General features: G+C 70.7%; 53 protein-coding genes and 1 tRNA gene (2 of these 54 only partly in view). 26 read left to right on the top strand and 28 right to left on the bottom strand.

Annotated features, from left to right (window positions below; all coding sequences use genetic code 11):
• The 4 genes from KAH28_RS02440 to KAH28_RS02425 form a co-directional block, all read right to left on the bottom strand.
• Window positions 1-1,091: the 5' end (the start) of a bifunctional acetate--CoA ligase family protein/GNAT family N-acetyltransferase gene (locus KAH28_RS02440; protein ID WP_290574215.1), read on the bottom strand. 1,603 nt of this gene lie to the left of the window's left edge; only the first 1,091 of its 2,694 coding nucleotides appear in the window; its start codon is at window positions 1,089-1,091; the stop codon falls past the left edge of the window.
• Window positions 1,092-1,131: 40 nt separating this feature from the next.
• On the bottom strand, window positions 1,132-1,317 hold the full coding sequence (locus tag KAH28_RS02435) for a hypothetical protein (RefSeq protein ID WP_290574214.1): 186 nt from the start codon (window positions 1,315-1,317) through the stop codon (window positions 1,132-1,134).
• Between the two features lie 99 nt (window positions 1,318-1,416).
• A complete protein-coding gene (locus KAH28_RS02430) occupies window positions 1,417-1,800 on the bottom strand; it encodes a nuclear transport factor 2 family protein (protein WP_290574213.1) in 384 nt (127 codons plus the stop codon).
• A complete protein-coding gene (locus KAH28_RS02425) occupies window positions 1,797-2,426 on the bottom strand; it encodes a TetR/AcrR family transcriptional regulator (protein WP_290574212.1) in 630 nt (209 codons plus the stop codon). Before KAH28_RS02425 ends, KAH28_RS02430 begins: the two co-directional genes overlap by 4 nt.
• Before the next feature lie 187 nt (window positions 2,427-2,613).
• Here KAH28_RS02425 and KAH28_RS02420 point away from each other — a divergent pair, with 187 nt between their 5' ends.
• Genes KAH28_RS02420 through KAH28_RS02405 form a run of 4 tightly spaced genes read left to right on the top strand, consistent with a single transcriptional unit; the run spans window position 2,614 to window position 8,887 of the window.
• Window positions 2,614-3,870 carry an efflux RND transporter periplasmic adaptor subunit gene (locus KAH28_RS02420; RefSeq protein ID WP_290574211.1) on the top strand — a complete coding sequence of 419 codons (1,257 nt, stop codon included), beginning with the start codon at window positions 2,614-2,616 and terminating at the stop codon, window positions 3,868-3,870.
• Window positions 3,871-3,880: 10 nt separating this feature from the next.
• Window positions 3,881-7,057, top strand: coding sequence for a multidrug efflux RND transporter permease subunit (locus KAH28_RS02415; RefSeq protein ID WP_290574210.1), 3,177 nt, complete (start codon window positions 3,881-3,883; stop codon window positions 7,055-7,057).
• 43 nt (window positions 7,058-7,100) lie between these two features.
• Window positions 7,101-7,439, top strand: coding sequence for a thioredoxin (trxA, locus tag KAH28_RS02410; RefSeq protein WP_290574209.1), 339 nt, complete (start codon window positions 7,101-7,103; stop codon window positions 7,437-7,439).
• Between the two features lie 26 nt (window positions 7,440-7,465).
• Window positions 7,466-8,887, top strand: a complete 1,422-nt coding sequence (locus KAH28_RS02405) for an efflux transporter outer membrane subunit (RefSeq protein WP_290574208.1) — start codon at window positions 7,466-7,468, stop codon at window positions 8,885-8,887.
• A gap of 107 nt (window positions 8,888-8,994) precedes the next feature.
• Here KAH28_RS02405 and KAH28_RS02400 read toward each other — a convergent pair whose 3' ends face one another.
• Entirely contained in the window at window positions 8,995-9,888 is an 894-nt protein-coding gene (locus tag KAH28_RS02400; RefSeq protein WP_290574207.1) for a LysR substrate-binding domain-containing protein, read from the bottom strand.
• Window positions 9,889-10,017: 129 nt separating this feature from the next.
• Between KAH28_RS02400 and KAH28_RS02395 the strand changes: the two genes are divergently transcribed.
• Window positions 10,018-10,275: a hypothetical protein gene (locus KAH28_RS02395; RefSeq protein ID WP_290574206.1), complete on the top strand. Its 258-nt coding sequence runs from the start codon at window positions 10,018-10,020 to the stop codon at window positions 10,273-10,275.
• On the opposite strand, the gene KAH28_RS02390 is transcribed toward KAH28_RS02395, so the two are convergent.
• The 4 genes from KAH28_RS02390 to ilvE are packed head-to-tail and all read right to left on the bottom strand — an operon-like array spanning window position 10,272 to window position 12,965.
• On the bottom strand, window positions 10,272-10,946 hold the full coding sequence (locus KAH28_RS02390) for a methyltransferase domain-containing protein (protein WP_290574205.1): 675 nt from the start codon (window positions 10,944-10,946) through the stop codon (window positions 10,272-10,274). The two genes, KAH28_RS02395 and KAH28_RS02390, sit on opposite strands and share 4 nt — an antisense overlap.
• Complete coding sequence (locus KAH28_RS02385) at window positions 10,943-11,437, bottom strand: DinB family protein (RefSeq protein WP_290574204.1); 495 nt, start codon at window positions 11,435-11,437, stop codon at window positions 10,943-10,945. The genes KAH28_RS02390 and KAH28_RS02385 overlap by 4 nt, the downstream gene beginning before the upstream one ends.
• Window positions 11,438-11,454: 17 nt before the next feature.
• Entirely contained in the window at window positions 11,455-12,087 is a 633-nt protein-coding gene (locus KAH28_RS02380; protein WP_290574203.1) for a LysE family transporter, read from the bottom strand.
• Complete coding sequence (gene ilvE, locus KAH28_RS02375; protein WP_290574202.1) at window positions 12,084-12,965, bottom strand: branched-chain-amino-acid transaminase; 882 nt, start codon at window positions 12,963-12,965, stop codon at window positions 12,084-12,086. The genes KAH28_RS02380 and ilvE overlap by 4 nt, the downstream gene beginning before the upstream one ends.
• Window positions 12,966-13,104: 139 nt before the next feature.
• Between ilvE and KAH28_RS02370 the strand changes: the two genes are divergently transcribed.
• The 3 genes from KAH28_RS02370 to KAH28_RS02360 all read left to right on the top strand — a co-directional run bounded on the left by KAH28_RS02370 (window position 13,105) and on the right by KAH28_RS02360 (window position 17,077).
• Window positions 13,105-14,523 carry a PLP-dependent aminotransferase family protein gene (locus KAH28_RS02370; protein ID WP_290574201.1) on the top strand — a complete coding sequence of 473 codons (1,419 nt, stop codon included), beginning with the start codon at window positions 13,105-13,107 and terminating at the stop codon, window positions 14,521-14,523.
• Between the two features lie 117 nt (window positions 14,524-14,640).
• Window positions 14,641-14,871, top strand: coding sequence for a hypothetical protein (locus tag KAH28_RS02365; RefSeq protein ID WP_290574200.1), 231 nt, complete (start codon window positions 14,641-14,643; stop codon window positions 14,869-14,871).
• A 181-nt stretch (window positions 14,872-15,052) separates the two neighbouring features.
• Entirely contained in the window at window positions 15,053-17,077 is a 2,025-nt protein-coding gene (locus KAH28_RS02360; protein ID WP_290574199.1) for an alkaline phosphatase D family protein, read from the top strand.
• An 8-nt stretch (window positions 17,078-17,085) separates the two neighbouring features.
• Here KAH28_RS02360 and KAH28_RS02355 read toward each other — a convergent pair whose 3' ends face one another.
• The 6 genes from KAH28_RS02355 to KAH28_RS02330 form a co-directional block, all read right to left on the bottom strand.
• Window positions 17,086-18,078, bottom strand: coding sequence for a nucleotidyltransferase domain-containing protein (locus KAH28_RS02355; protein ID WP_290574198.1), 993 nt, complete (start codon window positions 18,076-18,078; stop codon window positions 17,086-17,088).
• A 76-nt stretch (window positions 18,079-18,154) separates the two neighbouring features.
• Window positions 18,155-19,498 (bottom strand): Ig-like domain-containing protein, encoded by a 1,344-nt coding sequence (locus KAH28_RS02350; RefSeq protein WP_290574197.1) that lies wholly within the window; start codon window positions 19,496-19,498, stop codon window positions 18,155-18,157.
• Window positions 19,495-19,734, bottom strand: a complete 240-nt coding sequence (locus KAH28_RS02345) for a hypothetical protein (RefSeq protein WP_290574196.1) — start codon at window positions 19,732-19,734, stop codon at window positions 19,495-19,497. The genes KAH28_RS02350 and KAH28_RS02345 overlap by 4 nt, the downstream gene beginning before the upstream one ends.
• Window positions 19,735-19,738: 4 nt before the next feature.
• Window positions 19,739-21,283, bottom strand: coding sequence for an alkaline phosphatase PhoX (locus tag KAH28_RS02340; RefSeq protein WP_290574195.1), 1,545 nt, complete (start codon window positions 21,281-21,283; stop codon window positions 19,739-19,741).
• A gap of 46 nt (window positions 21,284-21,329) precedes the next feature.
• Window positions 21,330-22,997, bottom strand: coding sequence for an alkaline phosphatase D family protein (locus tag KAH28_RS02335; RefSeq protein ID WP_290574194.1), 1,668 nt, complete (start codon window positions 22,995-22,997; stop codon window positions 21,330-21,332).
• A gap of 35 nt (window positions 22,998-23,032) precedes the next feature.
• The gene (locus KAH28_RS02330; protein WP_290574193.1) at window positions 23,033-25,942 is read right to left on the bottom strand and encodes a CehA/McbA family metallohydrolase; all 2,910 of its coding nucleotides are present in this window, start codon (window positions 25,940-25,942) and stop codon (window positions 23,033-23,035) included.
• A 283-nt stretch (window positions 25,943-26,225) separates the two neighbouring features.
• Between KAH28_RS02330 and KAH28_RS02325 the strand changes: the two genes are divergently transcribed.
• A complete protein-coding gene (locus KAH28_RS02325; protein WP_290574192.1) occupies window positions 26,226-28,700 on the top strand; it encodes a DUF1592 domain-containing protein in 2,475 nt (824 codons plus the stop codon).
• Window positions 28,697-30,019, top strand: coding sequence for a DUF1552 domain-containing protein (locus KAH28_RS02320; RefSeq protein WP_290574191.1), 1,323 nt, complete (start codon window positions 28,697-28,699; stop codon window positions 30,017-30,019). The genes KAH28_RS02325 and KAH28_RS02320 overlap by 4 nt, the downstream gene beginning before the upstream one ends.
• Before the next feature lie 13 nt (window positions 30,020-30,032).
• Here the strand turns inward: KAH28_RS02320 and KAH28_RS02315 are convergent, their stop codons facing one another.
• From KAH28_RS02315 to KAH28_RS02305, 3 genes are all read right to left on the bottom strand, one after another.
• Window positions 30,033-30,488 (bottom strand): hypothetical protein, encoded by a 456-nt coding sequence (locus KAH28_RS02315; protein ID WP_290574190.1) that lies wholly within the window; start codon window positions 30,486-30,488, stop codon window positions 30,033-30,035.
• A 62-nt stretch (window positions 30,489-30,550) separates the two neighbouring features.
• The gene (locus KAH28_RS02310; protein WP_290574189.1) at window positions 30,551-31,717 is read right to left on the bottom strand and encodes a DUF3047 domain-containing protein; all 1,167 of its coding nucleotides are present in this window, start codon (window positions 31,715-31,717) and stop codon (window positions 30,551-30,553) included.
• An 87-nt stretch (window positions 31,718-31,804) separates the two neighbouring features.
• On the bottom strand, window positions 31,805-32,581 hold the full coding sequence (locus tag KAH28_RS02305) for a ferredoxin--NADP reductase (RefSeq protein WP_290574188.1): 777 nt from the start codon (window positions 32,579-32,581) through the stop codon (window positions 31,805-31,807).
• Window positions 32,582-32,856: 275 nt separating this feature from the next.
• On the opposite strand from KAH28_RS02305, the gene KAH28_RS02300 reads away from it, so the two are divergent.
• From KAH28_RS02300 to KAH28_RS02290, 3 genes are all read left to right on the top strand, one after another.
• Window positions 32,857-33,555, top strand: a complete 699-nt coding sequence (locus KAH28_RS02300) for a glutamine amidotransferase (protein ID WP_290574187.1) — start codon at window positions 32,857-32,859, stop codon at window positions 33,553-33,555.
• Window positions 33,552-34,448, top strand: coding sequence for an AEC family transporter (locus KAH28_RS02295; RefSeq protein ID WP_290574186.1), 897 nt, complete (start codon window positions 33,552-33,554; stop codon window positions 34,446-34,448). The genes KAH28_RS02300 and KAH28_RS02295 overlap by 4 nt, the downstream gene beginning before the upstream one ends.
• Window positions 34,449-34,642: 194 nt before the next feature.
• Entirely contained in the window at window positions 34,643-35,596 is a 954-nt protein-coding gene (locus tag KAH28_RS02290) for a cobalamin B12-binding domain-containing protein (protein ID WP_290574185.1), read from the top strand.
• Window positions 35,597-35,607: 11 nt separating this feature from the next.
• Here the strand turns inward: KAH28_RS02290 and KAH28_RS02285 are convergent, their stop codons facing one another.
• Window positions 35,608-36,183 carry an HNH endonuclease gene (locus tag KAH28_RS02285; RefSeq protein WP_290574184.1) on the bottom strand — a complete coding sequence of 192 codons (576 nt, stop codon included), beginning with the start codon at window positions 36,181-36,183 and terminating at the stop codon, window positions 35,608-35,610.
• A gap of 189 nt (window positions 36,184-36,372) precedes the next feature.
• On the opposite strand from KAH28_RS02285, the gene KAH28_RS02280 reads away from it, so the two are divergent.
• Complete coding sequence (locus KAH28_RS02280; RefSeq protein WP_290574183.1) at window positions 36,373-36,555, top strand: hypothetical protein; 183 nt, start codon at window positions 36,373-36,375, stop codon at window positions 36,553-36,555.
• Between the two features lie 145 nt (window positions 36,556-36,700).
• On the opposite strand, the gene ltrA is transcribed toward KAH28_RS02280, so the two are convergent.
• The gene (gene ltrA / locus KAH28_RS02275; RefSeq protein ID WP_290574182.1) at window positions 36,701-38,398 is read right to left on the bottom strand and encodes a group II intron reverse transcriptase/maturase; all 1,698 of its coding nucleotides are present in this window, start codon (window positions 38,396-38,398) and stop codon (window positions 36,701-36,703) included.
• Between the two features lie 20 nt (window positions 38,399-38,418).
• Window positions 38,419-38,492: transfer RNA gene (locus KAH28_RS02270), tRNA-Gly, on the bottom strand.
• 981 nt (window positions 38,493-39,473) lie between these two features.
• Here KAH28_RS02270 and KAH28_RS02265 point away from each other — a divergent pair.
• From KAH28_RS02265 to KAH28_RS02230, 7 genes are all read left to right on the top strand, one after another.
• Window positions 39,474-39,956, top strand: a complete 483-nt coding sequence (locus KAH28_RS02265; protein WP_290574181.1) for a hypothetical protein — start codon at window positions 39,474-39,476, stop codon at window positions 39,954-39,956.
• A complete protein-coding gene (locus tag KAH28_RS02260; protein WP_290574180.1) occupies window positions 39,898-40,056 on the top strand; it encodes a hypothetical protein in 159 nt (52 codons plus the stop codon). The genes KAH28_RS02265 and KAH28_RS02260 overlap by 59 nt, the downstream gene beginning before the upstream one ends.
• A 157-nt stretch (window positions 40,057-40,213) precedes the next feature.
• Window positions 40,214-41,203 (top strand): sulfur carrier protein ThiS, encoded by a 990-nt coding sequence (gene thiS / locus KAH28_RS02250; RefSeq protein ID WP_366918111.1) that lies wholly within the window; start codon window positions 40,214-40,216, stop codon window positions 41,201-41,203.
• A complete protein-coding gene (gene trmB / locus KAH28_RS02245; protein WP_290574179.1) occupies window positions 41,200-41,898 on the top strand; it encodes a tRNA (guanosine(46)-N7)-methyltransferase TrmB in 699 nt (232 codons plus the stop codon). Before thiS ends, trmB begins: the two co-directional genes overlap by 4 nt.
• Window positions 41,891-42,796 (top strand): phosphoribulokinase, encoded by a 906-nt coding sequence (locus KAH28_RS02240; RefSeq protein ID WP_290574178.1) that lies wholly within the window; start codon window positions 41,891-41,893, stop codon window positions 42,794-42,796. The genes trmB and KAH28_RS02240 overlap by 8 nt, the downstream gene beginning before the upstream one ends.
• A complete protein-coding gene (locus KAH28_RS02235) occupies window positions 42,778-43,812 on the top strand; it encodes an NADP(H)-dependent aldo-keto reductase (protein ID WP_290574177.1) in 1,035 nt (344 codons plus the stop codon). Before KAH28_RS02240 ends, KAH28_RS02235 begins: the two co-directional genes overlap by 19 nt.
• Window positions 43,813-43,998: 186 nt before the next feature.
• A complete protein-coding gene (locus KAH28_RS02230) occupies window positions 43,999-44,301 on the top strand; it encodes a DUF6763 family protein (RefSeq protein WP_290574176.1) in 303 nt (100 codons plus the stop codon).
• A 97-nt stretch (window positions 44,302-44,398) separates the two neighbouring features.
• On the opposite strand, the gene KAH28_RS02225 is transcribed toward KAH28_RS02230, so the two are convergent.
• The gene (locus tag KAH28_RS02225) at window positions 44,399-45,709 is read right to left on the bottom strand and encodes an MFS transporter (RefSeq protein WP_366918110.1); all 1,311 of its coding nucleotides are present in this window, start codon (window positions 45,707-45,709) and stop codon (window positions 44,399-44,401) included.
• A 71-nt stretch (window positions 45,710-45,780) separates the two neighbouring features.
• On the bottom strand, window positions 45,781-46,575 hold the full coding sequence (locus KAH28_RS02220; RefSeq protein WP_290574174.1) for an exodeoxyribonuclease III: 795 nt from the start codon (window positions 46,573-46,575) through the stop codon (window positions 45,781-45,783).
• A gap of 60 nt (window positions 46,576-46,635) precedes the next feature.
• On the opposite strand from KAH28_RS02220, the gene pyrE reads away from it, so the two are divergent.
• Together pyrE and KAH28_RS02210 are read left to right on the top strand one after the other, a co-directional pair.
• Window positions 46,636-47,286 (top strand): orotate phosphoribosyltransferase, encoded by a 651-nt coding sequence (gene pyrE / locus KAH28_RS02215; RefSeq protein WP_290574173.1) that lies wholly within the window; start codon window positions 46,636-46,638, stop codon window positions 47,284-47,286.
• Window positions 47,287-47,314: 28 nt separating this feature from the next.
• Window positions 47,315-47,986: a hemolysin III family protein gene (locus KAH28_RS02210; protein ID WP_290574172.1), complete on the top strand. Its 672-nt coding sequence runs from the start codon at window positions 47,315-47,317 to the stop codon at window positions 47,984-47,986.
• Window positions 47,987-47,994: 8 nt separating this feature from the next.
• On the opposite strand, the gene KAH28_RS02205 is transcribed toward KAH28_RS02210, so the two are convergent.
• The gene (locus KAH28_RS02205; RefSeq protein WP_290574171.1) at window positions 47,995-48,660 is read right to left on the bottom strand and encodes an SDR family oxidoreductase; all 666 of its coding nucleotides are present in this window, start codon (window positions 48,658-48,660) and stop codon (window positions 47,995-47,997) included.
• A 63-nt stretch (window positions 48,661-48,723) separates the two neighbouring features.
• Window positions 48,724-49,299: a DUF2946 family protein gene (locus tag KAH28_RS02200; RefSeq protein ID WP_290574170.1), complete on the bottom strand. Its 576-nt coding sequence runs from the start codon at window positions 49,297-49,299 to the stop codon at window positions 48,724-48,726.
• Between the two features lie 101 nt (window positions 49,300-49,400).
• Here KAH28_RS02200 and KAH28_RS02195 point away from each other — a divergent pair, with 101 nt between their 5' ends.
• Window positions 49,401-50,324, top strand: a complete 924-nt coding sequence (locus KAH28_RS02195; protein WP_290574169.1) for a DMT family transporter — start codon at window positions 49,401-49,403, stop codon at window positions 50,322-50,324.
• Here KAH28_RS02195 and KAH28_RS02190 read toward each other — a convergent pair.
• Window positions 50,301-51,368 (bottom strand): DUF2914 domain-containing protein, encoded by a 1,068-nt coding sequence (locus KAH28_RS02190; RefSeq protein WP_290574168.1) that lies wholly within the window; start codon window positions 51,366-51,368, stop codon window positions 50,301-50,303. The genes KAH28_RS02195 and KAH28_RS02190 overlap by 24 nt on opposite strands.
• A 72-nt stretch (window positions 51,369-51,440) precedes the next feature.
• Window positions 51,441-52,817: a cytochrome P450 gene (locus KAH28_RS02185; protein WP_290574167.1), complete on the bottom strand. Its 1,377-nt coding sequence runs from the start codon at window positions 52,815-52,817 to the stop codon at window positions 51,441-51,443.
• A gap of 210 nt (window positions 52,818-53,027) precedes the next feature.
• Between KAH28_RS02185 and KAH28_RS02180 the strand changes: the two genes are divergently transcribed.
• Both KAH28_RS02180 and KAH28_RS02175 read left to right on the top strand, forming a co-directional pair.
• Window positions 53,028-54,302, top strand: a complete 1,275-nt coding sequence (locus tag KAH28_RS02180; protein WP_290574166.1) for a DUF2157 domain-containing protein — start codon at window positions 53,028-53,030, stop codon at window positions 54,300-54,302.
• Entirely contained in the window at window positions 54,299-54,856 is a 558-nt protein-coding gene (locus KAH28_RS02175; RefSeq protein ID WP_290574165.1) for a GDYXXLXY domain-containing protein, read from the top strand. Before KAH28_RS02180 ends, KAH28_RS02175 begins: the two co-directional genes overlap by 4 nt.
• Here KAH28_RS02175 and chrA read toward each other — a convergent pair.
• Window positions 54,845-55,887, bottom strand: the 3' portion of a protein-coding gene (gene chrA / locus KAH28_RS02170) for a chromate efflux transporter (RefSeq protein ID WP_290574164.1). Its footprint extends 124 nt past the window's final position; only the last 1,043 of its 1,167 coding nucleotides appear in the window; the start codon falls outside the window, past its right edge; it ends in the stop codon at window positions 54,845-54,847. The genes KAH28_RS02175 and chrA overlap by 12 nt on opposite strands.

Raw genomic sequence — 55,887 nt, 5'->3', positions numbered from 1 at the left:
TAGCGCGCCGCGTCGGCGTCGCCGATGATGTCCACCGGATTGGCGCGCGACCAGCTCGCGGGCAGCACGGCGTCGAGCCGCGCGCGTGCGGTCTCGGGCAGCGGCGCCAGCGTGCCACCCCGGGCGCGCAGCGCATCGGCGGCCAGCACGCCCAGGCCGCCGCCGTTGGTCACGATGGTCAGCCGGTCGCGTTCCGGCCGGCTCCGGGTGGCGAGGATGGCCGCCGCATCGAACAGGTCCTCGAGCCCGTCGACGCGCACGATGCCGGCGCGTCGCAGGGCGGCGTCGTAGACCGCGTCGGCGCCCGCGAGCGCGCCGGTATGCGTGGCGGCCGCACGCGCGCTTTCCGCGAAACGTCCCGCCTTCACCGCGATCACCGGCTTCTGTCGCGACGCCGCGCGTGCGGCGGACATGAACTTGCGCGCCGATCGGATCGATTCGATGTAGAGCAGGATGGCACCGGTGGCGCTGTCCGCGGCCAGATAGTCGAGCATGTCGCCGAAGTCGACGTCCGCCATGTCGCCCAGCGACACCAGGTGCGAGAAGCCGATTCCGCGCGGTGCCGCCCAGTCGAGCACTGCCGAGATCACCGCGCCGGACTGGGTGACGAACGCGAGTCGACCGGTGCCGGGCCGGAGATGGGCGAAGGCGGCGTTGAGACCGCTCCCGGTGGCGATCACGCCCAGGCTGTTGGGTCCGATGATGCGCATCAGACCCGGTCGCGCTGCCGCCAGCATGCGTGACTGCAGGTTGCGGCTCGCTTCGCTGCCGAGATCCTCGAAGCCCGCAGTGATGACGATGGCGCCGCGCGTGCCGCGCGCCGCCAGTTTGGCCACCAGGTCCGGAACGCTTTCGGGCGGCGTCGCGATCACCGCGAGATCGGGGGCCTCGGGCAGCGCCGCGACATCGGCATGCACGGGGTGCCCGTGCAGCGATTCATAGCGCGGGTTGACGAGATCGACGCTGCCGCCGAACCCGCTGTTCAGCAGGTTGGCGGTCAAGGCAGAGCCGACCGACGGCTCGCGCTCGCTGGCGCCGAAGAGCGCTATCCGCCGTGGTCGGAAGATCGCGTCGAGATTGCGTGTCGTCACGGGCGGCGCGGGAAGCGGAGGCAGCGCTCCGCGCGGCGTGTCAGGGTGTCCAGCAGGGCGCGTCGCTGGCCGGAAAGGATTCCTCCCCGGCCTCGTCCACGACATCGTGCTCGGGAGGTGCCGCCTGCTTCGCTTTCCGCTCGGTCGCGGTCCGATCCGTTTCCGCGGCGCCCGGCGTCGACGGGGCCGGGGACTGCTGACCGAGGGTGCCCGTCTGCGTGCTCATGGTGCTGCTCCCGGTGGTGGTTCCGGTCAATCTGCCGGTGCGGGGGCGGCGATGCATTGATGCATGTCAATCGGGTCGTCCGTACGGCGGTTTTGCCGTTCATGACGTCGGCAGCGGCAGCCCGTGCTGGCGCAGGAAGCTGAGCCGGTCCCAGTAGCCCCGCTGGAAGCGGATGCGGCCGTCCACGACGTGGAAGAAGCCGCAGCCGCGGAGACCGAGCGGGTCGCGCCACTCGAGGATGGCCCACTCGCCGTCCTCGAAGAGGTTCTCGACGATGCAGGTCATCTCAGCACCGGCCATTTCGCGCGCGAACATGGCGCGAATCGCTTCGCGGCCGTGGACGGGTGCGTTGGCGACCTGATGGTTGACGGCATCCTCGGCATAGCATCCGGCCAGCGCGTCGACATCGGCGCGGTTGAAGGCGGCGACCCATTCCCGGACCACTGCGGCCGGTGAGGAGGCGGTGCCGGCCGAACGCGTCATCGCGCCGGATCCATCCCGCACCGGACGAGCATGGCAGCGGCATCGACGATGTTCGAAAGCGGTCCCTCGACACCACAGAAGGTCAGGCGGGTCTGGTGGCCGCCCTCCTGCAGCATCAGCAGGGCATCGCCGAGCGCATCGGGGTCGGGCGCCCCCATGTCGCGCGCCAGCGCGCGCCAGCGCTCGCGCTTCTCGTGCTTGTACTCGGTGATCACGCTGCGGCCGGGGTGGCTGTCATCGCATATCTCCACGGCCGCGTTGCCCAGCGCGCAGCCGCGATCCTCGTCGGCGCACTTCTCGTCCCGGAAGGCGGTGAAAAGGTCGATGACCTGCTGGCGCGGATCCTCCGGATGCTGCGCGCAGATGCCGTCCCACCAGTCCCAGTACTCGCGCACGTGGGCCCGCAGATACTCCGCCACCAGCTCGTCCTTCGACGAGAAGTTGCGATAGAAGCTCATCTTGTTGGTGTCGGCCCCGCTGGTGATCGCGTCGATGCCGACGGCGCGGATGCCCTGTCGGTAGAACAGATCGCTCGCGGCTTCGAAGATCCGTTCGCGCACGCGCGGCTTCTGCCCGGGGTTGTTCGCCACCTCCGTAGCGCTTGCTGCTGTCTTCCTCTCGCTCATGGCTCCTCTACCTCTTGACAAAGGGTGTGACCGGTCATTAACGTACCCCAAACGTGACTGACCGGTCACTCATTGTTACAGACTTTTGACCGCCCGTCACCCGCAAGGTTCGGTGCCGCATTCCGCACCGCCCCGACCTGCCGCGTCCGGTCTCCGGCGCGGCGAATCGCCCTCAGGGAGTTACGAAATGAGCAGCATGCCAACACGCGACGATCCGGCATACGGACTCTCGAACAGTTTCCACAGCCAAGTATCGCAGGCCGTTCCCGACGCCACGAGCATTCCGGGGCTGCGTGCGACCGCCGTGCAGGCCTTCCTGGCGCTCACCGCCTTCGCCGGTTTCGCGCTGCTGGGCGGATGCGACAGTGCCTACTCGCAGGGTGCCGACGCGCCGCCTCCGCAGGTCGTGGAGGTCGCCGAGGTCACGCGCCGCGAGGTCATCGACTGGGACAGCTTCACCGGCCGCTTCGAGGCGGTCGAGCGGGTCGCGCTGCGGCCGCGGGTGAGCGGGTACGTCGAGCGAATCAGCTTCGAGGAAGGCGCGCTGGTCGAGAAGGAGCAGGTGCTGTTCCGGATCGATGCGCGTCCCTACCAGGCCCGGCTCAACCGTGCCCGCGCCGAGCTGGAGCGTGCCGAGGCACAGTACGACCTGGCCGGTCGCGAGCTCGAGCGGGCCCGACAGCTGCTGCGCTCCAGCGCCATATCGCAGGAGGAGCACGACCAGCTGGTCAGCAATCGCAGCCAGGCGGCGGCCAACCTCGAGGCTGCACGTGCCGCGGTCGAGTCGGCCGCGCTGGATGTCGATTTCACGCGTGTGGTCGCGCCCATCGCCGGGCGGGTCTCGCGCGCCGAGATCACGGCGGGCAACTACGTGACGGCCGGCCAGAGCCTGCTGACCACCGTGGTGTCGGTGGATCCGATCCACGTCGTGTTCGAGGGCAACGAGCAGACCTACCTGCGCTATGCGGCCAGCGGTGGCGGTGATGGCCGCTTGGTGCGTGTCGGGTTGGCCGATGAGCAGACGTTTCCGCATCGCGGCCGATTGGACTTCATCGACAACGCCCTCGACCCCGCCACCGGGACGATCCGGGCGCGCGCCGTGCTCGACAACCCCGATGGCCGCTTCGTGCCCGGCCTTTTCGCCCGCGTCCAGGTCCGGGGCGGTGCGCCCGAGGCATCGACGCTGGTCGCGCCGCGCGCCATCGGCACCGATCAGGACCGCAAGTACGTCTACGTCGTCGACGACCGGGACACGGTGCAGTACCGACGCGTCGAACTCGGCGAGCTGGTCGACGGTCTGCGCGTCGTCAAGTCGGGCCTGCAGCCCGGTGAGCGCGTCGTCACCGCCGGACTGGCGCGCGTGCAGCCCGGCGCTGTGGTGACGCCGCAGCCGGCACCGCAGGTGCGCGCCGACGCATCCGCCGGCGCGCCGCAGTACAACTAGGACGGTCGCCATGCGTTTCACGCACTTCTTCATCGAGCGACCGATCTTCGCCGGCGTGCTTTCCTTCCTGATCTTCGTCGGTGGCGCCCTGGCGGCCTTCGTGCTGCCCATTGCCGAGTATCCGGAGGTGAGCCCGCCCACCATCGTGGTGTCGGCGCAGTACCCGGGCGCCAATCCGCAGGTCGTCTCGGAAACGGTGGCGGCACCGCTGGAACAGGAGATCGTCGGCGTCGAGGACATGATCTACATGTCATCGCAGGCGCAGCAGGACGGCACCCTGCAGCTCACCGTGGTCTTCGCGCTCGGCGCCGACATCGACCGCGCCCAGGTGCAGGTGCAGAACCGCGTCGCGCAGGCGCTTCCGCGCCTGCCGCAGGAAGTCCGCGCGCTGGGCGTGACCACGCGCAAGAGTTCGCCCGACCTCACCATGGTCGTGCACCTGTCCTCGCCCGACCAGCGCTACGACGGGCTCTACCTCCGCAACTACGCGCTCATCCAGGTGCGCGACGAGCTGGCGCGTCTGCCCGGGGCCGGTGACGTGCGCCTCTTCGGCGCCGGCGACTACGCCATGCGCGTGTGGCTGGATCCGCAGAAGCTGGCGGCGCGCGATCTGACCGCCGGCGACGTCATCGCTGCGGTGCGCGAGCAGAACCTGCAGGTCGCCGCCGGCTCGGTGGGTGCTGCACCGGTGAACGATGGCGCCGACTTCCAGCTCGCCATCAACGCGCGCGGCCGGCTGGGCAGCGAGCAGGAGTTCGCCGACATCATCGTCAAGACCGGGCCGGCCGGCGAGTTGACGCGGCTGGCCGACGTGGCCCGCATCGAGCTCGGCGCCGGCGACTATTCGCTGCAGAGCCTGCTCGACAACCGCGCCGCGGTGGCCATGCCGGTGTTCCTGCAGCCGGGCGCCAACGCGCTCGAGCTGGCCGATGCGGTGCGCGCCAAGATGGCCGAGCTGGAGACGCGCTTCCCGGACGGGGTCGCGTACTCCATCGTCTACGACCCCACGGTGTTCGTGCGCGAATCGATCACCGCGGTCACGCACACGCTGCTCGAAGCGACCGCACTGGTGGTGCTGGTGGTACTGCTCTTCCTGCAGCGCTGGCGCGCGGCCCTGATTCCGATCATCGCGGTGCCGGTGTCGATCGTCGGGACGCTGGGCGCGCTGCAGCTGTTCGGCTTTTCGCTCAACACGCTGACCTTGTTCGGGCTGGTGCTGGCGGTGGGCATCGTGGTCGACGATGCCATCGTCGTGGTCGAGAACATCGAGCGCGGCATCGAGGAAGGACGCACGCCGCGCGTGGCCGCGCACCGCTCGATGGACGAGGTGGGCAGCGCCATCATCGCCATTTCGCTGGTGCTGGTCGCGGTCTTCGTGCCGCCGGCGCTGGTGGGTGGCTTCGACGGCCAGTTCTATCGCCAGTTCGCGCTCACCATCGCGTTCTCCGCGGTGATCTCGGCCTTCAACTCGCTGACCCTGTCGCCGGCGCTGGCGGCTCTGCTGCTGCCGCCGCACGGTGCGCCGCCGGACCGCGTGCAGCGCGGCATCGACGGTGCCCTGGGCTGGCTGTTCCGACCCTTCAATCGCGGATTCCTGGCATCCGCCCGCGGCTATCAGACCGGCATGCGCCGCCTCCTGCGCATGAGCGGCATCGGCATGGTGGTCTACGGCGGGCTGGCGGTGCTGGCCGGAGTGAGCTTCGTCAACGCGCCCACCAGCCTCGTGCCCACGCAGGACAAGGGCTATCTGATCACCATCCTCCAGCTGCCGCCCTCGGCCTCCATCGAGCGGACCGAGGCGGTGGTGCGCGAGGTCGCGGACATCGGACGCACCGAGCCGGCCGTGGCGCATGCCGTGCAGTTCCCCGGGCTGTCGGTCAACGGCTTCACGCGCAGTTCCAACGCGGCCATCGTGTTCTTCCCGCTGAAACCCTTCGACGAGCGCGGTCCGGAGGATTCCGGACCGGCCATTGCCGAGCGGCTCAACCGCAAGTTCGGCGCCATCCGCGACGCCTTCGTGCTGACGGTGCCGCCGCCGCCGGTACGCGGCTTCGGCCCCGCGGGGGGCTTCAAGCTGCAGATCGAGGATCGTTCGGACAGTGGCCCGACCGCTCTCTACGAGGCCACGCAGGCGCTCATCGCCGAGGCGCGCACGCGGCCCGAGCTGGCCAACGTCTTCACCAACTACGAGATCAATGCGCCGCAGCTGTACGCGGACGTCGACCGCGCCCAGGCAAAGCGGCTGGGCGTCCCGCTGGAGAATGTCTTCCAGACCATGCAGGCCTATCTGGGCTCGTACTACATCAACGACTTCAACCAGTTCGGCCGTACCTTCCGGGTGATCATGCAGGCGGATGCGCCCTACCGCGATCAGCCGCGGGACGTGCTGCTGCTGGAAACGCGCAACAGCGACGGCGACATGGTGCCGCTGGGCAGCGTGCTGCAGCTGGAGGAAACCTACGGGCCGACCACCGTGCAGCGCTACAACGGCTACCCCTCCGCCGATGTCAACGGCGCCGGTGCGCCGGGGGTCAGCTCCGGCGAGGCGGTGGCGGTGATGGAGTCGGTAGCCGAGGATGTGCTGCCCGCCGGCATGACCTTCAGCTGGACCGAGCTGACCTATCAGCAGGTCGAGGCCAGCGGCGCGCTCAATCTCATCTTCTCGCTGTGCGTGCTCTTCGTCTTCCTGGTGCTGGCCGCGCAGTACGAGAGCCTGTCGCTGCCGCTGGTGGTCATCCTCATCGTGCCGATGTGCCTGTTGTCGGCCGTGGCCGGCATCCTGATGCGTGGACTCGACATCAACATCTTCACGCAGATCGGGCTCTTCGTCCTGGTCGGGCTGGCGTCGAAGAACGCCATCCTCATCGTCGAGTTCGCGCGCGATGCCGAGGCGCGCGGCGCGAGTCGCGTCCGCGCCGCGCTGGAGGCCTGCCGGCTGCGCCTGCGGCCCATCGTCATGACCTCGGTTGCCTTCATTCTCGGCGTGCTGCCACTGGCCGTCGCCAGCGGTGCCGGCGCCGAGATCGCCCACGCCATGGGCACTGCGGTCTTCGCCGGAATGATCGGCGTGACCTTCTTCGGTCTCTTCTTCACGCCGCTGTTCTACGTCGTCGTCGGTGCGCTGACCGCGCGCCGGCCGGCGCCCCGGGACACCGGAGGCGAAGGCGCACCGCTCGGCACGCATTGATGCCGGGCACTTCCTCCACAGCCATCGATCAAGGAGCACCACGATGAGCGAGCACACTACCGCTATCACCGACGCCGGTTTCGCGCAGGATGTCCGCGAGGCCAGCCGCACCCAGCCCGTGCTGGTCGATTTCTGGGCCGACTGGTGCGGTCCGTGCCACAGCATGGCGCCGATCCTGGAACAGCTGGCCGCCGACAACGCCGGGCGCGTCAAGGTGGTCAAGCTCGACGTGGACGCCAATCCGCAGACGCCGGCCGCGCTCGGCATCCGCAGCATCCCCACGCTGATGCTGTTCCGGGATGGCGAGCTGGCTGCAACCCACGTCGGCAACGCGCCGAAGGCGATGCTGTCGGCCTTCCTCGACGCCAAGCTGGCGGCGTGATGCGCCGCCGGCGGCGGGAGACTGTCATGCGAACCACCCTACTGGCCGCGGCGCTGCTCGCCGGCTGCGCCGTCGGCCCCGACTATCGGCAGCCGCCGGCGCCCGAGCCGGCGGCCTTCGCCAATGCCGGCTCGGCGGCTTACAGCGCCGAGCCGGTGCGGCCCCGATTCTGGACCGCCTTCGACGACGCGCTGCTCGCCGAACTGGTGACGCGCGCCCGGGACCGCAACCACGAGCTGCGCATCGCGCTCGCCCGCCTCAACGAGGCGCGCGCGCTGCGCCGCGAGTCGGTCTACGACGCGCTGCCGGTCTACTCCGCAGAAGCGGGTTATGGCGAGACCCTGCAGAGCGCCGATCAGCGCCCCGGACAGCCGCGCGAGACGCGCGAGAGCGCGCTCTACAGCGGCGCCTTCGATGCGGTCTGGGAGCTCGACTTCTTCGGCCGCGTGCGCCGGGGCATCGAGGCCAGCCGCGCCAGCGAACAGGCCCTGGAGGCCGAGCTGCGCGACGTGCAGGTTAGCGTCGCGGCCGAGATCGCGCGCACCTACTTCGAGCTGCGCGCGACCCAGCAGCGGCTGGCCGTGGCGACGCGCAACGCGGAGAATCAGCGCGCCACGCTCGACTACGTCGAAGCGCGTTTGGAGGCCGGGCGCGGCACCGAGTTCGACCAGCTGCGCGCGCGTTCGCAGCTGCTCACCACGCGCGCCACCATCCCGCAGTTCGAGACCGCCGTCGCCTCGGCCATGCACCGTCTCGCCGTGCTGGTCGGCGAGCCGCCGGCCGCGCTGCGCGATCGGCTGGCGCCGCCGCGCGCGCTGCCGGCGCTGCCGCGGCTGACTGCCATCGGCGATCCGGCCGATCTGCTGCGCCGGCGTCCCGACGTTCGCGCTGCCGAGCGTCGTCTGGCGGCCCTCACCGCGCAGGTCGGTGTCGCCACCGCCGAGCTGTTCCCGGTGGTGCGCTTCTCCGGCGAGATCGGTTTCGCGGTGGCGGACGCCGACGACGCCGGCAGCGCCATCGGCGAGACATGGGGCTTCGGCCCGAGCCTCTCCTGGGCAGGACTCGATCTCGGTCATGTGCGCGCCCGCATCGACCGGGCCGAGGCGCGCGCCGACGGCGCGCTGGCCGGCTACGAGCAGGCCGTGCTGCGCGCGCTGGAGGAGACCGAGAACGCGCTGGTCGCCTACGGGCGCAACCGCGAGCGTCTGGAGCTGCTCGCCGGCACGGTCGACGCGACGCGTCGCGCGGCCGGCTTCGCCGAGCTGCGCTACGACGGCGGCGCCTCCGACTTCCTCGACGTGCTTGATGCCCAGCGCGCCCAGCTCGAGGCCGAGGACCGCTTCGTCCAGGCGCGGCTGGAGACCGCCGCCAGCCTGGTGGCGCTCTACAAGGCGCTGGGCGGTGGATGGGATTCCGCCGATACGTCGACCGAGACCGCGGCACGCTAGGGGGACTCCGCGAAACTGCCGCGCTCTGCGTACTGCGCGCAGGCGATGTTCGACCCGCCTTCGCTCGCAAGATCCTGCAAGGCTCGCCTCGCGATCGGCGGGATCTGTCAGCGCAGGCTGCGGAAGATCTCCGTCACCTCGCGCGCCAGCATCGCGCCGACCTCGCTGAGCCGCCCGCGCCGGATCAGGCCGACGTGGTAGTCGCCCAGCGGCGGCAGTCCCGATTCCGGGCCCAGCACCTGCAGCGGCGCGCGCACCAGGCTGGCGGGGAAGGGCGCCACCGCGAGATCGGCGATCAGCGCGGCCTCCTGGCCGGCGCAGTGCTCGCTGGTGTAGGCAATGCGATAGGCAACACCGGCACGATCGAGCGCGGCGAGCGCCATCGCGCGCCAGGCGCAGCCCTGGCTGGCCAGCGATATCGGCAGCGGCGCGCGCTGGGCGGCCACGCCGCCCTCGCGGCCGGCCCAGACCAGCGGCTCGGTGTGGACGATCTCGGTGCGGTCGTCGGCGCGCTTGGTGGATCCGACCGTGATCAGCGCGAGGTCGAGCTCGCCGGCGTCGAGGCGCGCCACCATGTCGTCGCTGCGCCCGCCGATGACGTCGACCTGCACGGCCGGATAGCTGCGCGCGAACTGGGTGAGGATGCGCGGCAGGATGCGCGTGCCGACATCGTCGGGCGTGCCGATGCGCACGGTTCCTTCCAGCGCCGGCGCCAGGAACTGGCCGACCGCCTCCTCGTTGAGCTTGAGCATGCGCCGGGCGTAACTGAGCAGCGTCTCGCCCTCCGGCGTCAGCCGGACCTGGCGCGGCTCGCGCACGAAGAGCGCGCGGCCCAGCGTCTCCTCGAGCTGCTTGATCTGCATGCTCAGCGCGGCCGGCGTGCGGAACACCTGCCGCGCAGCGCGGCTGAAGCTGCCGCTTTCGGCGATGGCCACGAAACTGCGCAGCACGCCGGTATCGAGCAGCGGCAGAGCGGGGTGGCGGGGGGCTTCGGCGGTCATGGCGTGTATTCAGAAATTCTTAACAAGAAGTGTAGAATTTATAGCTGGAATTAACAAATAGCGGGTCGCATCCTTGCCGCCACGGTCGCCCGATATCCGGGCACGACCACTGCCGACAAGGAGTCCGCCATGTCCGATACCCAGCCCGATATCCGTGATCGGTCGCGCGATGGGGCCGCCAGGCCCATCGCGTCGCGCTCGCCCTTCCCCGACGTCGGGGCGCCGGCCATGCCGCCGCTGTGGCTGTTCGCGCTGCTCGGCGGCTGGGTGCGCGCCGCGCTCCGCCGGCAGCGCGTGCGCCGGCTGAAGCAGCTCGACCGACGCCTGCTCGATGATCTCGGCCACGCGCCGGCGGCGACCGCCAAGCGTCGCGACATCGCGCGCTAACCGCTTCCGGGCCGGTGGCGCCGCTTGCGCGCGCACAGCAGCATCGAGACGGTGGTGCCGTCCGGGGCCCGCAGCACGCGACCCGGGCGCACCGCCAGATCGGCGCGCCGGCACAACCCGCGCCACGCACCGGCAGGCCGTGCGCGATACGGCATCGGGGTCCAGTTGCCGTTCCAGTGCGCGAAGTGTTCCTCGATCCGGATCGCGCCCGGTCTCGGGGCAGGCACGGTCTGCAGCAGCAGCCGGCCCGCGGGGCGCAGCCGCGACGCGAGCCAGCGCAGCAGGGCGGCATCTCCGCTGCTGCCGAACAGCGCGAAGTTGCAGACGACGACATCGAAGCGCTGGCCGCGCAGCGCATCCCGGGCGACCAGCGCCCGGTAGCTCGAGCAGTGGTACCGGCCGGCGCGGTCGCACGCGCGGGCCGCCGCGATCAGATCCCGCACGCCGTCCACGCCGACACCGGCACTGCCATGACGGGTGCGCACCGCCCGCACCAGCCAGCCCTCTCCACAGCCCGCGTCGAGCAGACGCCGCGGCGGCGCTCGCGCGATCTCGGCGAGCAGCGCGCGGCTGGTGATCGCGCGGCTCGCCGGCGGTGCTTCCCGGATGGCATGAATCCACGGCGCCGCATTGGCACGCCAGCTCTCCAGAGTCGGGTCGCGCGCGCTCACGGCGCCAGCAGCCAGGGCAGGTCGGTGACGCCGGGGTCGACGCCGAGCTGCTTGAGCAGGGTCGTCACCTGCCCGCGATGATGGGTCTGGTGGTTGAACATGTGGGTGACCAGCGTCCAGGCGGGCAGTGTGCGGGTGCGGTCGTCGACACTGCTGGTGTAGGTGAAGCCGCGGGCCAGCCACGCGTCGGTGAGCGATGCGCTCCAGGCGACGATGCGCTGATCGAGCGCCTGACGCGCGGCGCGCATCGCGTCGAATTCGGCATGCATCGTTTCGCCGAGCACGGGCAGGCTGCTCGCGCCGGTGAAGCGGCCCATCCATGCCGAGTCGCCGTAGAGCAGATGATCGAGCGTGCCGTGCACCGAGCCGAAGAAGGCACCGAGGTCGCGCTTGCGCGCGGCGTCGCCGAGCGGCTCGGCGCAGGCGTAGAGCTTGTCGTTCATCCAGCGGTTGTAGCGGGCCATGAGCTGGTAGTGGTCGCGCATATGCATGCAAGTCGCCTCGCGGTTCAGATGGTGGACACGGTGCGCAGCGCCAGCGCGGCGCCGATGCCGAGCAGCAGACCGCCGGTCGCCAGTCGCGCGGCTGCCGCGGTCCGTGCTCGCCCGATGAGCGCGGCGGCGCGCTCGCCGGCTGCGGCGTAGAGCGTCTTGACGGCGGCGATGACCGCGGCCGCTGCTGCCACGATCACCAGCGCGTCGAGCGGCGTGGCGCGCGCCGGGTCGAGGAACAGCGGCAGCGCACCGAAGTAGAACAGCAGCGCGGTCGGGTCCCCGATGGTGGTGGCGAAACCCGTGCCCGCGGCGGAGAGCGCTGCCGGTGACGCGGGCGCGGCCTGGCGCACGGGAACGCCGCGCGCGCGCAGCGTGCGCACGCCGGCAGTGGCGAGGAACGCGGCGCAGAACAGTGCGGTGGCGCGTGCCAGCCAGGAAGGCGCTGCCGCGATGCCGGCATGTCCGGCCAGCGCGGCGCCGAGCAGTACCACGTCACCGGCGACGATCCCCGCCACCAGCGCGCCGGCGCTGCGCGCGCCGGCGCGCATGGCGTGCGCCACGATGAGCGCGTCGGCCGGTCCCGGTATCAGCGACAGCACCAGCATCACCGACAGCATCGCGCCGAGTTGTCCGGCCTCCAGCGTCACGCCCGCACCGCCGCGTGGTACGCATCCCGGAGCCTGCGGAACACCGGGCCCGGGCAGTGCGTGGGCGCGCGGCCGTCGATGCTGGCCACCGGGATGAGCTCGGCGCCGGTGCCGGTGAGGAAGCACTCGTCGCAGGTGTAGAGGTCGAAGGGCGCCAGCGATGTCTCCGCGACCGTCATGCCGGCGTCCTGCGCCAGCGCCATGACGTGCGCCCGCGTGATGCCCGCAAGCGCGCCGTCGATGGGCGGCGGTGTCCGCAGCACGCCGTCGCGCACGATGAAGATGTTGTCGGCGGTGCCCTCGGCGACGCGGCCGGCGGCGTTGAGCAGGATGGCCTCGTCGGCGCCGGCGGCGTTGGCCTCGATGCGCGCCAGCACATGGTTGAGATAGTTGAGGCTCTTGATGCGCGGGTCGAGACCGTCCGGCGGCAGGCGCCGGGTCGCGGCGATGATGACGCGGACGCCGCGCTCGCGGGTCGCCGCATCGACGAGGCGCAGCGCCCCGGCGACGATGAACAGCCGCGGCGTCGGGCAGCTGCGCGGGTCCAGACCGAGCGTGCCGTCGCCGCGCGTGACCACCAGTCGCAGATAACCGTCGTCGTCGCCGAATGCGGCGATCAGCGCTGCGACGGCGTGGACGATATCCGGTCGCGGCAGCGGCACCGTCAGCCCGATGGCGCGCGCCGAGCATTCCAGCCGCTCGAGATGCGCGTCGAGCGCGAAGGGCCGGCCCCGATGGAAGCGGATGCCTTCGAAGACGCCGTCGCCGTAGAGCAGGCCGTGATCGAGCACCGGCACGCGCGCCTCGGCGGCGGGCGCGATGCGGCCGTCCATCCAGCAGAGCGGTGTCGAGGGTGTCTCGGTGGTGGCGGCGTTCATGGCGCGGGCAGGCAAGCGGAAGGGGCACCAAGCGTGCCGCCCCGGCAGCAGCGCAGCCAGCCACAGGAGCAGAAAATTGTTGCGTAACAGATTGCATTCAACGAATCTGTTCCGGCCTCCACGAGGGTGAACTGTTGTGATGGCCGAATCCCGTCCGGTGTACGTCACGCTGGCCGACGAGATCGCCGCCGGCATTCGCGGCGGCACCTACCGCTCCGGCGAGCGGCTGCCGTCGGTGCGGGCGCTGGCGCGGGCGCGCGCGGTCAGCGTGGCCTCGGCGCTGGCGGCCTACCGCTACCTGGAGGAGCGCGGCCTCGCCGAGGCCCGGCCTCGCTCGGGCTACTACGTGCACGCGGCGCGGGCGCCGGAGGCCGAGGCGCCGCGCAGCCCGGCGCGGCGCGCGCAGCCGCGGCCGGTCACCGGTCAGGAACTGGCGCTGTCGCTGGTCAAGGCGGCCAGCAACCCGGCCGTGGTGCAGCTCGGCGCAGCGGTGCCGGACCCCTCCTTCCTGCCGACGCATGCCGTCGGGCAGGTCATGGCGCAGGTGGTGCGCTCGCAGCGCAGCCGCATTGCCGGCTACGAGATGTCGCCCGGCGCGCCCGAGCTGCGCCGCCAGATCGCGCGCCGCATGATCGAGGCCGGCTGCATGCTCAGCCCCGACGAGCTGGTGGTGACCAGCGGTTGCCAGGAGGCGCTGACGCTGGCGCTGCGCGCGGTCACCGAGCCGGGCGATATCGTCGCGCTGGAGTCACCGACCTTCTACGGGCTGCTGCAGGTGGTCGACGCGCTCGGCCTGCAGGCGCTGGAGATCCCCAGCAGCGCCGACACCGGCATGTCGCTGGAGGCGCTGGAGCTGGCGCTGGACCGGTGGCCGGTGAAGGCCTGCGTGACCGTGCCCAACCACAGCAATCCGCTCGGCTTCCGCATGCCGGACGACGCCAAGCGCCGCATGCTGCGGCTGCTGGCGCGCTACCGGGTGCCGGTCATCGAGGACGACGTCTACGGCGATCTCGGCTTCGACAGCCCGCGCCCGCTGATGCTGATGGCGGCCGGCGAGGGCGCCGAGATCCTGCACTGCAGCTCGGTGTCCAAGACGCTGAGCCCGGGGCTGCGCGTGGGCTGGATTGCGCCCGGCCGGCACCAGGCGCGCGTGGAGTACCTGAAGTACGTCAGCGACATCGCCACCGGCACGGCCGACCAGATCACCGTCGCCGAGTTCCTCGCCAGTGGTCGCTACGACCGCCACATGCGCACGGTGCGGCGGCAGTACGGCGACGCGGTGGCCCGCATGCGCGAGGATGTCGTCCGGCTGTTTCCGGCTGGAACGCGCATCAGCCGGCCCACCGGCGGCTTCGTGCTGTGGATCGAGCTGCCCGAGGCGATCGACACGGTCGACATCGCCTACCGCGCGCTGGAGGCCGACATCAGCATCGCGCCCGGCCCCCTGTTCTCGGCCTCGGGCAAGTACCGCAACTGCATGCGGCTGTCGTGCGCGCGACCGCGGGATGCCCGCCTGCAGGATGCGCTGGCGCGACTCGGCGCGATGGTCGCGGGATGAGGCTCGCGATGCGCCGCGCGACAGGCCGACGCTGGCCCGGCGGGCCGGGTGGAACCGCCGCCGCCGGCGAGGGTCCATGAAGCCGGGCGCTCCGCTCCGCGACCCGAGGCCCGATCAATGTCCCTTCCGCCCAGACAGCGCGTCGCCGTTCTCGCGATCGCGGCCGCACTCGCCTGCACGGCCTGCACCTCCCGCGACGTGTACGAGGTAACCGAGTCGCTGCGCATCGACGACTGTCGCGACATCGTCAAGTTCGAGGAGCGCGAGGCCTGCGAGGAAAGGGCGGGCATGTCCTACGCCGAGTACGAGGCGCTGCGCGAGCGCGAGACCGGGTCCGGCGACGACTGATCCGGGCGGCGTCCGCGCTGGACGGAGCCGACACCTTCGCTAGACGATCGGTCCTCGTCGGTCCGGCGGACCACGCCGCAGTCGGGGCGTGAACGGACCCCGGCGTTGCCCCGAGCGGCCGTCACGGGGTCGACACGGCGGCGGCGCATACTCGCCGGCTGTTCCGCGCGACCTTCACGACATGCCCACCGATCGCCGCACACTGCTCAAGCTGCTCGGCGCGACTGCCGGTGCCTCGGCCTTCGGCGCGGCGCCGCGCGCGCTGGCGCAGGACGGCGTCTCCCTCGAGCGCCCCGCCGGATGGGATTATCCGGCCGTGGATGCGCTGCTGCCCTTCGGCCACGGCGTCAAGTCCGGCGATCCGCTGCACGACCGCGTCGTCATCTGGACGCGCGTGTCGATTCCAGACCCCGGTGGCTGGCTGGTGGCGATGCCGCAGGGCATCGGCGAGGTCGATGTCGCCTGGGTGGTGGCGCGCGACCGCGCGCTGCAGGACGTGGTCGCGCGCGGCGAGACCACCACCGAGCGCGGCGCCGACTGGACCGTCAAGATCGATGTCGATGGCCTGGCGCCGGCGACCACCTACTGGTACGCCTTCGCGGCCCTCGGCCGCACCTCTGTCGTCGGTCGTACGCGCACCGCGCCGGCGCCCGGCGACGCGGTGTCGGAGGTGCGCGTCATGCAGACGGCGTGCTCGAAGTGGTGGGCGGGTCATTTCGCGATGTACGGGCGCATGGCCGATCGCGACGACGTCGACGTGCTGCTGCACGCCGGCGACCACATCTACAACCAGGAGAACGGCAACCGCGGCAACATCCGGCTGCCGGAAGCGGCGCTGCTGCTGGACGATCCCTATCAGCACATCGACTGCCGCGACTGGGCGCGCCCCGAGGAGGTCGGCCGGCGCTACGCGCTCCACGCCGCCGACCCCGATGCGCTGCGCGCGCACGCGGCGGTGCCCTTCGTGATCATGCCGGACCAGCACGACACGGCGGACAAGGACGACCGCGGCATCTACGGCGGCGACGGGGTCTCCAATGCCGAGGCCGCCGCGTACTTCCACCTCTGGAACGCCGACCGCCGCCTGGCCGCCGACGGATCCGGCCGCTTCGATGCCGAGCCGCGCGTCAATCTCAACCTGGCGCCGCACCGCGTCGCGGGCGAGCACGCGCGCCTGTTCTACAAGCATCTCCCCTTCGGCGCGCTGCTCGACATCGTCACCGTCGACATGCGCCGCTCGCGGGAAGGCAACGGCGACGCCCCCTTCCTCAGCGATGCCCACTGGGCCTTCCTGGAGCGCGTCGCCGCCGACTCGGCGGCGCGCGGTGTCGCCTATCGCGTGTTCGTCAACGGCGTGGCGATGACGCAGATGAACGCGGTCGATCTGCCGGTCATCCCGGACTCGCTGCGCGAGCGGATCTTCCGCACCGACGCCCTCAACGGCATCCTCGCCTACGGCGGATGGAACGACGTCCCCGACGACCGCGTGCGCCTCTATGCGCTGCTGCGCGCGCAGGGGCTGGTCGACAACATCGTGCTCACCGGCGACATCCACGGCCAGTTCGTCGCCGAGCTGGTCGAGGAGAACGAGGCCCCGGCCTACATCCGCGGTACCGGGCTGGGTACCTATGGCACGCCGGTGGGCGTCGAGATCATGACCGGCATGACCTCCGGCGGCGCCGACGAGGTGGTAGCGGCCGCGCTCTACGAGGCTGCGCAGGGCCGCTCGCCCGGTCTCGATCTGCGCTTCCAGGAGGTCAACGTGCCCGCGGCTCGTCCCGTCGTGCAGCTGGTGGAGGCGGCGCTCAAGCTGGCCACGCCCAACCTGATCCACGCCGACTGGGTGCCCGATGCCTACGCGCTGGTCCACGTCGCCGCCGAGCGCGCCACCGGTGAGCTGTGGAACGTCGACAAGCGCGACCCGGCCAGCGGCGAGACGCTTTCCTATCAGTTCGACATGCCGCGCGGCGTGGTCAACATCGCGCGCCGTCGTCAGCCGGAGGCCACGCGCGGCGCGCGCGTCGCGGCACCCTTCGGCGCTGCGACGGCGGCCGATCCGGCGGTCTTCGCGTCATCCGAACCGGCGCCACCCGATGCCGGCAGCGGTAGCGGCGGTGCGATGGGCGGAGCCGCGCTGGTGCTGGCCGCCGCGGCGGCGGCGCGCGGCTGGCTGTCCGCGCGCGACGATGCGGACGGCAATCGGTAGCCCGTGCTTCAGCCCAGCCGTGCGAATGCGGCGTCGAGCTTGTCCGACCAGCCCTTTCCCCGCGCCCGAGCCGCGGCCATGGCCGACTTCAGAGCGGTCGGATCATCCTCCTGCAGGAAGGCGATGAGCGCGCCCGCCTGCGCCAGATCCTTCGCGCGCTTGACGCGCTGAGCAGCCGGCCGGACCTGGGACAGGATCAGCTTGTGCACCGCGAAACGCGCCGGCTCGGGCACCTGGACCAGGGCCCACGCGCCGGAGCCACGAACCAGCACCGCCTGCTGCGGATCCTCGAGCAGGAAGTCCATGTAGGCCGATGGCTGCGCCACGATGCGCAGCTCCGGGATGCTGCGCGGCGATGGGCCGCTGCGGTCGAGCGTGGTGAGGAAATCGACCTGGAACGCGGCGTCGGTGGCGTAGCGATAGCTCGGCCCCATGAGCTCGCCGGAGCTGCCCGGGATAAAGCCCTGTTCGAAGCTGATGAGCGCGTCGTGGAGATCGAGGTCCGGCTCCGGCGGCAGCGCCACCGAGACGTTCCGGCCGGGCCAGCTCAGGTCGACATCCTGGGTGGTATCCGGGGCGCTCCAGCGCACGCCGAGCATGTTGGCGTAGGCCCGAAACGCATGCGTGCCGACGAGCACGCCCCCGGCATGAAAGAAGCCGCGTTCGGCCATGCGGCGGATCACGCTCAGGTGTTGACGGTCGAACGCGATGCCGCCCGCTGCGACATAGCTCCGCACCAGCGTGGAGAGATCGGTCTCTCCCGCGGGATCTTCCTCCGCCGTTGCCACCAAGGCGCGCACGCGCTCATTGTCCGGTCCGACGTAGAGGTTCCGGGTCTTGCCGTCGTAGTACACGAAGTACCAGTAGGCGCGCCCCTTGCGCTGCCGCTTCTGGAAGCGGCCATTGAGCGATGCGGTGGAGCGCTGCATCTCGACGCTGCGGGCAGTGTCGAGGAGCTGGGCGTACTGCGTCTGCGCAGCGCTGGAGAGGAAGGCGAACATCGTCGGTTGTATAAGGTTTTGCGAAAATCTTATACAACCAATGAGGCTTGCCGCGCAAACCTCGCGCTACGGGTCTCTAGGAGCCGGGCGTCGCCGCCGTCCGGAAACTCCACGAGTGCGCCGACTCCGGCGTCAGCCCGAAATGGTCGACGAGGCGGTCGGTCACCACGACGGTGTAGCGATGGTCCGGCATCAGGTCGGCGTCGGGGCGGAAGTCGATGACGTGGCCCCATTCCGGGTCGTAGATGCCCGAGCGCGTCTCGCCGGGGACACGATTGCCGGCCTCGTCGAACAGGCAGATGACGCCGGGCTGTTCGACGGCGGCCTCGGGCGCGGACTGGCCGGTGAAGGCGCGGATGCGCGCCTCGGCGGCATCGGCGGCGACGGGCACGTCGTGCTCGCCGTTCTCCGGGTGTACGCCGATGACGCGGACGGGCAGCGGCGCGTCCGCCGTCAGCTTGGCCCAGAGATGCTCGTAGAGCCGCGCCACCATGCGCCCCGAGTCGGTGACGCCGCCCGAGGCCATGTGGTAGTTGCCCGCGGCCCACGGCATGGCCCGGCGCATGCGCGGCGCCTCGACGGGCGCGATCAGGCGTTCGCCGAGCACCGCGGCGCGCGACACCAGGAAGCCGCGACGCACCTGTGCCGCGGTGATGCCGAGCTCGGGACGATTGCGCGCATGCACGGCGGCCAGATCAGCCGCCGGCGGGGCCACCAGCGTGGCGTCGAGCAGCAGGTTCCGCTCGACGATGGCGATCATGTCCATGGCGTACTCGATACCGGGCACCGGTCCGAAGGACAGCGCGCGCTGCACCGCGGCCTCGTCGCCGCGCTGCAGCGCGCGGCGCAGGCGGGCCGCGTCCCCGGGCGGGCCGAAGAGGTTGCGGCAGCTCGGCCCGTGGGCGTGTCCGCGGGGCTGCACCAGGCTCGCCGCGGGCTCGGCGAGATCGCGCTCGCGCACCACCGGTTCGAAGAGGCTGTCCCAGATCTCGTCGGTCAGGCCGTGGGCGGCGTTGCCGAAGGCGAAGGCGATGAGCTTGCCGCAGCGGTCGCTGAGCGCGTTGAGGTCGAGCAGCCCGTAGGGCTGGCGCGGCAGCGGCACGTTGCGCAGCTCGCCGGCGCAGCCGATGTCGCGCAGGTGGGCGATGAAGGCGTCGTTGAAATCCTCCCAGTGCGCGCGCTCGGCCATCTCGCGATCCTCCGGGAAGACCGCGCCGCTGCCGTAGCCACCGTCGGGATGGATGGCGCCGGCGAGCAGCGACGGCCGATGCTGCGTCAGGATGGTCTTCATGACGCCGTCGGGCAGGGCCTCGCGGCCGACATCGGCCATCAGCGCGTGCGTGGCCATGCCGGCCGCCGACACGGAACCGCAGAGCGCGAGGCCGGCGACCGCTGCGAGTGCCTTGAGGTCGTGCTTCATGGTGCGTCCTCGTGCCGATCGCAGCAGCCGGCCTCGAGCGCGCGCAGCCGTTCGTGCTCGGCATTGGCTGCCGCGTGGGGATCGGGTTCCGGCAATGGCTGCGGCTGCGCCGGAGGCGCGGTTGGCGGCGCGGCGCTGTCCGGCGCGGTGGAGCCGCCGCACGCCGCCAGCATCAGGCCGAAGGCAAGTGCCGCCAGCGGGCGGACACGCGGCGCGCGCATCACGGGACCGGGCATCGCGTCAGTCGTCAGTGCGCTCGTCGTCGGGCCTGCGCAGCGCGCGCCATGCCAGTGCCGCGCCACCGAGCGCGGCGAGGGTGCCCAGGCCGAGAGCGCCGCCGCTGCTGGTGCCGATGGGGTCGATGACGCCGCCATCGTCGCCACCGCCGTCACTGCCGCCATCCCCGTCACCGCCACCGTCGCTGGCGCCCTGCCGGAACGGACCTGTGATCTCGAAGATCTCGCCGCGCACTTCCTCGCCGGTTGCCTCGTCGATGGTGTGGCGCTTGCCCTGGCTGGCGAAGTAGAGGCGCGTTCCGTCGGGGCTGAAGGCCGGCCCGGCGAGCTCGGAGTGCGGCTTCGGGTAGCGCAGGAAGGGAGACACCACGCGATCCTCGTGCGTGATCAGCACCAGTTCCATGTTGCCGCCGTCCTCGGCCACCAGCAGGTCGCGACTGTCGGGGTGCACGACCAGGTTGTCGACGCCCTTCAGCACCGGCTCCTCGCCGGCGTCGGCGATGTCGTAGAGGATGTCGACGGTCTCGGCAACGGTGTCGTAGACCCAGACGCGATTGGTGCCCTTGGTCGTGAAGTAGACCTTCGACCCGTCGATCCAGCAGCCTTCGCCACCGTCGAAGATCGCGGCCTCGCGCACCTGGTAGCGCGTCGGCACCGGAATGCCGAGCGGGTTGCGCACGCGCTCCCAGCGCACGCGACCCGGCGTGGTCTCCTTGACCTCCGGCATGATCGCGCGCCAGGCGATGTCCTCGTGGCCGGCGCCGGGGTGGGCCGCCAGCCACTCGTCGATCTCGCGCTGGTAGTTGCGGCGCACGGCCGGCTCGGCCTCGTCGCGTACCAGCACTTCCAGCGTGCCGCGGGACAGGTCCGGATAGTTGTCCGGCGTGTAGCGGTAGAAGGCGCCGTCGCCGGCGTCCTCGGTCATGTAGACGCGCTGGCCGACCGGGTCCACGGCCGCGGCCTCGTGGTTGAACTGGCCCATCGGCACGATGCGGCGCGACGGGTTGAGCAGGGTCGGATCGCATTCGTAGACGAAGCCGAGGAAGTTCTCCTCGCACGACAGCCAGGTGCCCCACGGCGTGGGGCCGCCGGCGCAGTTGTTGTTGGTGCCCTGCAGCACCGGGTAGGCGTCCACGACGTTGCCCTCGGCGTCGAAGCGCACCGCGCCGACGCCGCCGCGGTCCTCGCAGAGGCGGTCGAAGGGCGCGTCCAGGCACTCGTCGGCGATGATCGGCACCTCCGAGTTGGAGACGTAGATCCAGCCGCCGTCGTCCTGCGGGAAGACCGCGCCGCCGTCGGGGGCGCGATGCCACACGTAGTTGGACATGCCGCCGCCGGCCAGCGCCACCGGTGAATAGGCCTCGGCGATCCGGCGCGAGGTGAAGCCGGGCGGCAGGTACAGGCCGTTCTCGTCGGGGCCCTGGAGCGCGCCGTAGGGGCTCGGTCCTTCCTGCGCCGGTGCGGCGTAGGCGCGCTTCCAGAAGGCCTCGCCGAGCGCGAAGGTCCCGGCAACGGCCAGGCCGGTGTGGAAGAACTGACGTCGGTGCATGGTTGCCTCTGTGATGGCGATGGGATTGCGTCCGGGCGGGTGCCGATCAGGGGGCGAGCGGCGGTGCGTCGGGCTTGGGCGCGCTGGGCCCGTCGGCGCTGCGCAGCCGGCTTTCGCCGGTGCGCGTGAAGCGCGCCGTGGCGAAGCTTTCGCCGGAGCCGGGCTCGAGGATGTTGTCGACGTACCACCACTCGCCCTGGCATTGCTCGGGGGTGATGTCGAGCAGCACGTAGCCGTGGCGCTCGCCGTCGAAGTAGCGGATGTGCGGGTCGGTGATCCGGAACAGGCTGCGCACCAGTCCGGTGGTCCCGCTGGGGAAGCCGCTCGAGGTCACCGACGGTGTCACGAACTCCACGCCCTGGCCCTTGATGCGCGGCGGGTCGAGCGGATCGCCGGTGAGCCCGGCGAGCAGATTGGCGACCGCGCCCGGATCGCGGAACAGATCGATGCCCCAGGAGCTGTGGATGTCGCCGGTGAGCACGACCAGGTTCTCGACCTGGCCGGCATCGAGCGCATCGAAGACGCGCTGGCGCGCGGCCGGGTAGCCGTCCCACTGGTCGGCATTGATGGCGAGGAGCTCGCCGGTGAGTCGCGTGCCGAGCAGCTCGACCTGCGGCAGGGTCAGCAGGCGCAGCTGACCGAACATGACCTGCTGGCCGAGCAGCTTCCAGGTGGCGGTGGATTCGATCAGCCGTGATCCCAGCCAGGCCTGCTGGCGTTCGCCCAGCAGCTGGCGGTTGGGGTCGTTGACCGCCGGGCCGCCGAGGGCCAGCGGCAGCTGCTCGTCGCGGCCGTAGAGCCGGGTGTCGAGCATCATCAGATCGACCAGATCGCCGAACACGAACTGGCGCCAGATGCGCTGCGGATCGCCCGGATCCACCAGGCGGATGGGCAGCCACTCGAAGTAGGCCTGGATGGAGTGCGTCTTGCGCTCGGACCAGATGCCCTCGTCGCCCTCGGTGTGGTTCTGCGCGCCGTCCTGCCAGGAGTTGTTGGTCGACTCGTGGTCGTCCCAGACGCAGATCATCGGGTGCTGGCGGTGCACCTCCTGCAGATCCGGGTCGGTCTTGTACTGGGCGTGGCGGATGCGGTAGTCCGACAGCGTGACGATCTCGCTGGCCGGCTGCGCGCTGCGGTCGTCTGCGAGCTCCGGGTTGCCCGAGCTGCCGTACTCGTAGATGTAGTCGCCGAGATGGAACACCGCGTCGAGGTCGCTGCGCGCCGCCATGTGGCGATAGGCCGCGAAGTAGCCCTCCGGATAGTTCGAGCACGACGTGAACGCGAAGCGCAGGTGCGCGACGCTGCCCACGGGCAGCGTGCGCGTGCGGCCGATCGGCGATTCGGCGCCGCCGGCCGAGAAGCGGTAGTAGTAGGTCGTGCCCGGACTCAGGCCGACCGGGTCGACCTTGACGGTGTAGTCGCGGCCGGCATCGGTGACGACGCGCTCGTCGATCAGCACCTGCGTCATCGCCGGGTCGGTGGCGACGCGGTAGCGCACGTTGACCGGGCCGTCGGCGTCGGGCGTCACGCGCGTCCAGAGGATGACGCGGTCGGCCAGCGGATCGCCGGAGGCGACGCCGTGCAGGAAGCGCACCGGCGTGTCGTCGGGCGGCGGCATGTCCGAGGGATCGGAACCGCCGCAGCCCGGCAGGACCGGCAGCAGCGTGCTGCCGGTGAGAATGCCGCAGCGGCGGATGAATTCACGGCGGTCCATGGCTCTCCCAGAGGCGGCCCGCGGCCGCCGAAGCGTTATCGATAGGTGGACAGGTAGGGGTGTGGCGCATGCGCGGCGTGGTCGCAGTGGTGCGCGAAGCCGGGCGGCGGTCCGTCCGGGTACAGCAGCTTCGGCGCCATCGTCCGGGCGCGTGTGCGCGCCGGCGAGGTTGCCGCCAGCGCGAAGATCTGCTGCGTGCGGTCGCGCTGCAGGCGGTGCGCGTGGCGCGTGCCGGCGAAGACCAGATGCGGCCCCGCGGGCACCGGCCAGGTGTTGTTGCCGGGGGCGTCGATCAGCGCCGGGTCGCGCCAGGCGCCATCGGCGTGACGCGCGTGCATGACGCGCCAGCGCCAGTCGGCGCTGCGGCTGTCGAACCAGGCCAGGCGCGCGTTGCCGCCGGCATCCAGACCGAGGCGCGGCTGGCGTGCGCTGCTCGCCGGCTGCGCGCTGACCGACACCGGTTCGGCGAAGGCGCCGGCACCGGCTTCGCGGCTCGCCGCCAGCACGGCGAGATTGACCCCGGCCGCCGACAGCGCCTTGCTGTCCCACGCGACGTGGGTGTGGCCGTCGCGGTCGACGACGATGTCCGGGTGGCGGTCGGCGGCGTCGTCGGCGCCCAGGAAAACCGGCTCGCCGGCACTGCCATCGATGCGCACGACCGCGATCTGCCAGTTGTCCGGGTCGGTGCCCTCGCCGCTGCCGGCCTGGCCGGTCCACAACGGGTCGGGATCCGAGCGGTTGTCCTGCCAGGCCACCAGCACGCCGCCGGCTTCGTCCACGGCCACCGCCGGGCGCACCGAGGCCGGATAGTGCGCGCTGCGCGCGTCCAGGGGCGAGGCCGCCGAGACGGTCTTGCCCACGGCGCTGAGGTTGACCGGCTGGGAAACGGTGCCGTCGATGCCGACCTGCGCGTGCCAGATATCGAAGGCGGCTCCCGGACGGATCTCCTGCCAGACGACGTGCGCGGTGCCGTCGGCATCGAGCGCCACGTCCGGATGCATGGCGCGACCGTCGACGGCGCGCACCGCGATGTCGGCGCCGAAGCTTTCGCCACCGTCGTCGCTGCGCCGCAGATGGACGGCCGGGCGCCGCGGCACCTGGCCGGCGCGCTCGTCCTGCCAGACCGCCACCACCGTGTCGCCATCCGCCGCGATGCGCGGAAAGCGGGCGCTGCCCGAGTCGGCGAGAGCCCGTGGCGGCGACCAGCGCCCGCCGCCATCCCGGCGCGTGTAGTGCACCCGGGTGGTGGTGGCGTCGTGGTGCTCGCCGACGACATGCAGCGCGTCGCTGCCGGCGACGAAGGCGGCGTCCGGAAAGCCCGCGAAGGCGCCGCGGCGGCCGAGGGCGTACTCCGCGCCGTCGTCGCGGCCGGTGTCGGCCGGCGGCAGTGCGTCGCCCTCGGGCGTCACCGGGGCTTCCGAGACGAAGATCGGCGAGGTCAGCGCGCGCAGCTGGTCGAGCAGTTCCTGGAAGACGTTCTCCAGCTCGGCGGGCCCGAGCACCAGACCGAACACCAGGCTCGACGGCTCGGCGAGGCCGATGCTGCGCACTTCGGCGCGGTACCACTGCGGCGTGTCGCCGGTGGTCACATCGACGGTGAGCTCGTGGGTGCCGGGGGTGACGACGCTGGCCCGCGCGATCGGGCCGGCGCTGCGTCCCGGGCTGGCGTAGACCAGCACGCGGCTGCCCAGCGCGTTGTCGGTGCGCACGCGCAGCACGCCGCTGGTGCCAGCGGGCACGAAGACCTCCTCGCCGGCCTGGACCTCGAAGGCGCCGTCACCGTCGAAGTCGGCGTCGAGCACGGTGCGCGGCGCACCGGCACCGCGGGCGTGGATATGCGTGCGGCCGGCGCGCAGCGCGTCGACCACCGCGCGCTCGCTCAGCGTGTCGGTCAGCACCTCGGTGCGCGGCCGCGCCGGCGTGCCGCCGAGCGCCCAGAGCTCCTTGAAGTGGTTGTCGCTGGCGCCGGCGACGCCGAAGCGAAAGCCGGCGTTCCAGCGGTTCTCGGCGTAGGCGATCTCGGCCTCGGGATTCTCGGCGCGGTTCCAGACCTCGACCAGATCGATGCCCACGGCGTCGGCGCGCGGGTCGATAGTGCCGTCGTCGTCGATCAGGTCGCGGTCGGGATGCGCCGTGACCCAGGCCGCACCCTGGCTGTGCGCGAGCCAGATCGATTCCTGCACCACGCGGCTGCGCGCGGCGCCCTCGACGTCCGCGTTCTGGTCGATCATGTCGACGGCGCCGTGGACGGTGGCGTGCGGCCGGCCGTTGGCCTCCTCGCCCGGGATCAGCAGGACGCTGTCCGAGGTCCACTGCGGATCGTAGTGGTGATCGTAGGTGCGGTGGTCGGTGATCGGCAGCCAGTCGAGCCCGACGTTGCCGGCCAGGCGGACGATGTCGGCCACCGGCATGTTGCCGGGGGCGGCGTCGTCGGCGATCTGGCGGCCGAGGCTGCCGTCGGAGCTGTGATCGGAATGGGTGTGCAGATCGCCGCCGCGCCAGCGTGCTGCGCTGTAGTCGATCGGGGCGCGGTTGAAGGTGGCGACCACGCCGTGCGCGCCGTCCGCGGGCAGCCTGCAGACCGCACCTTCGACCGATTCGCAGCGCCCGCTCCAGCTCTCGAATACCCAGCCGCGGGCCGGAACCGCGCGCAGGCGGGCATCGCCGTCGGCCGGAAAGTCGAAAGCACAGTCGTCGAAGCATTCGCTGCGCCGTGGCGAGGCAGTGACCTGGCCGTCGCCGAATACCGAGACGGCGACTTCGAGCGCGCGCGCCGGCGGCGGTGTCGGCGGCCCCGGTGGCGGGTCAGCTGGGTCGGCCGGGTCGGCGCTCCCGGAACCCCCGCCGCAGGCAGCCATCAGCGCGGCCGAGAACAGCACCGTCGCGTGCGTGCAGAAGCGGGCGGCCCGGACCCTCCGTGGATGCGGCCGTTGAAACTGGAACATCGTGCAACTCCGGCACGTCAGTGAACGTCGTCTTGCGCGCGGGCACGGAAGGCCGCGCGCTGCCGACCCATCCGTAGGCTCGGCCCGGCCCGTGCGGGCGGGGGCGCCAGCGCCGCGGGAGTCTAGCGAGCGCTTGTGATCGGAATGTGACGATTCCGTGTCCGTCGCCTGTGGGCATGTGCCTACACGACAACGGCGCCGTGGCCCGATGTTTGCAGCGTCCGATGCCGCTACATTGCGGTCATCGCGCGCGACCGCCGAATCCGTTCCCGATCCTGTCGTCATGCCCCGTCTCCCCGTTCTGTCGTTCTTGTCGTCCGCCCGAAGGCACGCGCTGATCGCGGCGCTGCTCGCGCTGGCGGGCTGTTCCGGAGACTACTCGGGCGGCACCGCCGGCGGCGATGGCGGCGGCGAGCCGCCGGTCGCGGATGCGGGCGGGAGTGCGGGGGGCGGCGCGGGTGGTGGCGGTGACGGCATGGCCGATCTGGTCGACGGTCGCACGCAGTACGACGCGCAGTGCCGGTCCTGCCACGGGCCGACCGGCGAGGGTGGCGTGGGACCCGCCATGACGGCGCCGGCCTGTCCGAGCTGCGCGAGCGCGGACACGCTGGTCGCCAGGATCCACGGCACCATGCCGATGGGCAATGCGGCGGCATGCCGCGACGACTGCGCCCGCGACGTCGCGCACTACATCCTCGCCGGCTTCACCACCGAAGTCGCCGACGGCGGCGGTGGTGGCGGCGGCGACGGTGGCGACGGATCGGACGGCGATGACGGCGATGACGGCGATGACGGCGATGCCGGGGCCGGCGGTACGCCCGCCCGGGATGCCACCTGCTCGGTGACCATGCGCTTCCAGAGCAACTGGAACACCGGCTTCGTCACCGAGGCCGTCATCCGGAACTTCAGCGGTGCGCCGGTGGACGGCTGGGAAGTGCGCTTCGGGTTCGCCGACGGCCAGCGCGTGACCAACCACTGGAACACCGAGCTCACGCAGTCCGGCGCCGACGTCCGCGCGCGCAACGCCGGCTACAACGCGACCATCGCCGACGGCAGCGAGGTCAGCTTCGGCTTCCAGGGCGAACACGACGGCGCCAACACGCTGCCCGCGGACATCGCCCTCGTCGCCGACGGCTGCGTGCTCGCCGGTGACGATGGCGCGGGCAGCGGCGGAGGCGGCGACGGCGGCACACCGGAGCCGCTCGACGACGGGGAACCGCTGGCCTGCGCCGACCGGCCGCCGGCGCCGCGCACGCTGCGTCTGCTGACCCGGCGCGAGTACGACCGCACCATCCGGGATCTCACCGGCCTCGACGGCCGCTTCAGCGACGACTTCCCGGTGGAGGCACGGGTGCGCGGCTACGACAACAATGCCGACGTCGCGGTGGTCACCAGCCGGCACGTCGACGCCTATCTGGCAGCGGGTGCCGCGGTTGCCGAGCGCGCCGTCGCCGAGCGCCGTGGCGCGCTGCTCGGCGACTGCAGCAGCGGCGAGGCCTGCCTGCACGCCTTCATCGACCGCTTCGGCCGGCGCGCCTTCCGGCGGCCGCTGACCGCGACCGAGCGCGACACCTACCGCGCGCTGGACCGCGACGCGCTCACCGACGGCGACTTCGACACGGCCGTGCGCATGGTGATCCGCGCCATGCTGGCCTCGCCGCACTTCCTCTATCGCGCCGAGCTCGGCAACGCCGCGGGGAGCTTCCACGTGCTGGACGGCTACGAGACGGCCACCGCGATGGCCTATCTGCTCTGGGGCAGCATGCCCGACGACGCCCTGCTCGACGCCGCCGCGGCCGGCGACCTGGCGAGCGCGGCCGGCAGGCGCGACGCGGCCGAGCGCATGCTCGCCGACCCGCGCGCCCGCGAGCAGATCGCGGATTTCGCGGGGCAGTGGACCGGGGCCTACCGCATCCTCGAGCAGTTCAAGGATCCCGACATCTATCCGCGCTTCGACGACGACGTGCGCGAGGCGATGGCCGAGGAGCTGGCGCGCTTCGTGAACCACGTCTTCCTCGACGCGCCGGACGGCTCCTTCCGCGAGCTGCACACCGCCGACTACGTCTTCCTCAACGGCGCGCTGCGCGCGTTCTACCGGCAGCCCGGCGCCACCGGCGACCCCGCCTTCGCGCGCCAGCCGGCGGCGGACGGCACGCGCGGCGGTCTGCTCGCGCTCGGCGCCGTGGTGGCCAGCCACGCGCATTCCAACGAGTCGTCACCCATCAAGCGCGGCGTCTTCGTGCGCGAGCGGCTGCTGTGCCAGGAGCTGCCCGACCCGCCGCAGGATGTCGACACCACCCCGCCCGGACTCGACCCGAGCCTGACCACGCGCGAGCGCTTCGCGCAGCACACCGACGATCCCAACTGCGCGAGCTGCCACCAGTACATCGACGGTGTCGGCTTCGGCTTCGAGCGCTACGACGGCGTCGGGGACTATCGCGACCGCGAGAACGGGCTGGCCGTCGACGCTTCCGGCGAGGTGGTGGACATCGAGGGCTTCCGCACCGGCACCAGCGATCCCTTCGCGGGGCCGCGCGAGCTCGGCGCGCTGCTTGCCGACAGCCCGGTGGCGCAGGACTGCGCGGTTCGCCAGTACTACCGCTACGCGCGCGGCTACGAGGAAGGCGCCGCCGACCAGTGCACGCTGGACGCGCTGACGGCGTCGTTCCGCGACGGCGGTCTCGTGCTGCGCGACCTCATCCTCGACCACATCGCGCACCCCAGCTTCGTGCGCCGCCGTGCCGGAGGTGACGCGTGACCCGATCGATCCTCACCCGCCGGGGCTTCCTCGCCGGCATGCTGCGCACCGGCACGGCGCTGCCGCTGTCCGCACTGCTGCATCGCGCCGCCCTGGCGCAGGAGGGCGCGGCGCCGATGCGCGCGCTCTTCGTCTACATCCCCGACGGCTGCGCGCCGTCGCTCTGGCATCCCAGCGGCAGCACGCACGATTTCGCGCTGCCGGCGATGACCGAGCCGCTGGCCGCGGTGCAGCAGCACTGCGTGTTCCTCGAGGGCCTCAACATGTACGCCGGCGGCTCGACGCACGAGGGCGGCATGGCCAAGGTGCTGACCGCCACCGGCGATGTCTCGCTCGATGTCTTCGTCGGCCAGTACTACCGCGACCGCACGCCGCATGCCTCGATCCATCTCGGGGTGGCGTCGAATCACCAGAATGGCGGCTCCAACCACATGTCCTACCTGGGCGCGAACCAGCCGGTGTCGCCCGAGGACAATCCGCTGTCGGCCTACGAGCGTCTGTTCGGGCCGCCGGGCGGCGTTGCCGATGTCGCCAACCGTCGCAGGCTGTCGGTGCTCGATGCCGCGGTCGACGATCTCGGGCGCCTCCAGAGCCGGCTCGGCCAGACGCAGCGCCTGAAGCTGGAGCAGCACATGGATGCGCTGCGCGAGGTCGAGAACCGCATCGTCTCGGCCGACCAGGGCAGCGCCGGTGCCTGCCGGCAGCCGGACTGGAACCGCGCCGGCTGGTCGATGCCGGACGGCTACAACAGCTATCCGCTGTACTACAACCGCGACGACCAGTTCGCGGAGGTCGGGCGTCTGCAGATGGATCTGGGCGTGCTGGCGCTGGGCTGCGACCTGACGCGCAGCGTGTCGCTGCAGTGGTCGCATCCGGTCAGCCCAGCGCATCTCGAGCCCGAGACCGGCGCCACCCAGCGCCATCACGATTCGTCGCACTTCGATGCCGGCAACCTCGATTCGGCGGCGAACTTCGTCCGCTACAAGCGCTGGTTCACCGAGCAGTTCGCCTATCTGCTGCGGGCACTCGATGCGCAGCCGGACGGCGACGGCACGCTGCTCGACCACACCGTGGTGTTCCTGTGCTCGGAGTTGGGGCATTCGTCGCGGCACGACCACCGCAACATGCCCTTCGTGCTGGCCGGTCGGGCCGGCGGCCTTGAGACGGGGCGCTATCTCGACTACGGCTCGGCGCACGACGGCGATGGCGAGACCCACGCCAAGCTGCTGGTCTCGATCGCCAACGCGGTGGGGATTCCCATCGAACGCTTCGGCTACACCGGCCACGGCGCCGGGCCGCTGCCCGGGCTCTACGGCTGACGCGGCCGGCGCGTCAGTGCGTCATGCACTGCTCCGGGCGCGCCGAGAAGGGCAGGTTGAGGAACCGCTGGAAGAACGTCGGGTGCCGGTCCGTGTCGAGCAGCGTGCCCATGCATTCGCGTGCCCACGGCGCGGCGTCGGTGCCCAGCACGATGCCGAGCCGCTGGAAGGCGGCGCCCAGCGAGAAGCGCGCCTTGTCCTCGGCATGGCACTGCCGGAAGGTCTCGGCGAGGTAGATGGCCGACAGCGTCACCTTGGTGGCACCGAGGCGCGGTTCGATGCGCTTCGCCCACAGGGCGTCGGAGATCAGGTCGAAGGCGCAGCCGACATACGGGATCGATTCGTTCCACTGCTCCAGCTCGTAGTAGAGGCCGCCGGTGCTCATCCACTCGAACCACGTGTCGATCAGGCGCTGGTTGTCGCTGGTGGCGAGCAGCTGTCGCCGGTGATGGGTACAGAGGAAGTGCATGGCGAAGTCGTCTCCCGCATTCGGACCTTCACCATAATGCGAACCATTCGTATTTTCAATAGCTACGGTGCTTGCCCGCTATCGGGCTGCACCGGCACCGTCAGATCGCCGTCCGCGCCGCTCAAGCGGATATCGCGATAGCGGCATTCGCCCACCCCGCGCTGGAAGACCGAGTTGGCGATCAGCCACACGCCGACCACGCGCGCCGGATCGGAACCGCCGATGGCGCGCCGGTAGTCGGCGAGGATGCTGCGCCGCTCGGTCAGCCACTGCCCGAGCTCGGCGGGATCGTTGCGGATCACCCAGTGCGTCTCGCGCTCCTTCCACCACGACAGCGGGCACTGGAAGATGGTGTCGACGGGCAGCGCGGCGCTCCACATGTAGGTGAGATCGAGCCCGTTGTCGAACTCCACGGCGATGGACAGATAGTCGTGGGTGGGCTCGGTGTGCTCGGGCAGCTCGGACGGCAGCCTGGTGGCCTGCCACTGCCAGGTCAGGGCGAGGTCCGCATCGAGGGGGACATCCACCGGGTGCTGCAGGATGCCGACGTCGGCGTGGGTGCAGCATGCCATCTCGCCGGCATCGCCGGCGTCGTAGATGCTGCCCTCGCCGAGCCGCCACAGGTAGTGCCAGCCCGGTGGCGCGGCATCGCCGTCGTCGGTCGCTTCGCCGAACAGCGCGGCATCCGCGGCCGACAGCGCATCGGTTCGTGCCTGGGCGCGCCAGACCACGACCGCGACATCGAAGGCGCCGCCGATGCGGGCGCGCGGCACATCCGGTCCGAAGTCGCCGCGGCGGGTGGAGAACTCGCCGGGCAGCGTGGCCATCAGGTCCAGCCGGCCACCGTGCGCGGCGTGCACGGTGTGGGTCGCGCTGCGCACCTTGCGCGCCTCGCCGTCGCCGACGCGGTACCAGAGCCCGCTCTTCGCGCCGAGCCCGACATCGAGCAGCCGCGACACGTGCAGCCAGCCGCCGGTGATCAGCGTGCACTGCGCGCCGTCCGGCAGGACGACGGCCTCGTGCCAGTGCGATGCGCCGGCCGGCACGCGGTGCCAGCGCACCTCGGCGATGGCGGGCGCCAGCGACGCCAGGGCGCTGTCGACACGCGACCGGAAGTCCGCGACCGGCGTGCGAGCCGCCCCGCCGGAGAGCCGGTGCCGCAGTCGTCGCCCCGCGAAACGCAGCATGGTGGGAAGCGCGCTGGGCGCGTTGCGGACCGGCTCGGTCATGGCGGCGACAGGGGTGGGGGCGTGCCGTCAGCCTGCGTCAGCGGGCGCCGCCCGGCAAGTCGCGCCGGCCCGGGTTGCCGGGCGCGATCAGTGCTCGACGAAGGCCCGTTCGAACACGTATTGCCCGACGTCGCCGATGTGCTTGGAGGCCTGGAAGCCGCGGTTGTCGAGGATGTCCCGGAACTCGGCCAGCATCGAGGGGCCACCGCACAGCATGGCGCGGTCGGTCTCCGGATTCAGGGGTGGCAGGCCGAAGGTGTCCGGGATGGTGCCGTCGGTGAGCAGCTCCGTGAGTCTGCCCCGGTGGCGGAAGTCCTCGCGCGTCACGGTCGGGAAGTAGCGGAACTGCTCGCGGATGGTCTCGCCCAGCAGCTCGTGCTGGGGCAGCTCCTCGGTGAGATAGTCGTGATAGGCGAGATCCGCGACCCGGCGCACGCCGTGGCACAGCACCACCGTGTCGAAGCGCTCGTAGGTGCGCGGGTCCTTGATGATCGACAGGAAGGGCGCGAGCCCGGTACCGGTGGCGAGCAGGTAGAGGCGCTCGCCGGGGTGCAGGTCGTCGATCAGCAGTGTGCCGGTGGGCTTCTTGCTGAGCAGGATCTCGTCGCCCGGCGCCAGATGCTGCAGCCGCGAGGTCAGCGGGCCGTCCGGCACCTTGATGCTGAAGAACTCGAGCGTGTCCTCCCAGTTCGCGCTCGCCACCGAGTACGCGCGCATCAGCGGCTTACCGTCCACCGGCAGTCCGACCATGATGAACTGGCCATTCTCGAACCGCAGCGCGGGGTCCCGCGTGGTGGTGAAGCTGAAGAGACCGTCATTCCAGTGACGCACATCGAGCACGCGCTCGTTCAGAAACTTTTGCATTGATAAATCCGGGGGTGATTCCGTTTGGGTCTATTATATGGGAATGGATCGCAAGTAAAGCCCCCGAACGGCGTAGAAGGTCGACGGGATCGGGGTCGGGTGCGCCGCGGTGGTCGGCGGCTCGGGCCCGAAGCGGCGCTGCTGCGGGCTCGGAGCCGGACATGGCGCGTATCATCGCGGTCCGGCGCCCCGCATTTTTCGACTATCCACATGCGCGATCGTTCTGTAGACAGGAGCCCCGCTTCGGGGACTACGCGCGCCGTCGGGGCCGCCTGATGCGTCGGCTGCTCGCCATCCGGCACCTCGCCTTCGAGGATCTCGGCAGCTTCGAGACCGTGGCGCGAGCGCGCGGTTTCGAGCCGGCCTACGTGGCTGCTCCCGATCTCGTCGAGGGCCGTTTCCCGTGGCAGACCGCGGATCCGCTGGTGGTGCTCGGCGGCCCCATCGGCGTGGGCGATGGTGCGCAGTATCCCTGCATCGGCGTCGCCATCGACGGGCTGCGCGAGCGCCTGCGGAACGGCCGGCCGACGCTCGGCATCTGTCTCGGTGCGCAGCTCATGGCGGCGGCGCTGGGTGCGTCCGTGCGGTACAGCGGCGCGCAGCACGTGGGATGGAGCGCACTCGAGTTCGGCCCGGATCCCGGTCCGCTCGCGGGTCTCGCCGGCGTGCCGGTCCTGCACTGGCACGGCGACACCTTCGACGTGCCGCCGGGCGCGCGCCTGCTCGCCGGAACCGCGGCCGTGCCGCACCAGGCCTTCGACATCCCGGGCCAGCCGGTGCTGGCCCTGCAGTTCCATCCGGAAGTCGAGGCCGCGGGGCTGGAGCACTGGCTCATCGGGCATCACCGTCAGTTGTCCGATCTCGGCATTGCCCCGGATGCGCTGCGCGCGCAGGCGGCCCGCCATGCCGCGGCCATGACGCAGGCGGGCGATGCCGTGTTCGGCGACTGGCTGGATCGCGCGGCGCCGGCATGAGCGCGCTGCTGCTGGTCGTCCTGTGCATCGCCGCCGGTGCGCTGGTGGCACGCGCGCCGCATCCGGCGGGCATGGTGCCGGCGCTGAACTGGTGGGTGATCAACGTCGCGCTGCCGGCGCTGGTGCTGGTGCGCGTGGTGGCGCTGGACTGGTCGCTCGACCTGGTGTGGCCCGCGGTGGCGATGTGGCCCGTGTTCTTCGGCGCCTGGCTCGTCATCGCCGTCATCGGGCGCGCACTGGGATGGCGTCGGGGCGAGATCGGTGCTCTCGTGCTGACCTGCGGGCTCGGCAACACCTCCTTCGTGGGATACCCGCTGATCGAGGCGCTGCGCGGGCCCGAGGCGCTGGGCGTTGCCGTGGTGGCCGATCAGCTCGGCACCTTCCTGCTGCTGTCGACCTTCGGGTTGCTGGTGGCCGCGTGGTATGCGGGCACGCGCGTGGCGGTGGGCGAGATGGTGCGTCGCGTGGCGCTCTTCCCGGCCTTCATCGCCCTTATGGTGGCGATCCTGCTGCGTGCCAGCGGAATGGGGCTGCCAACGATCCTGGCCGAGGCACTGGAACGGCTGGGCGACACGCTTACACCGCTGGCGCTGTTCTCCGTGGGGCTTCAGCTGCAGCTGCGTGCCAGCGCCGCCGACATGGGCCGCATGAGCGTCGGTCTCGGTTGGAAGATGGTCCTCGCCCCGCTGACGGTGTGGACGCTGCTCAGCATGCAGGGCCAGAGCGGCGACGTCCTCGACATCACCGTCCTGCAGGCCGCAACCGCCCCCATGATCACCGCCGGCATCCTCGCGCAGCAGTACGGTCTGGCGCCGCAGCTCGCCAACCGCATCGTCGGCGTCGGGATCATGCTGTCCCTCCTGACCGTGCCCTTCGTCAGCTGGCTGCTCTAGCCGCGCATCCATTCCACCGTTCTAGACGTATCGACGACATGTGCTGGTCGCGACCCGTACGGCGGATGCCGTGTGCGCCGGCCATGCGCCGCGCCGGCCGCTACAGCGTCCGCGCGTTGTTCGACATGTCTATGACGAAAACGCGACATAGCGCGGTCCGGGGATAGAAAGGCAAGGAAACGAGAGGTGCAGCCATGAGCGAGAACGAACACGAGAACCCCCAGCATCCGATCCAGGTCGCCGCCCGGCGCAGCGGCCTCAGCACGCACGTCATTCGCGCCTGGGAGAAGCGCTATCAGGCGGTTGCGCCGAAGCGCTCCGGTTCCGCGCGGCGGCTCTATTCCGATGCCGAAGTCGCCCGGCTGACCCTGCTGCGTCGGGTGACCGAGGCCGGCTGGCGCATCGGTGACGTCGCGGGTCTGCCCGACGAGAAGCTCGCGCAGCTTCTCAAGGACGAGGGCATTTCCAGCACGCAGTCGCTGGCACCGTCGCCCGAGCTCGAAGCCCCCAGCGCCGAGCAGCTGGTGCGGCTGGCGCTCGATGCCGTGGCGCGGCTGGACGGCCCCGCACTGATCCGCATCCTGGAGCGGGCGGCGACCTCGCACTCCACGCCGGCGATGATGGAGACCGTGATCGCGCCGGTAATGGCGGCAGTGGGCGAGCGCTGGCGGATGGGGCGGATGCGCGCCTGTCACGAGCACTTCGTGTCCGCGCATCTGCGTTCCTTCCTGGGCGATGCGCTGGCCCAGGCGTCGACGGTCAGCGAGGGGCCGGTGCTGCTGGTGACGACGCCGTCGGCCCAGACCCACGAGATCGGCGCGCTCATGGCCGCCGTGATCGCGGCGCGGGCAGGCTGGCGCGTGATGTTCCTGGGTCCGAGCCTCCCGGCCGACGAGATCGCGTTCGCGGCCGATCTCACGCGCGCCAAGGCGATCGCGCTGTCGATCGCCTACCCGGCGGATGATCCCCGTCTGCCCGCGCAGCTGCTGCGGCTGCGCACCCAGCTGCAGCCTGGGGTGCCCATCTTCGCGGGCGGACCGGCGACGGCCGGCTATGCGCGGGCACTGGAGCAGATCGGCGCGATCCTGCCCGACTCGCTGTCCCGGTTCGACCGGGATCTGGAGGCGCTGCGCCGGGTGGGCGACTGACGCCGGCGGGCCTAACCGCCGCGCCGGATGCCCGAGCGCTTGCGCGCCGAGCGCGCGAAGGTGCGCAGGAAGTCCATCTGGTCGGCGAGGATGCGGCGATTCTGCAGGATGAGGTACTCGGCCAGGTTGGGCGTGTATGGCACCGCCAGCAGCTTCATGCCGGCCTGCTCCGGTGTCCGGTCATCCTTGGCCTGGTTGCAGCGCCGGCACGCGGTCACGCAGTTCTCCCAGACGTTGTCGCCGCCGCGCGACACCGGTACGACATGGTCCCGCGTCAGCTGCGTACTGGGGAACTGCCCGCCGCAGTACATGCAGAGATTCTCGTCGCGCTCGAAGAGCGTGCGGTTGTTGAGCAGCGGGACGCCGCGCGTGAAGCGGTGGGAGCGATCGGCGACCGCGATGATCGAGCCGATCTCGAGTCGCGAGCGGATGCCGCGGGCATTGACGCCGCCGCGAATCTCGAAACGCTCCTGCCCCGCTTCCCAGCAGACCCGGGAGCGGGCGTAGAGGGTGGCCGCTGTCTGCCAGTTGATCCATCCCACCGGCAGGCCGCCAGCATCGAGCTTGAGAATCGACGGTAACGACATGGCTGTGCCTGTAGACGTCCTTATCCTAGCCCATCGCGATGCGGCGCGGGCACTGTGCCGATCGCGTCGCAATCTTCGGCGCTCTTCGTGACAGGAAGCTGACAACTTTCCTGCATTTGGACGACTGTCATGGCGACCGCATCCCCCTGCGCTCGTGCCCGGGAAGGTGCGCGAACGGGGAACTGGCCAGTGACGACTGCGCGCGACCTTCCAGGCGGCCACCCGCGCAACGATCCACTGCGCGGCCACAGCTATGCCTTCGTCGATCTGCAGGGTGCCGATGGCGCCTGGCGCGTGCCGGCCGATGCGCCGGCGGGCGTCCAACGGCTGTGCCACTGGGGCGTGGCCGTGCCGGGCGGTGCCGTTGCCTGACCATGAGGGCGGTCGGCGGCAGGAGATGGAGCGGGTGAAGGGAATCGAACCCTCGTCGTAGGTCGGGTAGGAGGGCGACCTCGCGGTCACCCTCCCCCCTAAGAACCCAGCGTGCACGTTTCCGCGCACTGGGCTCAAGCAGCCACTAACCCAGCTCTTCGAGTAGGGCGGCGGCATGAGAACCTTCCGGCTCCCCGTTCAGCGCATCGGTGCTCTCGCCGGTCCAGCGCGAGTGCACCTGCCGATGGCAGGTGGGGTGGAGTAGCAGCAGGTTGGACGTGTCGTCCGTGCCGCCATCGACCCGCCGGACCTTGTGATGAAGATGCCATCCAGTGTCCGGTGTGATCGGTGCGCGACAGATGGGGCAGCGCCCCTCCTGCTTCTTCCACAACCACTGCAGTTTCCCTTTGCCGCGCAGGGTCTGGCTCATCCTCCAGCCAAGTCGGCTGAGCAGATAAGGCTCCCATTGCGGCAGATAGGGGTTGGCCTCAGCTTTGATCTTCTTGTGCATTCGGTAATGGAATGCGGACAGGAGAACGAGCTGACGGTCATCGACGGCGAACCTCCAGTCACGGCCATGGATGGTCGAGAAATACCGCTTCTTGACCCATCTCCGACCCTTATTGGGGTGTCGCCGCTTCGCCCAGCGCCATAAGGCGTACCAGATCTGGTGATCCAGCTGCCGGAACGTGTCGCGAACCGCTACGGGTTGATGGTACTGAGCCCAACCCCGAAGGGTCTGATTCAGCCGGAAGATCAGATCTTCCTGCTTAGCCGCCCGCATAGTTCGTACTGCATCCCGAACCTTGCCGTAGAACGCTGCGCGATTGCGCTTGGCGGGTACGACCGTCAGTCCTTCGCGGAGCCATCGGACGTGCCAGCCTAGGAAGTCGAAACCCTCTTCGACGTGTGTCACGCGGGTCTTTTCCTTCGAGAGCGTCAGGCCGCGCTCAGCCAGAAAGGACTCGATGACCGGGGTGACGTCCCGCTCCAATAGCTCTCGCGAACTACCGGTGACGATGAAGTCATCCGCGTATCGAACCAGCCGCACTTTCAGCTTGCGAGACTTGAAGCGCTCCCGGAGGAGTGGTTCCAGCCCGTCCAGCGTCAGATTGGCCAGCGTGGGCGAGATGATCCCGCCCTGTGGGGTGCCAGCTTCGGTGGGGAAGAGGCGTCCCTTCTCGACAAAGCCCGCCTTCAGCCACTTCCGGAGCATCTGCTTGTCCACGAGGACGTTGCGGATGAGCCAGTCGTGGCTGATATTGTCGAAACATCCCTTGATGTCGGCTTCCAGAACCCATTTCGGCGAGCATTCCCGACTCAGCGCTGTCTTGCATTGCTGAATCGCGTCCGCTGTGGACCGATGGGGTCGAAAACCGTACGAGTTGAGATCCGCTGTGCTTTCCGAGACTGGGTCGAGCGCAAGCCAATACAGCGCCTGCATTGCTCGGTCCTTCATCGTCGGGATGCCCAGAGGACGCTTCTTCCCGTTGCTCTTGGGAATATGGACACGCCTCAGAGGTTGTGGTCGGTAGCCATGGCGCCGGAGCGCACTGACTGCCTGCCACTTTGACGAAGGGGTAGACCAGGTTTCCCCGTCCACGCCCGGCGTCGCTTTGCCGCGGTTCTCGGTAACTCGACGGACCGCTACAGCTCTACCTGCCGTTGAGTTGGTCAGCAATCGTTGGAGCCGTTTTGCACTCCGCCAATCGCCGGCCGATGCCGCCTTCGCTATACGAGCCTGTAACCTCCTGACCGTGCGGAAACACTGAGCCCAGTCAATATCGGACCAGCATTGCCATTCGGTGGAGGCGACATCGCAAGCGGAATCCACTGCGTCCATATCAACCTCCTTTGGTGACATGGAGCGGGTGAAGGGAATCGAACCCTCGTCATCTGGTTGGGAACCAGAAGCTCTACCATTGAGCTACACCCGCCCGAGACCCCTGAAGGAGACGGACACACTGCGCCCCTGAGGGGAAGTGTATTCGCCCCTCAGGGAGGTGGGTACAGACCTATCTAGCGATAGGCCACCACGTGGAAGTGGGCACGCCTTTCGGCGGGGGTCATCATTTCAACCCCGTATCCCGACCATTATAGCCGGGCATTCGCTTTCTCCACGATCCTTTACCCACTGCGGATGCATCGTATCTTACGACACGACTTGTTCCCAGGGGAACACCGCATTGGGCTTACCGTGTTCCGTACAGGAAACAGGGCGGTTAGGGTTCCGTCTCTTCGCCGGCGGTACTCATGTCAGCGTGTGCCGACCAAGCAACAGCACAACCGACCGCTCCCGGTGGCAAGCAGTAAGCCGCCTGCTCCGGTGAATGGATCGAACGCAAGGCGCAGATCCATGTGGCTTCACGACGTTTAACGACGGTTCACTTGCGTTAACCCTGCAACCCAGCCTAGCACCGAATCGATTGCGCCAATCGATGCACACCAACCCCTCGCGGGGTAGGCGCCCCCGTGGGGAGTTACGTTGTCAGAACGCTTAGCACCGGACCGTTACCAGTCCCGCACCGTTCCTAGGCTACCGGTGGCTGAACACCGGGTTGGGCAGGTCATCTGGCGATGACCATCCAACAATTTCCTGCACGGCTTACGCCGCTGATGCGTTCTAGGCAAACCTCGCTTAGAACCTTTCAAGGCTGCTTCATCAGTCTTCGGCTTTCGCCTCGTGCTGATAGGTCAGCTACCTCGCGACTCACGTCGCACGCTTGGGAAGCCTCTGCTCTACCATTGAGCTACACCCGCAACGCTGCCTCGATTGTAGCGCGGTGCGGTCGCCGTGGTCGCGGGGGTGAGGTGGAAAAACGGGACGAGGCGGCGGCTCCGGTCGGTTAGCGTGCGGATCGCGGGGTCAGGTGCCGGGGCGGCGTCGGCGCCCCGTTCATCCACACGGGAGCTTCATCATGACGGTTGCCTTCCTCACCCGGTTCGCGCCATCCCTGACGGTGGCAACCGCGATCCTCGCCGCGGTGTCCGCTGCGGCGCACGCCCAGAAGGACGCCGCCGTGATCCGTCAGGACATCTTCGACCGGTTCGAGGTGGACGTCGACCGGTACGAGGCGTCGCCGGCGCTGGGCGCGCTCAGCGAGGTCCCCATCCATCGCGTGTCGGTCGGCGGTTTCGGGCCGGGCGAAAGCATCCTGTTCATGGCGGTGCGCGACGGCGAGGCATTCCGTGTCTACCGCCAGGGTCTGCCCCGCGAGAAGACCGGCTTCATGCGCCTCCTGCCGGACGACTTCCGGGTCGCGGGCCGATGCCGAGCGCCTGATCGCGGCGGCACTGGCGGTGCAGACCGAATTCTCGGCGCCCGATACCCCGCTCGAGGACATGCGCGTCGAGCGGGACGGCGATACCTACTACTTCGTCGACGGCGAGCGCTTCGGTGATGCCACCGGCTATCGCGTCGATGTCGACGGTGACGGTCGGGTGACCGCCTTCGCGTACGACGACGATCTGCCGGTGGCACCGCTGGCGTCTAGCGACTGACCGGTCTCGCCCGCGCGGCCGCTGTCGCGGCGCCGCCGCACGAACGGCGCATCCGTCTGTCCCATCGGCAGGCGAGGGGTGCGGGGAGATCGTGCCCCGCCCCTCGGTTATGATGTTCTGCTGCCTTCGGACGGGTTTCTCAATGACTGCGCAGTCCATAGTCATCACGCTCAACGGCGATGCGCGTGAGATCGCCGACGGGCTCTCCATCGCGGCGCTGCTCGACGAGATCGGTCTCGGCGAGCGGCGGGTGGTGGTCGAGCGCAACGGCGAGATCGTGCCGCGCACGCAGTTCGGCGATACGGCGCTGGGTGCCGACGATCGGCTGGAGATCGTGCGCGCGATCGGTGGCGGCGAGCCGGTGCAGGCCGACGACACGCTGATCGTCGGCGGCCGGCGCTTCTCCTCGCGGCTGCTCGTCGGTACCGGCAAGTATCGCGACCCCGAGCAGACGCGTGCCGCCATCGATGCGTCCGGCGCCGAGATCGTCACCGTCGCGCTGCGCCGCACCAACATCGGGCAGTCTCCGGACGAGCCCAACCTGCTGGATGCGGTGCCGCCCGATCGCTTCACCATCCTGCCCAACACCGCAGGCTGCTACACGGCCGACGAGGCGGTGCGCACCTGCCGCATGGCGCGCGAATTGCTAGACGGTCACAGCCTCGTCAAGCTGGAGGTGATCGGTGACCGTACCACGCTGTACCCCGATGTCCCCGCCACGCTGGCCGCGGCCGAGACGCTGGTGGCCGAGGGCTTCGAGGTGATGGCCTACACCAGCGACGATCCGGTGATGTGCAAGCGCCTGGAGGAGGCCGGTTGCGTGGCGGTCATGCCGCTGGCCGCGCCCATCGGCTCCGGTCTCGGCATCCAGAACCGCTACAGCCTGATGACCATCATCGAGCAGGCAACGGTCCCGATCCTGGTCGATGCCGGTGTCGGCACGGCCTCGGACGCCGCGGTGGCCATGGAGCTGGGCTGCGACGGCGTGCTGATGAACACCGCCATCGCCGAAGCCCGCGACCCGGTGCGCATGGCGCGCGCCATGAAGCTCGGTATCGAGGCCGGACGCGAGGCCTTCCTCGCCGGCCGCATGCCGCGGCGGCGGTTCGCGTCGGCGTCGTCGCCGGAGGAGGGAATATCCCGTTGACCTCCGGCCAGGAACGCGCGCCGGTCGCGCATCCGCGCCGGGTGCGCAGCTTCGTGCGGCGCGAAGGACGCCTGACCACCGGTCAGGCGCAGGCGCTGTCGTCGCTGTGGCCGGTCTACGGCTTCACCACCGCGGACGCCGGCGATGCCGACCGGGTCTTCGGGCGCAGCGCTCCGCTGGTGCTGGAGATCGGCTTCGGCAACGGCGACGCGACGCTGTGGCGCGCCGAGCGCGACCCGGAGCGCAACTATCTCGGCGTCGAGGTGCACCGCCCCGGCGTCGGCGGGCTGCTGCACCGCGCCCATCAGGCCGGCGTGGCCAATCTGCGGGTGGCGTGCGTCGATGCCGTCGAGCTGGTCGAGGCGCTGCCGCGCGAGCGGCTGGCAGCGTGCATCATCGAGTTCCCCGATCCCTGGCCCAAGCGCCGGCATCACAAGCGGCGCCTGATCCAGCCCGACTTCGTGGCCGTTCTGGCCGAGCGCCTGGCGTACGACGGGCGCCTGCTGCTCGCCACCGACTGGGCCGAGTACGCCGAGCACATGGTGGCGGTGTGCAATGCCGAGCCGCGCCTGCGCAACGTGGCCGACGACGGCGGCTTCGTGCCGCGTCCGGACTCGCGCCCGCCGACCCGCTTCGAGCAGCGCGGCGTGCGGCGCGGACACGCCGTCCACGATCTGGAGTACCGGCGTGTCTGAGCGCTATCCGGTCATCGCCGTGACCGGTTCGAGCGGCGCCGGCACGAGCACCTTCATGCAGGTCTTCGAGCGCGTGGCGCATCAGCTCGATCTCCGTCTCGCCTTCGTCGAGGGCGATGCCTTCCACGCCTACGATCGCGAGCAGATGCAGGCCGCGGTGTCGCGCGCCACCATCCGCGGCGAGAACTTCTCGCACTTCGGGCCGCAGGCCAATCTCCTCGACAAGCTGGAGGCGCTGTTCGCGAGCTACGGGCGCGACGGCAGCGGCCAGGTCCGCCACTATCTGCACACCGATTCCGAGGCCATCGAGGCCGGTCAGCCGGTGGGGACCTTCACGCCCTGGGAGCCGCTGCCGCCCGACACCGACATGCTCGTCTACGAAGGACTGCACGGCGGCGTGGTGACCAAGGAGCTGGACATCGCCCGGCACGTCGATCTGCTCATCGGCGTGGCACCGATCGTCAACCTGGAGTGGATCCAAAAGATCCGCCGCGACACCGGCGAGCGCGGTCACGACCCCGAGGAGGTCACGCGCACCATCCTGCGGCGCATGCCGGACTACGTGAACTACATCTCGCCGCAGTTCTCGCGCACCGACATCAATTTCCAGCGCGTGCCGCTGGTCGATGTCGCCAATCCCTTCATGACGCCCGAGATCCCGCGCGCGGAGGAGAGCGTCGTGGTCGTGCGCTTCGCCGAGAATGCCCGCGCGCGGGCGGACTTCAGCGACTGGCTGTCGCGCATCCCGGGCGCGTTCATGAGCCGGGCCGATACCATTGTCGTGCCGGGGCCGCAGCAGCCGCTGGCCATCGAGCTCATCCTGCGCCCCGCGGTCGAACAGCTCGCCGCGCGGCGCCAACGCGCACTGGGAGCAAGCACGTGGACTATCGCCGACTAGGGCACAGCGACCTCGAGGTCAGCCTCATCTGCCTCGGCACCATGACGTGGGGGCAGCAGAACACCGAGGCCGAGGCCTTCGAGCAGATCGACTACGCGCTCGATCAGGGCATCAACTTCATCGACGCCGCCGAGATGTACCCGGTGCCGCCGATGGCCGAAACCCAGGGCGCCACCGAGACCATCATCGGCAACTGGCTCGCCCGCAGCGGTCGGCGCGAGGAGATCGTGCTGGCCAGCAAGGTCACCGGCAAGTCCGCCATGGACTGGATCCGCGGCGGCCCGCGCCTCACCCGCCAGCAGATCGTCGAGGCCTGCGAGGACAGTCTCCAGCGTCTGCAGACCGACTTCCTCGATCTCTACCAGGTGCACTGGCCCGACCGCGCCACCAACTTCTTCGGCAAGCTCGGCTACCAGCACCGCGAGGACGACGACGTCGCCGAGATCGGCGAAACCCTGGGCGCGCTCGCCGAGCTGGTCGAGGCGGGCAAGGTGCGCTACGTCGGCATCTCCAACGAGACACCGTGGGGCCTCTCGGAATACCTGCGGCTGGCGCATCAGCACGACTGGCCGCGCGTGGTCTCGGTGCAGAACCCGTACAACCTGCTCAATCGCAGCTACGAGATCGGCCTCGCCGAATTCTCCTGGCGCGAGCGCGTCGGGCTGCTGGCCTATTCGCCGCTCGCGTTCGGCGTGCTGTCCGGCAAGTACCTCGGCGGCGAGAAGCCCGAGGGCGCGCGACTGACGCTGTTCGAGCGCTTCTCGCGCTACACCGGCGAGATTCCCGAAGCCGCGACGCGGGCCTATGTCGAGCTCGCCCGCGAACACAAGCTCGACCCGGCACAGATGGCGCTGGCCTACGTCAACAGCCGCGGCTTCCTGGCCAGCAACATCATCGGCGCGACGACCATGGAGCAGCTCAAGGCCAACATCGCCAGCCACGACGTGGCGCTGTCGTCGAAGGTGCTGAAGGGTATCGAGGCCATCCACCAGCGCTACCCGAATCCCTGCCCCTAGCGGCGCTCGGCGCCCGCTTTCCGCCCCGCGGCGCTCCGGCGCCGGCCTCCGGGCGCGATTTCGGGCGTATTCAGCCGCTTGTCGGCCGAGCCGCCGATAACCGGTTGCGCTGCCTCCGGCGCGGGTCTATAACCGGAGTACCGGCAATTTCCGTTGCCTTCGCCGGGCGACCGGAGGGATGCAGGCATGGCGGACTGGATGCGCGATCTCGCGGTAGGGCAGTGGTACGACATGGGTCAGGGACCCGTCGAGGTCATCGGTATCGACGTCGACAGTGAAGTCGTGCTGGTGCAGCACTTCGATGGCGAGCTCGAGGAGTTCGAGTTCGATGCCTGGATGGAGCTGCGCGCCCAGCCCATCGCGCCCCCCGAGGACTGGACCGGCGCCATGGGCTGCACCCGCGAGGAGGTCGACGACGGCGTCGCCGACGTTCCGCGGGTCGGCCGCTGGGACGATCCGCTCGACCGCATCGATCAGGACATCCACTGACCGCGTGGATAAGGTGTCTTAGGGCCACAGATTTTGGGGATTGTTTGCTGGTGGCACTGCCGCAGTCAGCGCACACCAGAACCCCAAGAAATCGGTGTCAATCCGTGACATCGGCGGCTCTAAAATCGGTCGTCCCGACTCTGCGCTGCACCGCGAATCGCCAGTACCACGCTGCCAGCAGCACCGCCGGCACGCCGAGGCCGGCCGAGCACAGGAACATGCCGGCGTAGCCGATGCCGTCGACCAGCGCGCCGGAGAACCCGCCCAGGAACTGGCCCGGCAGCGTCATCAGCGAGCTGAACAGCGCGTACTGCGTAGCCGTGTAGCCGCTGCTGGTGAGCGATGAGAGGAAGGCGATGAATACGGCGATGGCCATGCCGCCGCTGAGGTTGTCGGCGACGATGGCCGCGACCAGCCCGTAGCGCTCGGGGCCAAGCCCGGCCAGCCAGACGAAGACCAGGTTGGTGATCGGCGCCAGCAGCGCGGTCAGCAGCAGCAGGCGCGGAATGCCGAAGCGCGCCACCAGCAGGCCGCCCAGGGCGGCGCCGGACAGCGTCATCGCCAGGCCGAAGGCGGCGGCGATGTTGGCGATCTCGCCCTTGGAGAAGCCGAGGTCGAGGTAGAAGGGGTTGGCCATCACGCCCATGAAGATGTCGCTGATGCGGAAGCTGCCCACCAGCAGCAGCAGCATCAGCGCGTGCCAGCGGTAGCGCGCGAAGAAGTCCGCGAAGGGGCACACCACCGCGCCGATGAACCAGGCCTGCAGGTCACGCCACCAGCCGGTGTGGCGGGTGCGTTCCAGAAAGGCCACCACGCGTGCCTCGATGTGCGCGCTGTCGCTTCCGCGCGGCGTGTCGGGTTCGCGGATCACCAGCGTGCAGACGATTCCCACCAGCATCAGCACCGCCATGCCGCCGTAGGCCAGCGACCAGCTTCCCACCGACGCCAGATGGAGCGCGCCGGCGCCGGCCGCGAGCAGCGCCACCCGGTAGCCGAAGACATAGGTCGCCGCCATCGCACCCTGCAGATCGTCGCCCACCGCCTCGATGCGGTAGGCGTCGATGGCGATGTCCTGCGAGGCCGACCCGAATGCCGCCAGCACCGCCCACAGCGCCACCAGGCCGAGCGCGTCTGCGGGATCGGTGAGGCTCATCCCGAGCAGGGCGCCGGCTATGGCGATCTGCGCGGTCAGCATCCAGGCGCGGCGCCGTCCCAGCCAGCGTGTCAGCAACGGGACGGGCAGACGGTCGACCAGCGGCGCCCAGAACACCTTGAAGCTGTGCGCAAGACCGACCCACGACAGGAAGCCGATGGCGGTGCGCGTGACGCCCAGGTCCGACAGCCAGGCGGAGAAGGTGCCGCCCACCAGCAGTAGCGGCAGGCCGGCCGAGAACCCCAGCAGGGCCATGGCGGCTACGCGCGGATGCGCATAGACCGCCAGCGCCGCGCGCCATCCGCGCGCCGGCGCGCCGGCTTCACTCAAGCGCCGCTCCGCAGCGGGTGATCGTAGTCGGCCACCAGCGGCGCGTGGTCGGACAGGTTGTCGGCGGTGTGTACGTGCATCGCCTGCAGTTGCGCGGCGATGCCCGGCGTGCAGATCTGGTAGTCGATGCGCCATCCGACGTTGTTCTCGCGCGCGCGCCCGCGCTGCGACCACCAGGTGTAGGCCTCGCCCTCGGCGTCCGGGTGCAGCGAGCGGAAGGCATCGACCCAGCCCAGATCACCGAACACCCCGTCGAGCCAGGCGCGCTCCTCGGGCAGGAAGCCCGAGTTCTTCCGGTTGCCGCGCCAGTTCTTGAGGTCGATCTCGCGGTGGGCGATGTTGACGTCGCCGCAGACGATGTACTCGCGGCCGGCGTCCTTCCACTGGCGCAGGATGGTCGCGAACCAGTCGAGGATGCGGTACTTCTCGTCCTGGCGCTCGGTACCCGACGTGCCGGACGGCAGGTAGAGGCTGACCACCGACAGGTTGCCGTAGCGCGCCTCGAGGTAGCGGCCCTCGTCGTCGAAGGTGGCGTCGCCGAGCGCGTCGATCACGCTGTCCGGCTCCTGCCGCATGTACAGGCCGACGCCGCTGTAGCCTGCCTTGCTGGCCGGCTTGAGCGCGATGTGCCAGCCGTCCGGCGCGAACTCGGGGCGGGCGTCGAACTGCTCGCGCGTGATGCGCGTCTCCTGCAGGCAGACGACGTCGGCGCCGGAATCGGGCAGCCACTCGAAGAAGCCCTTGCGCGCGGAGGCGCGCAGGCCGTTGCAGTTGAGGGTGACGATGCGCAAGGGGCTTTTCCGCGACAATGCCGGCGTCGCAGTGTAGCCATTCGTCACGTACCGGGTGCCATGAAGCCTTACCAGACCGACTTCATCCGTCTCGCGCTGGACGCCGGCGTGCTTCGCTTCGGCGCCTTCGCGCTCAAGTCCGGCCGCACCAGCCCGTACTTCTTCAACATCGGCGCCATCGCCGGTGGTGCCGCGCTGGCGCGGCTGGCCGATGCGTACGCGGCGGCCTTCCTGGACGCCGACCTGGAAGCGGAGCTGCTGTTCGGCCCCGCCTACAAGGGCATTCCGCTGGCCGCCACCATGGCGACGGCGCTGGCGGGGCGCGGTCGCGATCTCGGCTTCGCGTACAACCGGAAGGAAGCCAAGGACCACGGCGAGGGCGGCGTGCTGGTCGGTGCCGAGCCGCGCGGCAAGCGCGTGGTCATCGTCGACGACGTGCTCACCGCCGGCACCGCGCTGCGCCAGTCGGTCGAACTGCTGCGCGCCGAGGGTGCCGAGCCGGTGGCGGCCATGATCGCGCTCGACCGCCAGGAGCGCGGCAGCGGGGCGGCCTCGGCAGTGCAGGAGGCGGAGGCCGAGCTGGGGCTGCGCGTGGTGCCGCTGGTGACGGTCGCCGAGGTCATGACCCATCTCGCCGAGGCCGGCGTGGCGCCGCAGGCTCTCGACGACATGCGTGCCTACCAGCGGCAGTACGGCACCGCGGCCGCCTAGCGCCGGCAACTCGTGCATGATGCGGGGCATGGACGCCCCGCCGCCCGAGCGCGAGATATCGCGCACGCTGTACACCGTCGGCGAAGAGATCGCGCACAGCGTGACCCATGGACTCGGCGTGCTGATGTCGATCGTCGGGCTCTGCGTGCTGGTGGCCTTCGCTGCGCTGCACGGCGACGCCGTGCACATCGTGGCGAGCGCGATATTCGGCGGCACCCTGATCCTCCTGTACACCGCCAGCACGCTGTATCACAGCATTCCGCTGCCGCGGACGAAGTCGGTGCTGCGCGTCATCGACCACGTCTCCATCTATCTGCTCATTGCTGGCACCTACACCCCGTTCACGCTGGTGACGCTGGCCGGGCCGTGGGGCTGGTCCCTGTTCGCCACGGTGTGGGGGCTGGCAGCGGTCGGCGTCGGCTTCAAGCTGTTCACCACCGGGCGCTTCGAGCGGCTGTCGGTGGCTGTCTATGTGGCCATGGGGTGGTGCGGCATGGTGGCCATCGGGCCGCTCATCGAGGCGATGCGGCCCGGCGGGCTGTGGCTGCTGGTGGCGGGCGGGCTGGCCTACACCGGCGGCGTCGTCTTCTACGTGATGACGCGCGTGCCCTACCACCACGCCATCTGGCACCTGTTCGTGCTGGCCGGCAGCGTGCTGCACTACTTCGCGGTGCTGTTCTACGTCATTCCGCGCAGTTAGGCGCGTCGCTACCAGGGCAGCACGCTGCCGTCGGCGTGCCGGAAGGTGCCGCTGCTCGCGAGATCCAGCGCGTCCATGCGGGCGACCAGCTGCTCGGCGGCCCGCTCGGGGTCGATGTGGCCGTTGTGGCCGGTCATGTCGGTGCGCACGAAGCCGGGGTGGAGGATGGCGACGGCGATGCCGCGGGCGTGCAGATCCAGCGCCAGCGACTTGCCGGCGGCATTGAGCGCGGCCTTGCTCATGCGATAGCCGTAGCGTCCGCCCGAGTCGTTGTCGGCGATCGAGCCCATGCGCGAGGTCAGCAGTCCGATGCGGGCGCCGTTCCCCATGCGGTCGAGCAGCGCCGTGGTCACGCGCAGCGGGCCGAGAGCATTGACCTCGAACTGCTCGCGGATGCCGTCGATGCCCATGTGCTGCAGCGACTCGTCGTGCATGACGCCGGCGTTGTGGAACAGCACATCGATGGCGGTGTCGCCCAGTGCCGCCTGCAGGCGCGGCATATCGGCGTCACGGCCGACGTCGATGTGTTCGATCACCCGCACGCCGAGTGCGTCGAGCGCTGCCGGGCGACCGCGACCCACCGCGATGACGGTGTCACCGCGCTCGTGCCAGCGGCGCGCCAGGGCGAGGCCGATGCCGCGCCCGGCGCCCGTGATGACGATGGTCTGTGCCATTCCGGATGCCTCCTGCGATGGGGTGGCCATGCTGGACACGCGCCCGCGGGGCGCGCAAGCCCGCTACGCGTCCTCCGGTCGGGGATCGCGCACGAAGCCGAGGCGTGTCGGCGCGGCGGCGCGGTCCAGCCGTTCCACCGGCAGCGCGGTATCGTCCAGGCGCAGCGTCAGTCCGCTGGGTGCGCCATCGGGCCGGGTCAGCGCGTCCTCCAGCGCCGCCTCGTCGAGCGTGCCGTGCTCCGGAGCGAGGTGCGCGAGCAGCCAGTCCGCCTCGTGCTCGTCGAGCAGCGCCGGTCCGTGCTCGGTGCGCAGCAGGAGCGCGCCGTTCTCGTCGATGAAGGCCGCCGTCGGTTGTCGCACCGGCCGGTCGGTATGCGTGTGCAGGGTGCCGTCGTCGGCGACGCGCAGCACCAGCGGCGCATAGGCCAGCGTCACGTAGCCGCGCTGCGGGCCGTTCTGGAAGTACCACGCGCCGCGCTCGTCGGCGAGGTAGTTGCGGCCGATGGTGTCGATGATCTGCGGGCGCGTGATGAGCTCGCCCTGGATGCACCAGCGTCCGCGCCGGTCCAGCGACAGCCAGCCGTACAGCGCCGGCACGTCGGGCCAGCGGGCCAGCGCGCGCATCATGCGGTCGTCCATGTCGTCTCCTCGGCGGTGGGCGTCTCGATCCGGCGCATGATCGGCACCCCGGGCGCGCTGCGCAATCGGCGTTGCACCGGCGGTGCGGGCGATAATGCGGGATGGAATCCGCCACCACCCGAGCCGACAGTGTCGCCCGGCGCACCCATGTGCACGGGCTGGTGCTCGCCATCGTCGGTGCCGTCTTCTTCTCGGCCAAGGCCATCCTCGCCAAGCTGCTCTACCGCGAGGGCATCGATGCGGTGACGCTGGTGGCGCTGCGCATGCTGCTCTCGGTGCCGTTCTTCGCGCTGGTGGCGGCCTGGACCTGGATACCGCGTCCGCGCCCCTCGGTCGCCGACGCCGGTCGCATCGCGTTGCTGGGGCTGCTGGGCTACTACGCCTCCAGCATGCTGGACTTCATCGGGCTGCAGTACATCACGGCCGGCCTGGAGCGGCTCATCCTGTTCCTGACGCCGACCGTCGTGCTGCTGCTCGGCATGCTCTTCCTGGGGCGGCGCGTGAACGGGCTTCAGTGGCTGTCGATGGGCTTCGCCTATGCCGGCATCGTGCTGGTCTTCCAGCACGACCTGGCACTGGGCGGCGACGATGTGGCGCTGGGCGCCGGGCTGGTCTTCGCCGCGGCCTGCACCTACGCGGTGTATCTCCTGCTGTCCGGCGAGATCGTGGCGCGCGTGGGCACCCTGCGGCTGGTCTCGCTGGCGATGATCGCGTGCTGCGTGGCCAGCGTGGTGCAGTACGCCGTGCTGCGTCCGCTGCCCGGGCTGTTCGAGCAGACCGCCGCGGTGTGGGGGCTGTCGCTGCTCAACGCGACCCTGTGCACGGTCCTGCCGGTGTTCCTGATCATGTTCGCGATCGCGCGCATCGGCGCCGGGGTCGCGGCGCAGGCCGGCATGGTCGGACCGGTGTCCACGCTGTTCCTGGCCTGGTGGATTCTCGACGAGCCGTTCAGCGCCGTGCAGATCGGCGGCACCGCGCTGGTGCTGGTGGGCATCCTGCTGCTATCGGTGCGCCGCGCCGGCTGATGCGGTGACGGTGCCGTCCGGCGTCACGCGCACGCGGGTCTCGCCGAGCATCTGTCCGGCCGCGGTGCGCAGCGCGATGCGCCACTCCCCGGCGCTGTCCGCGGGGAAGTGCTGCTTGCGCGACCAGGTGCGGTAGCCCGCCTCGCGCCCGCCGCGGATCTCGGTGGCGATGCGCTCGACCAGCACTCCCTCGTGCCGCCACTCGAAAACCAGATCCTGGCGCAGGCCCAGCGGCGCACGCACCGCTGCGAAGGTGTACAGCCCCTCGGCGCGCAGCGCCGCGGTGTCGAGGTGGTCGATCGCGGCGCCCGGTGTGCGCGGCATGCTCAGCGTCTGGGTGGCGCGCAGGGACTGCGTCTCGAGACCGACCGGCGGCACGGTGCCGCGCGCCGTCCAGCCCGCGGTCAGGGCGGCCGTGAGCAGCAGGGCGGCGCGCGGCAGGCGCCGCAGCGGTGTCGTGACGAGACGGCGCAGCACCATGGGCAGCAGGCAGAGCAGCATGAGGCCGGCCGCCAGGCCGAGCGCGCTACCGGTGTCGCGCTGCAGCGCCACCGGCACCACCACCAGTGCCGCCACGAAGGCGCAGAAGCCCTGGAAGGCCAACGCCAGCGTCGGGCGGGCGCAGATGCGGTCGAGGTAGACGCGGTCGACCGTGGTCGCGGCCGCCGCCAGCGCCACCAGCACCGCGAACACCGGCTGGCTGCTCTGCCATACCGTGGCCGCCCACACGAAGGGCAGCGCGAAGAACAGCGTTTCCTGGTGGAGCGACTGGGTCACCATGCGCAGCAGCGCCGGCGACAGGCGTCCGCGGCTCATGCGCGTGAGCAGGCTGCCCAGGGCGCCCTCGGCCAGGATCCACAGCCAGCCCGCGAGCACCATCGCCGCGATCGCCTGCGCCATTGCGGCACTGCGCTCCACCAGCACGTAGCTGGCCCAGCCGGCGACGAAGCTGATCGCGGGCAGCAGGCGGTGGCGATGGCGCAGCAGCGCGCGCGTCAGGCGGCCGGCAGCGTCGCGCCGCCGCCAGGGGGCGCGGAACGGCATGCGGATGCTCGTGGTGGAAGCGGACCGCGCCAGTATGGTCGGCGCGCCTGAGCGCGCCGTGAATACCGGGGGCTAGCGGTTGCGCACGCGCAGCGGGAGGCCATCCCGCGGCTTGGCGATCGGGGCCAGCTGGTACGGCATGGTGTAGTCCGGCGCCACGCGCCATTCGAGCTGCCGCGCCATGACGTGCATGACCGCCTTCACCTGCATCTCCGCGAAGTGCAGGCCCAGGCACATGTGCGCGCCGCCGCCGAAGGGCACCCAGGCAAAGGGATGCCGACGGTGCTCGGCGCGCTCGGCATCGAAGCGCTCCGGGTCGAAGCGTTCGGGGTCGGTCCACCACGCCGGGTCGCGCTGCGTGAAGATGGGGAAGACCGATACCGAGGTGCCCGCCGGCAGGTCGTATCCGTGCAGCGAGAAGTCGCGCGTCGCCTGCCGCACGATGGTGGTCAGCGGCGGATACAGGCGCAGCGCTTCGCGCAGCACCATGCCGGTCAGCGCGGCTTCGTCGAGCGCGTCGTGCGCCAGCGTGTCGCTGCCGATGCGCTCTGCGTCGTCGCGCAGGCGCGCCTGCCATTCGGGGTGCGCGGCGAGCGCGTAGACGATGGTGGTGAGCGCGCTGGTGGTGGTGTCGTGCGCCGCCATCATCAGGAAGATGACGTGGTTGACGATGTCCTCGTCGCTGTAGCTGCGCCCGTCCTCGTCGGTGGCCCGGCAGAGGTGCGAGAACAGGTCGTCGCCGTCGCCCGCGCGCCGCACGGCGATGCGCTCGCGGATGAAGCGTTCCAGGTAGGCCCGGCCGCGCAGCCCGCGCGCGTAGAGCCGCCCGATGACGGGTACGCGCACGGTCGCCGACGATGCCTCCACGACGTCGGTGAAGGCCTCGTTGACGCGGTCGATCTCCGACTGCAGTTCCAGGCCGAGGAAGCAGTCGGCGGCTATGCCCAGTGTCAGGCGCTTGACCGCCGGATAGAAGCGCAGATCGGGCTGCTGCCCCCAGGCGGCGACGGCGGTCTCGATATGCGGCTGCATGCGGCGCAGATAGCCGGCCAGCGCCTCGCCCTTGAAGGCCGGCTGCATCAGGCGGCGATGCTGCTTGTGGTCGCGCCCGTCGCGCAGCATCAGCCCCATCGGGAACAGATCGCCCAGGATCGGCGTCCAGCCGTGATGTGCCGAGAAGGTGCCGTCGCGGTCGCGCAGCACCAGCTCGTTGGCGTCGGCGCTGAGCAGGCAGGCGCGGTCGCGGAACAGGAAGTTGACCCGCGATACCGGCCCGAAGCGCGCGTGCTGCCGCTGCGTGAAGGTGAGCGGATCGCGCAGGAAGTCGAGGCTGTGCCCGAACACCGGCCATCCCCTGCTGCCCGGCAGGTGGCGCAGTGCCCGGTGCATGTCGGTCGCGGCCCCGGGGGGCGGTGGGTACAGGGCTTCTTCGCGCGCGCTCTGCGTCATCGTCGGTCTCCGGATCGCACTCGGTGCAGCGTGCCACGCGTTGGACGATCGTTCAATAATGACCGCGGCGATTCCGCAACGTGGCCTGTCCGCGCGGTATAGGATGCGTCGAAAGCCCCGGATGACAGCGAGGAACCGGCCCCCGATGCGCGCGTCCGCACCGCTTCCGCGATCCCTGTCGCCCGCACGCCGTCCGGCGGAGCCGGCGTCGTGAAGCGCCATGCGCGCTGGCTGATCGGCGAGTTGCCGGAGCTCGTGCGCCGCGGCGTGCTGGACGCGGCCGCGGCGCAGCGCCTGCAGGCGCACTATGCCGCCGGCGCGGCGGACGGCGGCGCCACCACGCGCGCGCTGCTGGCCGTCGCCGGGGCGCTGCTGATGGGCTTCGGCGCCGTCCTGCTGCTGGCGCACAACTGGGAACGCTTCGCGCTGCCGCTGCGCGTGGCGATCGCCTTCGCGCCGCTCGCAATCGGCCAGGCGGCGTGCCTGTGGGCCGTTACCGGCGCGCGCGGCGACCGGGTCTGGCGCGAGGCCGCGGCCGGTTTCACGGCGCTGGCGTTCGCGGCGGCGCTGGCGCTGATCGGGCGCATCTTCCACCTCGCCGGCGATCTCGACCGCTTCCTGCTGGTGTGCGCGCTGGCGGTGCTGCCGCTGGCCCATCTGCTGCGGGCGCTGACCGCGGCGTGCCTGAGCGCGCTGGCGCTGGCGGCCTGGGTGCTGGCCGCGGGCGGTGCGCCGCCGCCGCTGGCGGTGCTGGCGGCATTCGCCGCGCTGCTGCCGGTCGCGCCGCTGCTCGCCGATGGTCGCGGCGCCCCGCTGCCGGGGCTGTTCGTGATGGTCTGGGCGGTGCTGGCGACCGGTGCCGTGGCCGTGACCCTCGGCACCGACAGCGACGGTGCGGCGCCGGTGCTGTGGCTGTCGCAGATCGCTGGCGTGCTCTGGCTGCTGCACCTCGTGCGTCCCGGCGATCCCGTGCTGCGGCATCTGCGTCGCCTCGGCTTCGTCACGCTGGCGGCGCTGGCGCTGATCGCGACCTTCTCCGAATTCTGGGACGACCGCGCGGACTGGCCCATCGACACCGCTCATCCGGTGCAGGTCGTGGTGCTGCTGGCGGCAAGCGGTGCCGCGCTGCTCGCACTCGTCGCGCTGGCGCTGCGGCGGGGCGAGCGACTCCGGCTGGCGCCGATCGCGCCGGTGGTCGCGGTCTGGACCACCATGCTGGTGGCCTTCGCAGGCGCCGCGCTCGCGGTGGCGGTGCTGGTGGCCAATCTGTTCGTGCTCGGCGCCGGCATGGTGCTGCTGCGCGAAGGCGTGCGCGGCAACGATCTGCGACGCGCCCACGCCGGCCTCGCGGTGATCGCGGTGCTGACGCTGATGCGCTTCCTGGATGGGGAGTGGTCGTTCAGCGCGCGCGGGGTGGCCTTCCTCGCGGTCGGCGTGGCCTTCCTCGCCGCCAGCGCCTGGCTGCGGCGCCGGGTGCCATCATGAAGGCCGCTCTGCCGCTGGTCGCGCTGCTGGCGGTGTTCGCCGCGCAGTGGGCGCTGCCGGTCGGGCAGATCGTGCGCCTGCAGGGCGTCATCGAGCACGGCACGCCGTACCGCTTCCGCACCGCGCCGGTCGATCCGGCCGACCCGTTCCGCGGCCGCTACGTCGCGCTGCGCTTCGCCGCCGACCGGATCGCCGTTCCCGAGAACGCGGACTACGACCCGGACCGGCGCTACTACGCGCCCATCGCGGTTGCCGACGACGGCTTCGCGCAGCTGCGGCGTCCGCTTCCGGCGCCACCCGCGCATGGCGACTGGCTGCCGGTCACGGTGTCGGCGCGCCTCGATGCCGGGCACGTGCGCGTGGCGCTGCCCCTGGACCGCTTCTATCTCGAGGAGGGGCTGGCGCCGCGTGCCGAGGCGCTGCTGCGCGACGCGCCGGAGACGCGGGCGGTCTGGGCGGACGTGCGCGTGCGCGACGGTCGTGCGGTGATCGCCGCGCTGGTGGTCGACGGCGAGCCCGTCCGGCGCTGGCTGGCGCGTCGTTCAGAGCAGTAGCGCACCGGCGCCGGCGGCACCGAGCACCACCGCCCATGGCGGGGCGCGCCGGCCGATCAGCAGCGCGAGGGCGCCGAGCGCGATCGCGGCGGAGACCGGTCCGCGTATCCCGGTGACGAGCACGGGGTCCCACAGCACCGCCGCGAGCAGACCGATGACGCCGGCGTTGACCCCGTTCACCGCGCGCCGCATCCGGGGCAGTCCGCGCAGGCGTTCCCAGTGCGGCAGCAGCCCGCCGACCAGCAGCATGGACGGCAGGAAGATGGCCAGCAGTGCCAGCAGCGCGCCGGATGCGCCGCCGCCGATCATCGCGCCCAGATAGGCCGAGAACGTGAACAGCGGCCCGGGCACCGCCTGGGCGGCGCCGTAGCCGGCCAGGAAGGCGCTCTCGTCGACCAGGCCGGTCTCGACCACGGCGCCGTGCAGCAGCGGCAGCACGACATGGCCGCCGCCGAACACCAGTGCCCCGGTGCGGTAGAAGCGGTCGGCCAGCGCGAGCGCATCGCTGCCGCTGAGCCACGCCGCCAGCGGCAGCCCGGCCAGCAGCAGCGCGAAGGCACCCAGGCACAGCGCCGCGCCGCGCCGGCTGCGCGCGGCGGGGGCGGGCATCTCCGGAGCGCCGGCGGTCGCGGTCGGCAGCAGCAGCCCGGCGAGGGCCGACAGGGCGATGACGGCGAGCTGGCTGGCGGTGCCGCCGATCGCCAGCACGATCGACGCGGCGCCCGCCGCGATCGCCCACTGACCGCCGCCGCGCAGCAGCTGCCGCGCCATGCCGGCTAGCGCGTGCGCGACCACCGCCACCACCGCGGCCTTGACGCCGGCCAGCCAGCCCGAGCCGAGCGCGGCGAGGTCGTGCCGCACCAGCGCCGCGAAGCCGAACAGCAGCAGCGCCGACGGGGCGGTGAAGGCGAGCCAGGCCGCGAGCAGGCCCGGCCAGCCCGCGCGCAGCATCCCGATCGCCATGCCGGTCTGACTCGACGCCGGACCGGGCAGGAACTGCGACAGCGCCACGATCTCGGCGAAGCGGGCGT

The sequence above is a fragment of the Algiphilus sp. genome (assembly GCF_023145115.1).
GTDB lineage: Bacteria > Pseudomonadota > Gammaproteobacteria > Nevskiales > Nevskiaceae > Algiphilus.
The sequence above is the reverse complement of the archived record's forward strand: the minus strand, read 5'-3'. Positions and strand labels throughout refer to the sequence as shown.

Coding starts and splice junctions, on each gene's coding strand:
- KAH28_RS02435 (WP_290574214.1), bottom strand. CDS start 1,317: ATGAGCACGCAGACGGGCACCCTCGGTCAGCAGTCCCCGGCCCCGTCG.
- KAH28_RS02430 (WP_290574213.1), bottom strand. CDS start 1,800: ATGACGCGTTCGGCCGGCACCGCCTCCTCACCGGCCGCAGTGGTCCGG.
- KAH28_RS02425 (WP_290574212.1), bottom strand. CDS start 2,426: ATGAGCGAGAGGAAGACAGCAGCAAGCGCTACGGAGGTGGCGAACAAC.
- KAH28_RS02420 (WP_290574211.1), top strand. CDS start 2,614: ATGAGCAGCATGCCAACACGCGACGATCCGGCATACGGACTCTCGAAC.
- KAH28_RS02415 (WP_290574210.1), top strand. CDS start 3,881: ATGCGTTTCACGCACTTCTTCATCGAGCGACCGATCTTCGCCGGCGTG.
- trxA (WP_290574209.1), top strand. CDS start 7,101: ATGAGCGAGCACACTACCGCTATCACCGACGCCGGTTTCGCGCAGGAT.
- KAH28_RS02405 (WP_290574208.1), top strand. CDS start 7,466: ATGCGAACCACCCTACTGGCCGCGGCGCTGCTCGCCGGCTGCGCCGTC.
- KAH28_RS02400 (WP_290574207.1), bottom strand. CDS start 9,888: ATGACCGCCGAAGCCCCCCGCCACCCCGCTCTGCCGCTGCTCGATACC.
- KAH28_RS02395 (WP_290574206.1), top strand. CDS start 10,018: ATGTCCGATACCCAGCCCGATATCCGTGATCGGTCGCGCGATGGGGCC.
- KAH28_RS02385 (WP_290574204.1), bottom strand. CDS start 11,437: ATGCATATGCGCGACCACTACCAGCTCATGGCCCGCTACAACCGCTGG.
- ilvE (WP_290574202.1), bottom strand. CDS start 12,965: ATGAACGCCGCCACCACCGAGACACCCTCGACACCGCTCTGCTGGATG.
- KAH28_RS02370 (WP_290574201.1), top strand. CDS start 13,105: ATGGCCGAATCCCGTCCGGTGTACGTCACGCTGGCCGACGAGATCGCC.
- KAH28_RS02365 (WP_290574200.1), top strand. CDS start 14,641: ATGTCCCTTCCGCCCAGACAGCGCGTCGCCGTTCTCGCGATCGCGGCC.
- KAH28_RS02360 (WP_290574199.1), top strand. CDS start 15,053: ATGCCCACCGATCGCCGCACACTGCTCAAGCTGCTCGGCGCGACTGCC.
- KAH28_RS02355 (WP_290574198.1), bottom strand. CDS start 18,078: ATGTTCGCCTTCCTCTCCAGCGCTGCGCAGACGCAGTACGCCCAGCTC.
- KAH28_RS02350 (WP_290574197.1), bottom strand. CDS start 19,498: ATGAAGCACGACCTCAAGGCACTCGCAGCGGTCGCCGGCCTCGCGCTC.
- KAH28_RS02345 (WP_290574196.1), bottom strand. CDS start 19,734: ATGCCCGGTCCCGTGATGCGCGCGCCGCGTGTCCGCCCGCTGGCGGCA.
- KAH28_RS02340 (WP_290574195.1), bottom strand. CDS start 21,283: ATGCACCGACGTCAGTTCTTCCACACCGGCCTGGCCGTTGCCGGGACC.
- KAH28_RS02335 (WP_290574194.1), bottom strand. CDS start 22,997: ATGGACCGCCGTGAATTCATCCGCCGCTGCGGCATTCTCACCGGCAGC.
- KAH28_RS02330 (WP_290574193.1), bottom strand. CDS start 25,942: ATGTTCCAGTTTCAACGGCCGCATCCACGGAGGGTCCGGGCCGCCCGC.
- KAH28_RS02325 (WP_290574192.1), top strand. CDS start 26,226: ATGCCCCGTCTCCCCGTTCTGTCGTTCTTGTCGTCCGCCCGAAGGCAC.
- KAH28_RS02315 (WP_290574190.1), bottom strand. CDS start 30,488: ATGCACTTCCTCTGTACCCATCACCGGCGACAGCTGCTCGCCACCAGC.
- KAH28_RS02310 (WP_290574189.1), bottom strand. CDS start 31,717: ATGACCGAGCCGGTCCGCAACGCGCCCAGCGCGCTTCCCACCATGCTG.
- KAH28_RS02305 (WP_290574188.1), bottom strand. CDS start 32,581: ATGCAAAAGTTTCTGAACGAGCGCGTGCTCGATGTGCGTCACTGGAAT.
- KAH28_RS02300 (WP_290574187.1), top strand. CDS start 32,857: ATGCGTCGGCTGCTCGCCATCCGGCACCTCGCCTTCGAGGATCTCGGC.
- KAH28_RS02295 (WP_290574186.1), top strand. CDS start 33,552: ATGAGCGCGCTGCTGCTGGTCGTCCTGTGCATCGCCGCCGGTGCGCTG.
- KAH28_RS02290 (WP_290574185.1), top strand. CDS start 34,643: ATGAGCGAGAACGAACACGAGAACCCCCAGCATCCGATCCAGGTCGCC.
- KAH28_RS02285 (WP_290574184.1), bottom strand. CDS start 36,183: ATGTCGTTACCGTCGATTCTCAAGCTCGATGCTGGCGGCCTGCCGGTG.
- ltrA (WP_290574182.1), bottom strand. CDS start 38,398: ATGGACGCAGTGGATTCCGCTTGCGATGTCGCCTCCACCGAATGGCAA.
- KAH28_RS02265 (WP_290574181.1), top strand. CDS start 39,474: ATGACGGTTGCCTTCCTCACCCGGTTCGCGCCATCCCTGACGGTGGCA.
- KAH28_RS02260 (WP_290574180.1), top strand. CDS start 39,898: ATGCGCGTCGAGCGGGACGGCGATACCTACTACTTCGTCGACGGCGAG.
- KAH28_RS02230 (WP_290574176.1), top strand. CDS start 43,999: ATGGCGGACTGGATGCGCGATCTCGCGGTAGGGCAGTGGTACGACATG.
- KAH28_RS02225 (WP_366918110.1), bottom strand. CDS start 45,709: ATGGCCCTGCTGGGGTTCTCGGCCGGCCTGCCGCTACTGCTGGTGGGC.
- pyrE (WP_290574173.1), top strand. CDS start 46,636: ATGAAGCCTTACCAGACCGACTTCATCCGTCTCGCGCTGGACGCCGGC.
- KAH28_RS02210 (WP_290574172.1), top strand. CDS start 47,315: ATGGACGCCCCGCCGCCCGAGCGCGAGATATCGCGCACGCTGTACACC.
- KAH28_RS02205 (WP_290574171.1), bottom strand. CDS start 48,660: ATGGCACAGACCATCGTCATCACGGGCGCCGGGCGCGGCATCGGCCTC.
- KAH28_RS02200 (WP_290574170.1), bottom strand. CDS start 49,299: ATGGACGACCGCATGATGCGCGCGCTGGCCCGCTGGCCCGACGTGCCG.
- KAH28_RS02195 (WP_290574169.1), top strand. CDS start 49,401: ATGGAATCCGCCACCACCCGAGCCGACAGTGTCGCCCGGCGCACCCAT.
- KAH28_RS02190 (WP_290574168.1), bottom strand. CDS start 51,368: ATGCCGTTCCGCGCCCCCTGGCGGCGGCGCGACGCTGCCGGCCGCCTG.
- KAH28_RS02185 (WP_290574167.1), bottom strand. CDS start 52,817: ATGACGCAGAGCGCGCGCGAAGAAGCCCTGTACCCACCGCCCCCCGGG.
- KAH28_RS02175 (WP_290574165.1), top strand. CDS start 54,299: ATGAAGGCCGCTCTGCCGCTGGTCGCGCTGCTGGCGGTGTTCGCCGCG.